This window comes from Streptomyces sp. NPDC057617, from assembly GCF_042800555.1.
GTDB lineage: Bacteria > Actinomycetota > Actinomycetes > Streptomycetales > Streptomycetaceae > Streptomyces.
Genome location: NZ_JBHVGV010000001.1, coordinates 739,648 through 797,318, shown reverse-complemented (window position 1 = coordinate 797,318; position 57,671 = coordinate 739,648). Strand labels below are relative to the sequence as shown.

Genomic DNA, 57,671 nt, shown 5'->3' with positions numbered 1-57,671 from the left:
GCACTCGCTTCACATCGGTCCCGCGCACACCTCTTGTAGGGGGTTCGCGGTCGGCCCTACGATGCTGGGCGCGGGGTGGTGAAACGTTTCAAACGATCAGGTTTCAAACGCTTCGATCAAGGGGTTGCGATGGACATGGGATGGACACGCAGAGCGCTCCTGAATGCCTCGGTGGCGGGCGCGGGAGCCGGCGTCGCCGCTCTGGCCGCCGGCTCCCCGGCCTCGGCGAAGCCCTCGAAGGGGGAGGCCGCCCGCGGCGGGCGGCTCCGTATCGTCCGCACCACGGTCGAGTACGCCGAGCGGCTCCTAGGTACGGATGTGGCGGCGCCGCTGCTGTCCTGGGAACTCGACGGCGGCGACGGCCGGGGCGCGCGGCAGGGCGCGTATCGGATACGGGCCGCGGCCGACGCACGCGATCTCGCGGCCGGGCGGGAACTCCTCTGGGACACCGGCCGGGTGGCGTCCGACCGCAGTGTCGCCGTACCGTACGCGGGCCCCGCGCTGCCGCCCCGTACCCGCTGCCACTGGCAGGTCCGGGTCTGGGACGCCGAGGGGCACGCCTCGGAGTGGAGCACGGCCGGCTGGTGGGAGAGCGCTCTCGGCGGTGAGGACTGGGGCGCCCGGTGGATAGGCGTCGACCCGGTCGCGGAGCCGCCGGGCCCTGAGAGCGCTTCCTGGATCTGGACCGCCGAAGCGACGACGGGCAACGCCCCCGTCGGACCGCGGTGGTTCCGGGGCGCCCTTGCCCTCCCGGTCTCCGCTTCCGCCGCCGTCACCCGTGCCACCCTCCTCGCCACCGCCGATGACGACTTCACCCTCCATCTCGACGGCCGGCAGGTCCTCCACGCCCCCGAGCAGGTCGACGGGTGGCGCACCGGCCAGGTCGCGGATGTCACCGAGGCCGTACGGTCCGCCGCCGGCGGGCGGATCGTGCTCGCGGCCCGTGCCACCAATCGCGGCGGCGCCTCCGTCAACCCGGCCGGACTGCTCGTACGGCTGCTGGTCGACACCGCCGACGGTACGAGCCGCCAACTGGTCACCGGCCCCGGCTGGCGTACCGCCGCGACCGAGCAACAGGGCTGGGAACAGCCGGACTTCGACGACACCGGCTGGACCGACGCCGCCGTCCTCGCACCGTACGGCCAGGGCCCCTGGGGCACCGGAGTCTCGTTCGCCGTGCCCGAGGCGCCCGCGCCCCTGCTGCGCCGCGAGTTCACCGTACCCCGGCCGGTGAGCCGGGCCCGGCTCTACATCAGCGGACTCGCCTACTACGTCGCCGAGTTGAACGGGAAGCGCGTCGGCAGCCAGGTGCTCGACCCGGCGTTCACCGACTACGACGAGACCGTCCTGTACACGGTGCACGATGTGACCGCGCTCCTCCGGCGCGGGACCAACGCCATCGGAGTCACCCTCGGACGCGGTTTCTACGGCATGACCACTCCCAACGTCTGGAACTGGCACCGGCCGCCCTGGCACGGCGAGCCCCGGCTCCTCTGCCGTCTTGAGGCCGAACACCCCGACGGCTCCCGCACCACCCTCGTCTCCGGCACCGACTGGCGCCTCACCGAAGGCCCCACCCGCACCAACTCCCTCTACGCGGGGGAGACTTATGACGCTCGGCTGGCCCCCGAGGGCTGGACCCGGCCCGGTTTCGACGACAGCGCCTGGCGCCACCCGAAGGCCCAGCCGGCTCCCGGGGGCACTCTGCGCGCCCAGCCTCAGGAGCCCATCGAGATCATCGAGACCCTCACCCCCACCGCGATCACGGAACCGAGCCCCGGGGTGTATGTCGCCGACATGGGCCGTACGACGGCGGGCTGGACCCGGCTGACCGTACGGGCCCCGGCCGGCACCACCGTCCAGCTCGTCCATGGCGAGAAGCTCAAGGACGACGGCACCGTGCACGCCGAGACCGGGCATGTGCCCGGGCGGTTCCAGCGCGACGAGTACATCTGCGCGGGCGGTGGGGACGGCACGGACGGTGGGGACGGCACGGGCGGTGGGGATGGCGGGGACGGCGCGGGCGAGGAGGTGTGGGAGCCGTCGTTCTCGTACAAGGGCTTCCGTTATGTCCAGGTCAGCGGCCTGCCTGCCCGCCCGCGCCCCGCCGATCTGCGGGGTCGGGTCGTCCATACGAAGGTCGCCGAGGTCAGCGGCTTCGGCTGCTCCGAGCCGTTCTACGAGCAGCTCGACCGGGCCATGCGTCGCACCCTGCTCAACAATCTGCACGGCATACCCACCGACACCCCGATGTACGAGAAGAACGGCTGGACCGGCGACGCCCAGCTCGGCGCGCCCGTCATGACCTATGCCTTCGGGATGCACCGCTTCCTGGCGAAGTGGCTCGGCGATCTGATGGACAGTCAGAACCCGGACGGACAGCTACCGGTGATCGTGCCGAGTGGCGGCTGGGGCTACGGCGATCTCGGCCCCTCCCCGGAGTGGACGACCGTATACCCCTTTCTCGTAAGGGAGTTGTACCGGATCTACGGCGATGACCGGGCCGCCCGCGAGCACTGGCCGACCCTGACCCGCTATCTGGACTGGGAGTTGGACCGGCTGGTCGACGGCCTCGCGGTCACCGCGCTCGGCGACTACCTCCCGCCCGGCTACGGCGGGAACCCGCCCGAGGACACCCGGCTGACGGCCACCGCGTATCTCCACCGGGCGCTCACCCAGACCGCCGAACTCGGCGAGCTGCTGGGCCACGACGAGAACGCGGAGCGTTATCGCGGCGCGGCGGACGGGCTCAAGAGCGCTCTCAACGCCGCCTTCCTCGACCCGGTTTCCGGGCACTACAGGACCGCGAAGGATCCCGGCTACCGGCAGACCTCCAACGCCCTTCCGCTGGCCTTCGGCCTGGTCCCGGCGGGTGCCCGCGCCTCGGTGCTGGACAGTCTGGTCGCGGACATCACCGCGCGCGGCAACCACCTCAACACCGGGGCGCTGGGCACGAGCGTCCTGCTGCGCGTCCTGTGCGCGCACGGCCGCCCGGAGGTCGCGCACGCGATCGCCACCCAGCGTACGTACCCCAGTTGGGGCTACTGGTTCGACCACGGCGCCGACACCATGTGGGAGATGTGGCCGCTCGACTCGCGCTCGCGCGACCACTACTTCCAGGGGACGGTCGCGCAGTGGCTGTACGAGAACGTGGCGGGGCTGCGGCCCGGCGACGCGGGCTACCGGACCTTCACCGTACGGCCCGACGGACGCACCGGAGTCACCTGGGCCCGTACGTCCATCCGTACGGTCCGCGGCACGGCCTCCGTGGTCTGGTCGGAGATCGGCCCGGATCTGCGGCTCACGGTGCGGGTGCCGGTCGGCGCGACGGCCGAGATCCACGTACCCGCGCAGCGCCGTGAGGAGGTGAGGGCGCCGGGCGGAGCCGTTTATCTGCGCACGGAACCGGGGTTTGTGGTGTACCGCGCGGGCCATGGCGCCTGGGACTTCGTGGGACGGAGCTGAGAGCGCGATCAGGGCGGGGCCGGGCGGAGCGGTCCGAGAGCGTGATCATGGGGGCCCGGGCGGGACGGCGCGAGAGCGCGGTCCGGGGGGTGCGGCGAGACGGTGCGGGCGAGGCGGCGGCCGGTTTGAACGTTTCAGTCGGCCGCCCGGCGCGGCAGGTCCCGGTCGCGCCGCAGCAGATAGCTGTCCATGATCCAGCCCTTGCGGGCGCGCGCCGCCGACCGCAGCTCCTCGATCCGCCCGGCCACCTCAGAGAGCCGCCCGGAGACCAGGATCTCGTCCTCCGTCCCCACATACGCGCCCCAGTGGATGACCGGATCGGCCGCGAGATGGTGCCGGAAGGCCTGGTGCGCGTCGAGCATCACGACGACGTCGTCCACGCCCTCCGGCCACCCCTCGGCGAGCCTGCGGCCGGTGGTGATCTGTACGGGTCCGCCCACCCGGTTCAGCCCGGTACGGTGCCGGGCGGCCAGCGCGGAGACGCTGCTGATACCGGGGATCACCTCGTGGTCGAACCGGACCGCGCCCCGCGCCAGGACCTCTTCGAGGATGCCGAGCGTGGAGTCGTACAGCGAGGGGTCGCCCCAGACCAGGAACGCCCCGGTCCGGTCGTCGTCAGGACCCTCGCCCAGCTCCTCGATGATCGCGCTCTCATAAAGTGCGGCCCGCCGGCTCCGCCAGTCGTCCACGGTTCCCGGGTAGGCGGCGCCGTCCGGGGCCGCCTCCCGCTCCGGATCGCGTACCCCGACCAGCCGGTAGTCATGGCCCGCGGCATGCCGTCGCAGGATCTCGTGCCGCAGCTCCATGAGGTCGGCCTTCTCCTCGCCCTTGTCGAGCAGGAAGAAGACATCCACCTCCTGGAGCGCTCTCACCGCCTGCACGGTGAGCTGGTCCGGGTCGCCCGCTCCGATACCGACGACATAGATCTTTCTCACCGTGTCGAGTCTGCCGTATACCCGCCGTGCGCCGCCCGCTGCGCCACTCATCGGAGGTCTGATGCCTCTTCGCGATCTTCAGGGGGCTTACGCGCATCACCGCGCACGACATATGCTCCGCCCATGCGAGTCGCCCTCTTTGTCACCTGTGTCAATGACGCCGTCTATCCGTCCACCGGGATCGCGACCGTACGGCTGCTTGAACGACTGGGTGTCGAAGTCGACTTTCCCGAGGAGCAGAGCTGCTGCGGCCAGCCCCAGTTCAACACCGGCTACCGGCGCGAGACCGAGCCGCTGGTACGGCGGACGGTACGGGCCTTCGAGGGGTACGACTATGTCGTGACCCCCTCGGGATCCTGCGCGGCCATGGTCCGGCAGCACTATCCGGCCATCGGCGACGCGGCGGCGGGCGCCCTCGCCGCACGGACCTACGAGCTGACCGAATTCCTGGTCGACGTGGTCGGGGTGACCGATGTCGGGGCGTACTTCCCGCATGCCGTCACCTATCACCCGTCCTGCCACGGCCTGCGGCTGCTCGGGCTCGGCGAACGGCCCCGGAGACTGCTGGAAGCGGTCAAGGGACTGGAGCTGCGGCAGCTGCCGGGCGCGGACGAGTGCTGTGGTTTCGGTGGTACCTTCGCCGTGAAGAACTCCGATGTTTCGGCCGCGATGGGCCAGGACAAGGTGCGCAACGCCGTGTCCACCGGGGCGCGGGTGCTCTGCGGCGCGGACAACTCCTGCCTGATGCATCTCGGCGGAATCGTCAGCCGTGAGGACGCCCCGCTGCGTGCCGTGCATCTCGCGGAGATCCTGGCGTCGACGGAAGAGGAGCCCTGGTCATGAGCGGTACGTATCTGGGGATGCCGGCGTTCCCGGTCGCGGCCAGGGACGCCGTGGGCAACGAGACGCTCAGGGCCAATCTGCGCCACGCCACCCACACCATCCGCGACAAGCGCGCCAAGGCCGTCGCGGAGCTGGACGACTGGGCGCGGCTGCGGGAGGCCGGCAAGCAGATCAAGGACCACACACTGCGCCATCTCGACCGCTACCTCCTCCAGCTTGAGGAGTCGGTGACGGCGGCGGGCGGCGTGGTGCACTGGGCCGCCGACGCGGCCGAGGCGAACCGGATCGTCGCCGAACTGGTCAAGGCCACCGGCGAGTCGGAGGTCGTCAAGGTCAAGTCGATGGCCACCCAGGAGATCGGGCTCAATGAGGCCCTGGAGGCCGAGGGGATCTCCGCGTACGAGACCGATCTCGCCGAACTGATCGTGCAGCTCGGCGACGACCGGCCGTCCCACATCCTGGTCCCGGCGATCCACCGAAACCGGGGCGAGATCCGCGACATTTTCCGCGACCGGATGGGTTCCTGGGGCCGGGCGGCGCCCGAAGGGCTCTCCGACACCCCCCGCGAACTCGCCGAGGCGGCGCGGCTGCATCTGCGCGAGAAGTTCCTGCGCGCCAAGGTCGGCATCTCCGGGGCGAACTTCATGGTCGCCGAGACCGGCACACTCGTCGTCTTCGAGTCCGAGGGCAACGGGCGGATGTGCCTGACACTGCCCGAGACACTGATCTCCGTGGTGGGGATCGAGAAGGTCGTGCCGAGCTGGCGGGATCTGGAGGTCTTCCTGCAGACCCTGCCGCGTTCGTCGACCGCCGAACGGATGAACCCGTACACCAGCATGTGGACGGGCACCCATGACACCGACGGCCCGAGCACCTTCCATCTCGTCCTGCTGGACAACGGGCGTACGGAAACGCTGGCCGACGAGGTCGGGCGGCAGGCGCTGCGCTGTATCCGCTGCTCGGCGTGTCTGAACGTCTGCCCGGTGTACGAGCGGGCCGGCGGGCACGCGTACGGCTCGGTCTACCCCGGCCCGATCGGGGCGATCCTGAGCCCTCAGCTCCGGGGCACGCAGAGCGAGATCGACGCCTCGCTGCCGTACGCGTCGTCGCTCTGCGGGGCGTGTTACGAGGTGTGCCCGGTGGCCATCGACATCCCCGAGGTCCTGGTCCATCTGCGGGAGCGGGTGGCGGACCAGGGGGGCAAGGGGCACCGGCTGGAGAAGGCCGTGATGAAGGCGGCGGGCTGGGTGTTCGACCATCCGAAGGTGATGGCGATGGGGGAGAAGGCCGCGTCGAAGACCCGCAGGCTGCATCCGTCGAGGCTGCCGGGCGCGGGGGCGTGGACCAACACGCGCGACCTGCCCGAGCTGCCGCCGGAACCGTTCCGCGAGTGGTGGAAGAAGAACCGGGCGGGGCAGCGGAGTGCCGGGGACGGGGCGCGTCGTACGACCAGTGGCGACGCCAATGAGCGTAAGGACAGCGGGACATGAGCACGGGCTCCAGCGCGGACAGCGGCACCGGCGCAGACGGCGGCGTCGGCGGCGTTAGCGGGTTTGGCGGCGTTAGCGGGTTCGGTACGGGCGACGGCTCCAGGGCGGGCGCCGGTCCGGGCGCCGACTCCGGCTCGGGCGCCGGGTCGCGTGAGCGGATCCTCGCGCGTATCCGTACGGCGGTGGCCGACGCGCCCGAGGCCCCGGAGGCCGCCCGCGACTACCTGGACACGCACACGCCCGACGCCCGTATCGTCGATCTGCTCGCCGAGAACCTCGCCGACTACCGCGCGATCGTGCACCGCGCGGACACCGAGGAACTCCCCGCGCTGATCGCCCGCCTGCTGGCCGAGCGCGGCGCCCGTACGGTCCTCGTACCCCCGCTGCTCCCGTCGTCCTGGCTGTCCGCGACGCCCGCGAGCATCACGCGCGTGGATGACGATGTGGAGGCGACGCCCAGGGAACTGGACGCGGTCGACAGCGTGGTCACCGGCTGCGCCCTCGCGATCGCCGAGACCGGGACGCTCGTCCTCGACGCGGCGCCGGACCAGGGGCGGCGCCGTATCACGCTCGTCCCCGACCACCACATCTGTGTCGTACGGACGGCCGACCAGGTCGTCGGATCCGTACCGCAGGCCATGCCGCGACTGGACCCCACCCGGCCGCTGACCTGGATCTCGGGACCTTCGGCCACCAGCGACATCGAACTCGACCGCGTGGAGGGCGTGCACGGTCCCCGCACCCTGGAAGTGGTCCTGCTCACCGACTGATCGGAGCGGGGTACGGACCGGCCGGCCGCGGGGTCAGGTCAGATGAGGGGCCTCGGTGCTCGCGTCCACCGGCCCGTCCGCCGTCACCCGCGCGGCCAACTCGCCGGCCCAGGAGGTCAGTCCGGCGATATCGATACCGTACGGGGAGCGGTACGAGGCGATCCCGTCGGCGCCGCGCAGCAGCAGCCGCGCCCCGCCCGCCGTATTGCCGCGGGCGGCATGCGTCAGCCCGACGGCCAACTGGGCCAGCCCGCGCCACAGCGCGCGTTCGTCCTCGGGACCCGACTTCCACGCGTCCTCGAACACCTCGTGGGCATGGAACGGCTTGCCCGCGTCCAGCAGGCGCTGTGCCTCCCGTACGGTCTCCTCGGGCGTACGCACCACCCCCTCGGGCTGCCGCTCCACCCCCACGGCCCCGTACGCCAACGGCCTCCCCAGCCCGTCCCGCGGCCGCGCACTCCGCGCCCGCCCTTCGCTGTCCCGGTCCCGGCCGTTCTGAGTCATACACCGATTGTCCCCCCGACAGGCCCTGGACAGGCCGCGTCCTTCCGCCGCACGGAGTGGGGTAATGTTGCTGTGCACGGTCACCCCGGGGGAATTCCCCCGATGAGACCGGGCACCGGGACGTGGCGCAGCTTGGTAGCGCACTTGACTGGGGGTCAAGGGGTCGCAGGTTCAAATCCTGTCGTCCCGACCAGCGTGTACGCGGGTCGTAGGCGGTATCGGAGAAATCCGGTACCGCCTTTCCGTGTTTCGTGGGGACCAGTCGGTCTGGCGGCGGTGTCCGGGGGCGGGGCGGACGGCGAGGCTGTTCTAGACGGTGGAGCGGCTGTGCTCGTCGGCGATCCAGCCGTGGACCGTGCGGTCGACGGCGCCGTTGGTGATCAAACGGACGGGAAGTGCCCGAGGGCGGGGACGACACGGCGGCGCCGGCTTTGAGGATGTCGGTGACCCATTCCTCGGCCTGGCTGTGTGTCCTTTCCTGCGGAGAGGGACTTGCGGTGTTTGGAGACGGCGTCGAACCAGCGGACGCGGGCACGGCAGGGGGAGGGCCGGTCGGGGCGGTGCTCGATGTCCCTGTACGAACGTGATGGTGCACGGGCCCCGCGGGCTCGTGCTTGCGCGTCGGTGAGCCCGTGATGCGCAGGCCAGAAGCTCGTGTACCACTTCGGAAGGATCCGCAAGCAGAACCGGCGTGTTATTGATCTGCAAGCCCTTATCTCGTGGGGAGGCGGGACGGCTTCCTCAGACCCCGGCGTTCGCCGTCAGCTCCCGCCGGGCCCGGGCCGCAGCGCCGACCGGTACCGCGTCGGTGGCCAGGGTTGCCCTGACCAGCCGGACCGGGTGGCCGCTGACCGGCGGGTCGGCGGCCAGCGATGCCATGATGAGGGGTTCCAGCAGGGGCCAGGCGCGGCTGACCCCGCCGCCGACCACCACCGTGGTGATGTCCACGACGCCCGCCGTCATGACTATCGCCCGGGCGATCCCGGCTCCGGCGGCCCGGTACACCGCGAGGGCGTCCTGGTCACCGTGGCCGGCGGCCTCGGCGACCTCGCGGGCGGTCAGCCGGCGGCCGGTGCGGTCCGCGTAACGAGCGCCGATGGAGCGGCCGGAGGCCAGGGTCTCCAGATGGCCCCGGCCGCCGCACGAGCAGAGCAGATCGCCGAAGCCGGGGATGTGCCCGATCTCGCCGGCCGCGCCGTGCGGCCCGGTGAACAGGGCGCCGCCGGTCCACAGCGCGCCGCCGACCCCGGTGCCCAGTGTCATCCCGAGGACGTCCGACTCGCCGCGTACGGCGCCGCCGGACACCTCCCCGTAGAGGAAGGCGTTGACGTCGTTGTCCAGGAAGGCCGGGACGCCCAGGGCCTTCTCGACGGCGTCCGTCACCGCGAAGCCGGCCCAGCCGGTGAAGGAGTCGCTGGCCACCAGGATGCGGCCGGTGGCGGAGTCCACCACGCCGGCCGCGCCGACCCCGCTGCCGGCGAGGCGGCCGGGGGTGCGCTTCAGCAGCGGGGCCAGCGCGCCCATGGCCGCGCCGATCATGGCCTGGCCGCCGTCGGTCGCCGGGGTCGCCACCTCGGCGCGGTCCAGCACGGTCAAGTCCTCGCCGCAGAGCACCACTTGGGTGGTGGTGCCGCCGATGTCCACTCCGGCGAAGAGCGTACGGTCGTGGGAGCTCACCCCTGGGCCTCCGTCCGGCCGGCCGCGAGGGTGGCCAGGCGTTCGGCTCTGCGGCCGCGTTGGATCACCGGGTCGGGTACCGGCACGGCGGCCAGCAACCGGCGGGTGTAGTCGGTCTCCGGGTGCAGCAGGGTCGCGCCGGTGGCGCCCTGTTCCTCGATCCTGCCGGCCCGCATCACCACGACGCGCTGGGCGAAGTGCTGTACGACGGCGAGGTCGTGGGAGACGAAGAGGCAGGCGAAGCCCAGCTCGTCCTGGAGTTCGGAGATCACTTCGAGCACCGCCTCCTGCACGCTCACGTCGAGCGCGCTGGTGGGCTCGTCGGCGACCAGCAGCCGGGGCTCCAGGACCAGGGCGCGGGCCAGGCTGACCCGTTGGCGCTGACCGCCGGACAGCTCCCGGGGGGCACGCCGGGCGAGATCACGCGACAGCCGGACCCGTTCGAGGACGGCGGCGACCTTGGCCTGGCGGTCCTTGGCGGAGAGCCCGCGGCCGTGCACCCTGAGCGGCTCGGCGATGCACTCGCCGACCGTCATACGGGCATCCAGCGAGGCCACCGGGTCCTGGAGTACCACGCCGATACCGGCCCGCAGCGCCCGCCGGGCCCGGGACCGGGTGCGCGCCAGGTCGGTGCCGAACAGCGAGGCGGCGCCGGAGTCCGGCCGGATCAGACCGAGCGCGACCCGGGAGGCGGTGGACTTGCCGGAGCCCGACTCGCCCACCAGGCCCAGGGTTTCCCCGGCGTGGACGGTGAGCGACACCTCGTCCAGAGCCTGTACGGCACCCTTGCCACGGCCGAACACCACCGAGACGTCGCGGAGTTCGACGACCGGCTCGGTGTCCGGGCGGGTGGCGGCGGGCGACGGTACCGGCGGGCCCGCCTCGGCGACCGACAGCCGGGGCACCGCGGCCAGCAGCCGCTTGGTGTAGTCGTGGGACGGGCGGAGCAGCACGTCCTCGACCGGACCGGTCTCCACGATCCCGCCGTCGTACATCACGGCGACCCGGTCGGCGAAGTCCGCGACCACGCCCATGTTGTGGGTGACCAGCAGGACACCGGTGCCGGTCTCGACGGCGAGGCGGCGCAGCAGGTCGAGGATCTCGGCCTGCACCGTGACGTCCAGCGCGGTGGTCGGCTCGTCGGCGATCAGCAGGGTGGGGTCATTCGCGATGGCCATGGCGATGACCACGCGCTGGCGCTGTCCGCCCGAGAGCTGGAAGGGGTAGGCGCCGGCCCGCTTCTCCGGCTCGGGGATGCCGACCTTGCGGAGGAGTCCGACGGCCTCGGCGGCGGCGTCCTTGCCGGACACCTCACGGTGGTTGCGGATCACCTCGGCGATCTGCTTGCCGACCCGGGTCAGCGGGTCCAGCGCGGTGGCCGGCTCCTGGAACACCATGGTGACGGTCCGGCCGCGCAGCGCGGCCAGGTCGGCCTCACGGGCACCGACCATCTGATGGCCGGCGACGGTGGCACTGCCGGTGGCACGGGCGTTGCCGTCCAGCAGGCCCATCGCGGCCAGCGCGATCGTGGACTTGCCGGAACCCGACTCGCCGACCAGGGCGAGCGTCTCGCCGGGGCGGACGTGCAGGGAGACACCCCGTACGGCCGGCACGTCGCCGGTCTCGGTGGTGAAGACGACCCCGAGGTCGTCGAGTTCGAGAATGGGCCCGGCCTGCGGGGCGGCGGAGCCCTGGGCGGCGGTCATCCGCGTCCCCTCACGTCGAATGCGTCGCGGAGTCCGTCCCCGATCGCGTTGAACGCCCACACCACCAGGATGATGGCCAGGCCCGGCGGCAGGATGAGCCACCAGTAGCCGGAGTAGGCGGCGGTGAGACCGGCCGAGAGCATGCCGCCCCAGTCGGTGGCCGGCGGCTGGACGCCCAGGCCCAGGTAGGAGACGTACGCGACGAGCAGGATGGCGTCGGCGATCTGGAAGGTGGCCGCGACGATGATGGTCGAGACCGAGTTCGGCAGGATGTGCCGGGTGATCGCCCGGGCGTGCGTTCCGCCGATGGCCCGCAGGGTCAGGACGTAGTCACGGTTCTTCAGGGTGAGCGTCTCGGCCCTGATCAGCCGGGACGGCATCAGCCAGGAGACGACGCCCAGGATGACAATCAGCCCGGTCAGGCCCGGGGTGGTGATGGCGGAGACCACCAGAAGGATGAAGAGCGCCGGGATGGCGATCCCCGCGTCCACGACGCGCATCATGACCGCGTCGATCCAGCCGCCCGCGTAGCCGGCGGCGGCGCCCCACAGGGTGCCGATCAGGGTGGCCAGGATGCCCGCGGCGAGGCCGACGATCAGCGACACCTTGCCGCCGTACATCAGTCGGCCCAGCTCGTCGTGGCCGACCGCGTCGGTGCCGAGCCAGTGCGAGCCGCTGGGGGCGAGGTTGACCTGTTCGAGCATCGTGTGGGTCTGGTCGGTGGAGTACACCAGCGGACCGACGAAGCAGAACAGGAAGAAGAAGACCACGACACCGAGCCCGACCACGGCGAGCCGGTTGCGCAGGAAGCGCCGGACGGCGAGCCGGGAGCCGGACGCCGCGGTGGCGGCGGTGGCCTTGCCGGGCATCTGGTCCGGCTGGATGAGGGCGCTCATGCCCGGCCTGCCTTCACTCGGGGGTCGATGAGCCGCTGGACGATGTCGGCGAGCAGCGTGCCGACCACGGTGGCGATCGCGATGACCAGCACACAGCCCAGCAGCACCGGGTAGTCGGAGGACTGCGCGGCGGTCCAGAAGAGCAGGCCCATGCCCGGATAGTTGAAGAGCTGTTCGACCACCAGGGCGCCGCCGAACAGCACCGGCACGTAATAGCCGAGCATGGCGATCACCGGCGTCAGCGAGTTGCGGAACACATGCCGCCACAGGATGGCGCGGGAGCGGGAGCCGCCGGCCCGCGCCGTCCTGACGTAGTCCTCGGACAGGTTCTCCAGGGTGGCCGCCCGCATGTAGCGGCTGAACACCGCGATCATCGAGGCGGCACCGGCGACGACCGGCAGCACCAGCGCCTGCGGATCGGCGAACACCTGGGCGAGCGTGTCCCCCTGCGGAGCCTGCGACGGGAACCACGGCAGCACCTGGCTGAACACCAGCACCAGGATCAGCCCGAGGAAGTACACGGGTGTGGAGTAGGCGATGAAGCTCAGCGTGGTGATGACGTAGTCGACCGGCCTGTTGCGCCGGACGGCCTGCCACATGCCCAGCGGGACAGCCAACAGGAGGCCGACGACCGCCGACAGGGCGGTGAGCACCAGGGTCTTGGGCAACCGCTCGGTGATGAGCTGGGAGACCGGCTCATTGAGGGTGTACGAGATTCCCAGGTCGCCGTGCAGCAGTCGGTCGAGGTAGTAGAGGTACTGCACGGGCAGTGGCTTGTCGAGGCCTTGCTCGTGGTTGAAGGACGCGATCTGCTGCGCTGTGGCCTGCGGGCCGAGGATCCCGCGAGCGGGACCCCCGGGCAGGGCGTGCAGCAGACAGAAGACCACGATCGTCACGATGACGATCACCGCGACGGCCTGGAGGGCCCGTCGGAACAGGTACGTGGAAGTGGTCATGTGCTTTCCGGTCGCTTCGGCTCAGTGCTGCGCGTGGTCACAGGCCGGGCTCACTTGGTGGTCCACTTCCACATGGCCGGGTGGAAGTTGGCGAGCGAGTCCTGGGCGAAGCCGCTCAGGCCGTTCTTGACCACGGAGACCTGGTAGTCCGGCTCCGGCAGCCAGATGACCGGCAGGTCCTTGGCCAGGGCCGCGCTGTACCTCTGCACCGCCTCGTCGGAGGAGGAGGTGGTGGTCTCGTTGATCAGCTTGTCCACCGCGGGGTTGGAGTAGTTGCCGAAGTTGGAGCCGCCGCCGGTGGCGAAGAGTGCGTCACCGCTCGGGTAGGCGGGGAAGTACCAGCTGCCGGCGGTGCCGAAGAACGACAACTGCCACTTGCAGCCCGTGTCGTCGGGCTCGCACTGGCCGGACTGCGCGAGGACCGAGTTGACCGGGGCGGTCTTGATGGTGAAGCCGATGCCGCTCTTGGCGAACGACGACTGCAGGGCACTCATCATGTTGTCGGTCACGGTCGAACCCGACTGCGAGAGCACCTGCATCTGGAACTTCGTGCCCTTGTCCACGTCGGCGCCGCACTGGTTGTCGCCGGTGCCCGGCGCGGTGCACACCATGGTGCCGTCCTGCTCGGTCCAGCCGTGGTCGCTCAGAAGCTGCTTCGCCTTGGCGGTGGAGAAGGGGTACGGGTTGTTCTTCTGCTCCGGCGAGACGAAGGACGAGCTCTGGCCCTGCGGGATCGGACCGTAGGTCGGGACCGCGGTGCCGTTGAAGACGACCTTGGAGAGCGTGACCTGATCCACCGACATCTGGATCGCCTGGCGGGCGTAGAGCTGCTTGAAGACCGGGCCCATGGTGGGGTTGTTGAAGTTGTAGGGCATGTACGTGATGGCCCAGCCGGACCACGGCTTCACCGTGTAGCCCTTGGCGGCGAACGACGACTTCTGGCTGAGGTTGGTGGCGTTGATGTAGCCGTAGTCGACCGTGCCCGCCCGGAGCGCGTTCTCCTCGGCGTCCGTGGTGGTGAACGGCAGCAGGTTCACGTTCTTGATGCTGGCCTTGCCGCCGCCGTCGTACTTGGCGTTGGCGGTCAGCACGACCTTGCCGGCCGTGGAGAACGACTTGATGGTGTACGGGCCGCTGACCGTCTTCCAGAGCGGGTCGGTCGCGTAGCCGGAGATCTTCTTGGCGGAGTCGTTCAGGTACGTCCAGACCTTCTTGGCGCCCGCGGGGGTGCGGTCGAGGTCCGACACGGTGCCCGAGTCGCTGGTCTTGTCCCAGGCGTGCTGAGGCATCACGCGGGCCATGCTGAGCTGGTTGGCGAGCATCCACTGCTGGTTGTACGCCTGGTCGAAGGTGATCGTGAAGTGCGTCGGGTCGACGACCTTCAGCGAGGTCCAGTTGTCCGGCGCCTTGCCCGGGCTGTAGCTGGCCCATTCGGCCTTGTTGGCCTTGACGAGGTTGAACCAGAACTCCATGTCCCGGGAAGTGATCTGCTTTCCGTCGCTCCAGTGCCGGTCGCCGAGCGTGATGGTGACGCTCTTGCTGTCCTCGGCGAATTCGGCGGCGGTGGCCAGCGAGTTCTTCTTGTTCCAGCCGACCGTGCCGGTGGAGCCGTCATAGGCGATCAGCGGCTCCCAAAGGGACTGGGATATGGAGGAGTTGTTGGTGTTCAGGTGCGCGGCAGTGCCGACCGGGAGTATCCAATTCGGCGTGAAGTTCGCCGGCAGTGCGTAGTTGATGGTGTCCGACGAGCCGGAGCCGGACGACGAGGTACCGCCGCCGGAACAGCCGGTCAGCAGAGCGCACGCGGTGGCAGCGGCGCCCGCGACGAGGGCCCAGCGGCGGCTGTTCGCCGTGTGACCAGGGAACATGATTCTCCTCAGAGTGAAAGGGCCCGCATGCGTCCCAGAGACCGGGGCGGGTGCCGCAGGACCGGCACTGCGTTCACGACAGCTAACGCCGGACACACCTGAGAAACAAAGCAAGAATTAGTAACAAGTAAGTTACTGCGAGTTCGAAGAAAGTCTTCTCGCCTCGATCGGCCCTCTTCTGTGGGTGCATTTGGATTGATTTGAGGGATTTCGTGGACGGTTCACTTTCTTCACCGGACTCTTCCCTTGCATGAAGCGCGGGCATACTGTCGTCGCCATACACACCATTGCGGAAGTTACTTCTTACATGACTGGAATAAGTGCTTGGGACGGCAAGGCCGCGAAAGGCACCTCAGCTCTCGCCGCGCGGGTCCTGGAACTCGTCGCATCGGGCCAGGCCTCGTCGCGCGCCGAACTCGCCGGACTGCTCGGTGTCTCCGCCTCCACCATCTCCCTCAGCGTGGCCCAACTGGTGGAGCGCGGGCTGATCGCCGAGGAGGGCACCCAGTCCTCCACCGGCGGGCGCCCCCGCAAAACGCTGAGACTGGGAAGCAACGACGAGTTCGCCGTCGCCGCCGACCTCGGCGGCCGGCACGCCAGGATCGGTGTCGTGCTGCCCGGCGGCGGCCTGACCGATGTCTCGACCGTCCCCTTCCTGATCGCCGACGGTCCCGAGGCGGCCCTGCCGCGGCTCGCCGAGACCCTGGAGGCGCTGGCCGAGCAGCGCGGACGGGACCAACTGCGCGGGGTCGGGCTCTCGCTGCCCGGACCGGTGGACATCGTGTCGGGCTCTGCTGTCATGCCGTCCCGGATGCCGGGCTGGAACCGGTTCCCCGTCACCGCCTGGCTGGAGGAACGCTTCGGCGTCCCGGCCGCCGTGGACAACGACGCCAACTGCATGGCGGTCGGCGAGCACACCGTACGGCCCGCCGAGTACCGGAAGACGATCATGGTGAAGATCGGCTCCGCGATCGGCGCCGGCGTCATGGTCGACGGACATCTCTACCGGGGCGCCACCGGCGCGGCCGGTGACATCACCCACATCCGGATCGGCGGCGGCGGCGACATCCCCTGCTCCTGTGGCAACACCGGCTGCCTGGAAACCGTGGCGTCCGGCGCCGCCCTGGTCCGTATCCTGCGCGAGCGCGGGGTCGACGTCAGCCGCCCGGAGGACGTGGTACGGCTGGCCGTCGACGCCGACCCGGAGGCCACGCGCGCGGTTCGCAGGGCCGGCGATTACCTCGGCCAAGTGCTCGCGGCCAACGTCAACTTCTTCAACCCGGACGCCGTCTACCTCGGCGGCATCCTCTCCACCTTGGAGCCGTTCGTCGCCGCTGTGCGCAGCCAGCTCTACGAGAGCTGCCACCCGCTGGTCACCGAACACCTCACCATCGAGCGGGCCAGCCTGGGCGCCGACGCGGGACTGGTCGGCGCCGGACAGTTCGCCCTGCAACGCGCCATGGCCCATGCCCTGCGCGGGGTCGGCGGCGCCGAACCGGCCACCGACCGGTTCCACGCCCCCGCGCCCCGCCACGCCTGACGCCCTGACACCCGACGCCTGAAGCCCCACTCCCTACGAGCTACGAGGAGCCATGCCGCAATCCCGCACCGCCGCAGCCCGCCCGGTCATCGCCATCGCCGGACTCGGCATCGAGTCGTCCACCTTCTCTCCCGCTCGCACCCGGGCCCCCGCCTTCCACCCCTCGCGCGGCGCCGACGTGCTGGACCGCTACCCCTTCCTGGCCCCCGGCGAGGAACTGCGCGAGGCAGCCGACTGGCACGGCGCCCTGGTCGGCAAGTCGCTGCCGGGCGGCACCGTCACCGCCGACGCCTGGGCCGAGCTGACCGACGAGCTGATCGAGCGGCTCGCCGCGCTGCCCCGGCCGGACGGCCTCTGGTACGACATCCACGGCGCCATGACCGTGGAGGGCATCGACGACGCCGAGGCGGTGCTCCTGGGACGTATCCGCGCCACCGTGGGCCCCGACGTGATCATCTCCACCTCGATGGACCTGCACGGCAACGTCTCCCGCGAACTCGTCCACGGCAGCGACCTGATCACCTGCTACCGGATGGCCCCGCACGAGGACCACATGGAGACCAAGGAGCGGGCCGTCCGCAACCTGGTGGACCTGCTGGTCTCCGGCGCGCCCCGCCCGGTCAAGGCCTGGGTGCCGGTGCCGGTGCTGCTGGCCGGCGAGCAGACCTCCACCCGGATCGAGCCGGCCAGGAGCGTGTACGCGGCCGTGGCCGAGACCGAGGCCGTGGACGGCGTGATCGACGCCGCGATATGGGTCGGCTACGCCTGGGCCGACGAACCGCGCAACCGCGCCGCGGTGGTGGTGACCGGCATCGACCGGGCCGCCGTGTCGGCCGGTGCCGAACGCCTGGCCCAGGGCTTCTGGAAGGCCCGCGACGACTTCGACTTCGTCGCCCCCACCGGCACCTTCGACGGCATTCTGGACGAGGCCCTGGCCGGTGACCTGCGCCCGTACTTCATCAGCGACACCGGGGACAATCCGACCGCCGGCGGCGCCGGTGACGTGACCTGGGGCCTGACCCGGCTGCTGGCCCGCCCGGAGTTCCGGAAGGACGACGGCCCGACCGTCATCTACGCCTCGGTGCCAGGACCGGCCGCCGTCGAGACCGCCGTCGCTGCCGGTGCCGGCGCCACCGTCACGGTCACCGCCGGTGCCGAGGTGGACGACCGGCACGCGGGCCCGGTCACCCTGACCGGTGTGGTGCACGCCGTCCGGCACGGCGACCGCGATGCCGAGACCGAGGTCGTCATCCGTGCCGGCAGCGTGTACGTGATCCTCACCAAGCTCCGCAAGCCCTACCACCACGAGCACGACTTCACCGACCTGGACCTCGACCCGCGCGGCGCCGACATCGTGATCGTGAAGATCGGCTACCTGGAGCCCGAGCTCTTCGACATGTCGGTCGGCTGGAAAATGGCGCTCACCCCCGGCGGTGTGGACCAGGATCTGGTCCGCCTGGGCCACCACCGCATCCGCCGCCCTATGTTCCCCTTCGACCGCGAGATGACCGACCCGGACCTGTCGGCACGCCTCATCCCCGCCTCCGACCAGCCCCTCGGCGGGGACGACGAGTGACCGCACGACCCGCCCTGGAGATCGCCGTCACCTCACCGGCCGGCGCCCGCGCCGCCCGGGAGAACGGCGCCGACCGGGTCGAGCTCTGTGCCGCCCTGGAGCTGGGCGGCCTGACCCCGTCGGCAGCCCTGGTGGAGGCAGTTGCCCGGGAGGGGCTGCCGGTGCACGTGCTGGTCAGGTGCCGACCCGGCGACTTCGTCCATGTCGCGGAGGAAATCACGCTGATGGCCGCCGAGGTGCGGTCCGTCATCGCCTCCGGCGCCTGTGGCGTGGTGATCGGCGCGCTGACCGCCGACGGCGCCCTGGACACCGTGGCGGTCGCCCGGCTCGTCGAAGCGGCCCGCGCCTCGGGCCGCCCGGTGGACATCACACTGCACCGCGCCATCGACCAGTCCGCCGACCCGGTGGCCACCGCCGCACTGCTGCCCTCGCTCGGCCTTACCCGGGTCCTCACCTCGGGCGGCGCCCCCACCGCGGCCGAGGGGCGGGAGACGATCGCCGCGATGGCCGCCGCCGCACCCGGGGTGCAGGTGATGGCCGGCGGCGGGGTTCGCCCCGCCGACATCCCGGCCCTGACCTCGGCCGGAGCCTCCGCCGTCCACCTCTCCGCCAAGACCAGGGCGCCGACCCCGCGGGGAGGCCGCTGGGTACCGCTCGGCACCGGGGGCGCGTCGGCCGAGCAGGACACCCACTTCGTCACTGATCCCGAAGTGGTGGCCGAGGCACGGCGGGCAGTGGACCGTTCCGAGGCGGTCATGGCTACGAAGCCCTCACGCGGCACTGAGGCCGGCCGGCGCCAGCGGTGATGTCCGGGGCGGGCTGGACGGCGGTGGAGATACGTGGGCGCCACGGCCCGACCGGCCGTGTTCGACTGGTGTGCGATATTGTTGCGAATATTGTCTACAAATCATGCTAACGTCGGAATGGTGACTTTTGGGTACCCGTCGTCGGCTGATCGGTTCGACCACCCGGCCAGCGCGATCCCGGCCGTTCTGGAGGCGCCTCTCGGGCGGGATGGCCGTGGTGCGCGACCCTGAGCGCAGGGCGCCCCGGGCGGTGCGGAGGCCGGTGCGGGCGGATGACGCGGCGACGGCGGTGGTGGACGCGGACGGGGTGGTGACCGGGTGGTCACCCGCCGCGGAGCGGATGAGCGGCTACTCGGCCCCGGAGGTGATGGGGCGGCCGGCCGACATGCTGCTCCCGACCGGGGACGCGGCGAGGGCCTCGGTGTTCGTGGAGCGGTGCCGTGCCCGGAGCGGCTGGTGCGGGCTCGTGGCGCTGTGCCACCGTGACGGCCGCAGGCTCAACGTGGGCCTGCGGGTCTCCCCGTTGTCCGGGCCGGACGGCAGGACGCACTGGCTGGTCACGGCGACCAGCATGGCCGAGGCCTCCCCCGGCGTGGCGAACGGACTGGTGCTGGAGTCGCTGCTGGCTCGCGCGCCGCTCGGAATCATCGTCCGGGATCTTGAGTTCCGCTGCACCTGGGTGAACGACACCATGGAGCTGCAGGACGGCATCCCCCGCGAGGACCGGCTCGGGCGCCGTGTGACGGAGGTACTGCCCAGCCCGGAGGCCGATGACGCCGAGGTGGTGATGCGGCGGGTACTGGAGACCGGCACACCCGTGGTCGACCTCGAGTTCCGGGCCTGGGTACCGGTGGACCGGCACCGGGAACACGCGTTCTCGGTCTCCTTCTTCCGTCTGGAGGACGCGGAGGGCCACGCGCTCGGCGTGTGCGGAATGTGGGCGGACGTCACCCGCAGAGAGCGGGCGCGCGAGCGCCTGTTGATCCTCAGCGAGGCCAGTGCCCGGATCGGCAGCACCCTGGATGTCATGCGGACCGGGCAGGAACTGGCCGACTTCGCCGTGCCGCTCCTCGCCGACTTCGTTGCCGTCGACCTGGCGGAGTCGGTCCCGCTCGGGGAGGAACCGATGACCCGGCTCGGGCCGACGGGCGGGGGCATCCCGGTGTTCTGCCGCGCGGGTATGGCATCGATCCGGCCAGGGGTCCCGGAGGCGGTGTGGGAACGGGGGGAGACGGTCTTCGTCCCGCCGACCTCGCCGTTCACCCGGGTGCTGGCGTCCGGGAAACCCCACATGGAACGGGTCCTGGACACCTCGCCCGGGTCGTGGATGAGCCAGGACCCGGTACGGGTGCAGAGGTCCCGCGAGGTCGGGCTGCACTCCTGCATGTACGTGCCGATCCACGCGCGCGGCACGGCGCTGGGCGTGGCGTTCTTCGCCCGTACCGAGAACCCGGCGCCGTTCGAGGAGGACGATCTGCTCCTGGCCGAGGAACTCGTCAACCGGGCCGCGCTGTCCCTCGACAACGCCAATCGCTACACCCGTGAACGCGCCGCGGCTCTCGCGCTCCAGCGCAATCTGCTTCCGCAGCGCCTCAGCGGGGGGACCGCCGTCGAGGTGGCCTCGCGCTATCTGCCGGCCGACAGCCGCCATGGCGCCGGGGGCGACTGGTTCGATGTGATCCCGCTGTCCGGCGCCCGGGTCGCCCTGGTCGTCGGCGACGTGGTCGGGCACGGCATCAACGCCGCGGCGACGATGGGCCGGCTCCGTACCGCCGTACACACGCTCGCCGACCTGGAACTGCCGCCCGACGAACTGCTGGCACACCTCGACGACCTCGCCATCCGCCTCATAGAGGAGGACGCCGACGGCAAGGGCATGGCCACGGCGGTGCTGGGGGCCACCTGTCTGTACGCCGTCTACGATCCGGTCCTGCGGCGCTGCACGATGGCGCGGGCCGGCCATCCCCCGCCCGCGATCATCGACCCGCACGGCCGGGTCACCTTCCCCGACCTGCCCGCCGGAACGCCACTCGGCCTCGGACTGCTGCCCTTCGAGGCCGTGGAGCTGGAACTGCCCGAGGACAGTGTGCTCGCCTTCTACACCGACGGCCTCGTCGAGACCCGTGACGAGGACATCGACGCGGGGATGCGCCGTCTGAGAACTGTTCTGGCGCAGCCGGGCCTTCCGTTGGAAGACCTGTGCTCGGCCGCGGTCGATTCGCTGCCGACCTCGGCGCCGTACGACGACGTCACGCTGATCCTCGCCCGGATCCGCGCCCTCAGTCCGGACCAGACGGTCTTCTGGGAACTGCCCAGCGACCCGGCCGTGGTCAGTACGGCCCGGTCCCTGGCGGTCCGTCAGCTCGCCCGATGGGGGCTGGACGATCTGGCGACGACCACCGAATTGATCGTCAGCGAACTGGTCACCAACGCCATCCGCCACGCCACCGGGCCGATCGGGCTGCGCCTGATCCGGCATCAGATGCTGACGTGCGAGGTCTCCGACACCAGCAACAGCCTGCCGCGCCTGCGTCACGCCCGGACCACCGACGAGGACGGCCGGGGCCTCTTCCTCGTCGCCCAGATGTCCCACCGCCGCGGCACCCGCTACACGACGGACGGCAAAACCGTCTGGTCCGAACAGGAACTGACCCCTCTGTCCCTCTTATGAAACAGCACGGCTAAAGAGCGGGTGATGCCGCCGTCGAGCAATTTACTTATTTGCCAAAAGCACCGTGCGCAATGCCTGGCCAATGCATTGTTTGCCGCGCTCAAGAGTGCCTGAAGGGTTACGGCCATTATTTTGTCACCACTGTTGACTAAATAATGCGCGGGTGTCAGCATCGCTGCGACTTCTGGAGAGTCGTCTACCCGGTCAAGACCGTACAGGAGAGCCGACGTATGACGTCCCGCAGTAATGCTGTGTCCGTACACAATCCAGGAACCGGTGAAGTCCTCGGTGAGATCGAGGACTTCACAGCTGAACGCATCGGCACCGCACTTGAGGCAGCAGCGGACGGCCAACGGGCCATGGCTGCGTTACCGGCTCACGCCAGGGCACAACTCCTGCTGAAAGCAGCGGAGCTGATCGAAGCAGAGGCGGACGGGCTTGCCCGGCAGCTCGCCGCGGAGAACGGCAAGCCGGTCTTCCAGACCACCGAAGAGGTCCGCGCCGCCGTCAGGATCTTCCGTGGCTTCGCAGGCGAGGCCACCCGGCTGCTGGGGAGGCAGATTCCCCTCGACGCGGTGCCGGGCCTTGAGCGTCACCTCGCCGTCACGATCCGCGAACCCCTCGGCCCCGTCGCGGCGTTGGTGCCCTTCAACTACCCCGTGGAGCTGTACGCCCACAAGGCGGCCGCGGCACTCGCCGCGGGCAACGCGGTGCTGGTCCACCCGCCCGTACGCTGCCCTCTCACGCTCATCCGGATCGCGGAACTCATCGCCGCCGCCGGATTCCCCGACGGCGCGCACCAACTCCTCACCGGAGGGGTGCACGTCTCCCAGGAACTGGCCACCAGGGCGGGCGCCGCCGCGATCAGCCTGACCGGATCCACCGCCGCCGGCCGCGAGATAGCCCGCCGTGCCGCGGACACCCTCAAGAAGGTCCACCTCGAACTGGGCGGCAACGACGCCCTGATCGTCTGCGACGACGCCGATGTCGAAGCCGCGGCGAATGCCGTGATTCTGGGACGCCTCGCACGCGGCAACGGGCAGATCTGCTGTGCGGTCAAGCGTGTATACGTCCAGAGCGGAGTGCACGACGCCTTCGTGGACGCCCTCCTGTCGGGTGCCGCCAAACTCAGCGTGGGCGATCAGCTCGCCGACGGAACCGACGTGGGCCCGCTCATCAGCGAGGCCGCCGCCCAGCGCGTGGAGCAGGCGGTGGCCACCCTTGTCTCCGACGGCGCCCGCAAAGTCGCGGGCAGCGCCCGCCGCGGCGCCTTCTACGATCCCGCCGTCCTCGTCGACGTACCCACCGACAGCGCGGCGTTCAACGAGGAGATCTTCGGACCCGTCGCCCCCGTGGCCCGCTTCGAAGACCCCCTGGACGCCGTCCGGATGGCCAACGCCTCCCCGTACGGACTCCAGGCCGCCGTCTTCACCCGGGACATCCAGCGCGCCTACACCCTCGCCGGCCGGCTTGACGTGGGCGGCGTCGTGATCAACGGATCCACCGCGCTGCGCGCCGAGAACCTGCCCTTCGGCGGTCCCAAGGACACGGGCGGTTCCGTCGAGGGCCTGCACGACACGGCTCTGGAGTTCACCCGGCAGAAGACGGTCATCGTGATGGAGGCCTTCCAGTGAGCGGTGCGCCCGCTCCGCCGGTTCTCGACGTGCGCGGGGTGCACAAGTCGTACGGCTCCACCGAGGTGTTGCACGGCGTGGACCTCACAGCCCACGCCGGCGACGTGCTCGCCGTGGTCGGCGCGAACGGCGCGGGAAAGTCCACCCTCATCAAGATCCTCGCGGGCGCGGAGCGTATGAGCAGCGGTGAGCTGCGCCTCGACGGGAAGACCGTCGCATTGCGCTCCCCGCACGACGCGCACACCCACGGCATCAGGACCGTCCACCAGGAACTCACCCTCGTCCCTGAACTGTCCGTCACGGAGAACCTGTTGATGGGCCACTACCCGCGGATGCCCGTCGGCCTCATCAACTGGCGGGCCGCGCACTCCCGCGCACGGGAACTCCTGGAGGGCATCGGATACGGGGCGATCGACCCCCGGACCAAGGCCGGCAGCCTCACCGTCGCACGCCAGCAGATGGTGGAAATCGCCAAGGCCCTCGTGGACGAAAGCGGAGAGCCGAGGGTGCTGGTCCTCGACGAGCCGTCGGCGGTGCTCGCCGGCGCGGACCTGGACGCCCTGTTCACCCTGATCCGAAGGCTTCAGGCGCGCGGCGTGGTCATCGTCTACGTCTCGCACCGGCTGGCCGAGGTCACCGAACTGGCCACCACCATCGTCGTCATCAAGGACGGCCGCGTCGTCGCCGAGACCACACCGCGGCACACCGACGAGAACGAGATGATCCGCCTGATGGCGGGACGCCGTCCACAGCAGTTGTACCCCGACCGGCGCACCGACGTGGGCCGGGAACTGCTCTCGGTCCGGGGACTCAGCAGACCGGGCGAGTTCGACGATGTCTCCTTCGCCCTGAGGGCAGGCGAGATCACCGGCCTGTTCGGTCTCGTCGGGTCGGGCCGCAGCGAGCTGGCCCACTGTGTCTTCGGTGCCCGGCGTGCGGCCGAAGGGACGATCAGGACCGAGGGCTCACGCACCGACCGCTTCCGCAGCCCCAAGGAAGCCATCGGCGCGGGGCTCGCCCTGGTCACGGAGGACCGCAAGCGCACCGGCCTGGTCCTCGACCTCAGTACGGAGGACAACATCGGCCTGACCACCCTCAAGACCGCGACCACAGGACCGCTGCTGGACACCGCCCGGCGCAGGCGCGAGGCCCTGGCGATGACCGACCGGCTCGACATCAGACCCGCTCACTCCCTGCGGTTGCCGGTACGCGCGCTCAGCGGCGGCAACCAGCAAAAGGCCGTTCTGGCGAAGTGGCTGCTCACGTCGCCCCGTGTGCTCCTCCTCGACGAGCCGACCCGCGGCGTCGACATGGCGACCCGCGTGGAGATCTACCGGATGCTCGACGAACTCGCCCGCGGCGGAATGGCCGTCCTGCTCATCTCGTCCGACCTCACCGAGGTCCTCGGCGCCACCGACCGGGTGCTGGTGATGCGCGAGGGACGGATCGCCGCCGAGCTCCCCTCTGACCGTACGTCCGAGGACACCGTCCTCGCCCACGCGATCGGACACGCCGCATGACGGACCAACTCTCCACCTCCGCACGGGATTCCGGGCATCTCTCCGAGAACGGCGCCGCCGGGGCGGGAGGGGGCTCGCGGCTGCCCAGGATCAGGGTTGCCGGGCGCGACATCACCCTGGAAGTGGCCCTCGCCGCGCTGCTCGTCACCTTCATCGCGATCGCCGGTGCGACCACCGACGCCTTCCTCACCGAGGCGAACGTCACCAACCTGCTCAAGCAGATGGTCACCACCGGACTGCTGGCCTTCGGCATGCTCACGGTGATCCTGACGGGCGGCATCGACCTTTCCGTCGGCTCGGTGGTGGCCTTCTCCGGCATTCTCGCCGCCGGCCTGTCAGCCGGGCTGCCCGTGTGGCTGGCGATGCTGATCGGAGCGGCGTCGGGCGTCGGGTTCGGGCTGGTCAACGGGGCACTTGTGGCCCGCTTCCAGCTTGCCCCCTTCGTGGTGACACTCGCCGCGCTCACCACCATCCGCGGTCTGGCCTTCGTCTACTCGGAGACCCCGGTCGCGCCGGAGAAGGCCGGCTTCTTCGAACTGGGATCCGCCGCGCTGGGCCCCGTGCCTGTTTCCACGATCATCATGATCGCTGTCTTCCTGCTCGGCGGGATCTTTCTCGGCCGCACCCCGGCGGGCCGGGCGCTGACCGCGATCGGCGGCAGCGCCGAGACCGTACGCCTCGCAGGCATCGGCGTACGGCGCCATGTCGTCCTCGCTTACACCATCAGCGGCGCCTGCGCCGGACTCGCGGGCGTCATTCTCGCCAGCCGCGTCGGTATCGCCCAGCCCAGTGTGGGCACCGCCTTCGAACTCGACGCCATCGCCGCCTGTGTGATCGGTGGTGCCAGCCTGGCCGGCGGCAAGGGCACCGTGCGGGCGACCTGCGCCGGTGTTCTGGTGCTCGCGCTGATCAACAATCTGCTCAACCTCTATGACGTACAGAGCTTCTGGCAGCAGGTTTTCAAGGGGCTCATCATCATCGCCGTCATTCTCGTCCAGCGCGCGGGGCGGCTCCGCCCCGCAGCCGGAGCGACGACCCCGGGAAAGGGATCGCTGTCATGATCGCCCACAGCAGGATGAAATGCGTCGGACTGCTCGCCGGGGCCGTCCTCGTCACCACCGTATCGGGCTGCTCGTCCGACGGTGGGAACACAAGTGGCAAGGGGGACGGCGACTACACGGTCGGCGTCGCCAATTTCACCTTGAGCGGGCCGTATTTCAACGGCATGGACCGCGCGATCAAGGCTCAGGCCAAGAAGAGGGGCGTCGAGGTCCGCAGTACGGATGCGGGCGGTGACGCGGCCAAGCTCGCCTCGAATGTCGAGGATCTGCTGAGCAAGGGCGTCGACGCGGTCATCATCTCGGGCGGGCCCCTGGAATCGGCGCCCGCCGTCCTCAACGCCATCAAGGCCGCGGGCAAGCCGGCCGTGCTTGTCGACCGCAAGTTCAAAACCGGCGACTACACCAGCTGGATAGGCCCCGACAACGAGGCGATCGGCAAACAGAACGGCGAGTTCCTGGCCGGACAACTGCCCGCCGCGGCCACGGTCGCGATCGTCAAGGGAGGCCCCGCCGACAACAGCATCGGCCTGGCCCGCACCAACGGCGTCAAGAGCGCCCTCACCAGCGCCGGACTCAAGATCGTCGAAGCCCCCGACTTCGGCAACTGGAGCTCCGACGGGGGGCTGACCGTGACGGAGAGCCTGCTCGCCTCGCACAAGGACATCGACGCGGTGTTCTGCGAGAACGACGCCATGTGCCTGGGCGCCCAGCGCGCCATCAAGGACGCCGGCCGCGACAAGGACATCGTGCTGGCCGGCGTCGACGGCCAGTCCGAAGCTCTCAAGGCGATCTCGGACGGCACGAACTACCTGGTCACAGGTCTCAACGACGCCGATCAGATCGGCAGTCTCGGCCTGGACAGGACCGTCGACATCCTCGGCGGCAAGAAGACCGAGAAGGACACGGTGGTGCCCTCGCCGCGTGTCACCAAGGAGAACGCCAGCAAGTACTACGACCCGGACGGGGAGTTCTGATGAGCCGCACCCACTCGTACCGAGCCCGTCTCCCGCTGCCGAGAACGCACCGCTACGCGATGACCGCCCTGCTCGGCGGCGCGCTTGCCCTCACGCCGCTCCTCGCCGCGGCGCAGACCTCGGGCGAACCCGCTCCGGCGCCCCTCGCGGCGCAGAAGGCGCCTGCGCAGAAGTGGACGCTCCTGCACTCCGAGAACTTCGCCGAGAAGCTCGACCCGGGGAAGGCGCCGTGGGTCAGGGAGGCCTACGACAACCCGTTCGACACCGTCATGGACGACAACGGCAAGTGGTACCACAACGACTACGGTGATGCCTGGGACGAGCAGCTCAACTCCTTCGCCACGTACCGGAAGGAGTTCCCGGTCGGCGAGGGCGGCTGGCTGACCGCGTCGCTGTCCGCCCGCGACTGGGACAAGGACGGCACCATCGAGAAGCCGCCGTCCATCACCAACGCCAGAGCGGGCAAGTCCACCGTCGCCAAACTCGACGTCCCCGACCACACGGGCGGCGCCATCTTCCGCCCCACCGAGTCACTTCCCGACCAGTACCGCATCGAGTACAAGCTCAAGACACTCGACTTCGGCGGCAAGCGCAACGGAACCATCGACTACGACAACCGCATCAACGGTTACAGCAAGGACGGGTGCAAGACACAGCACCCCTGGGGCGAGGGTTCCAGAAGCCCCGGCTGGGAGGGCGACGCCTCCGCCCCGTACTGCGAGTGGCAGGATGTCCGCGAGGGCAACTACGGCTACAACGGCTTCCACTATCTGTCCATCGTGGACTTCGCCGACCCCGCGCCCCGCAACAACCATTTCTGGCACTACCGGCGCAAGGTACTCATGGACTCCTTCGCCCAGCACCCCGACCGTGTCGGCACGGGCACCGGGGGCCGTGTCTGCAACGCGAAGACCAACGAGTACTACAACTACAAGGACAGCAGCTTCAACACGGTCAACATGTGGATCAGCGGACTGCCGAACTGGACCCCGGGACAGGGCGGCCTGGCCGGTAACTCGCAGTGGTTCATGACCAGTTGCTCCAACGGCGTCGCCGAGCAGCAGCTCTCGTCCGCGGCCGAACTCCAGCCCGAGCTGATGCCGAACGAGGACTACACCTTCGCCATCGAGCGTGACGCGACGGGCTACACGCTGGAGGCCAGCGGAAACTTCGCCCGCGCCGGACAGCAGACACTCCGCTTCCACCGCGACTTCATCGTGAACGACAAGCCGATCTGGCACTACAACGTCAAGCCCGGCGAGTACGACGGCCGTTACAACAACACCCTCGTCCAGGGCAAGGACCTCAACGGCAAGGCCGAATGGCCCGACCAGTGGCCGAAGGACTCCGCCTACCCGGACTCCTTCGTCATCGGCGACCTCTACACCAACGTGTACGAGGGCAGCGCGAGCCTCACGGACATCAAGCTGTTCGTGCCGAAGCCCAGTAAGAAGTGAACTGACTCACGAAGTCCACAGCCCCGCCCCTCGCCCGGCCACCAGTGGGCGAGGGGCGGGGGCACGTCGTACGAGGCCACGGTCGTGACGCCTCGTCAGCCGTCCCCGGAGCCGGTCAGCGTGCGTCGGCCGTTGTGGAGAAGCTCCTTGTACGGTGCTCCGACAGGAGGGCGTCGCGGATTTCGCCTGCCCGTACCGCGGTGTGGGAGAGCAGGGTCGAGGTGATCCCATGGGTGTGTTCGGTGCCGCCCTGGAGATAGATGCCCGCTGTCACGTTCGGGGCGGTCACGACCCGGTGGTCCCGGTTGACCAGGAGCGCGTCCTCCTCGTCGCGCAGGCAGAGCTTGCCGATCCCGCCGAGGCGCTCGCCGAGGTCCTGCGGACGGTAGCCGGTGGCGTGGACCAGGATGTCGGCGGCGAGCACCTCCCGTTCGCCGGTGGGCAGGTACTCCACGGTGACGTCGAGCCTGTCCTCGTGTGCCTCGACCTCGCGGATACGTGAGACATTCAGCATCCGCAGCCGCCGGTTCCCCCGCACCTTCTCCTGGTACATCATCCGGGACAGGGACTCGATCAGGTCCATGTCCACCACGGAGTAGTTGGTCGAGCGGTGGTAGTCGAAGAGTGCCTGCTTCACCCCGCGCGGTGCGTGGTAGTAGACGTCGACGGCCTCGGGATCGAAGATCCGGTTGGCCATGGGACTGTCATCGGCCGGGGTGTAGCCGTACTTGGCGAAGACCGAGCATATCTCCGCGTCCGGGAAGCTGCGGTGGAGATAGTCGACCGCCTCCGCCGCGCTCTGCCCGGCGCCGAGCACCACGGCCCGCCGTACCGGAGCCCGTCGACCGGTCAACTCGGCGACCCTGGGCATCAGTTCGCTGTTGTGCCAGATCCGGTCCGACAGGACGGTTCCCGGCGGAAGATGGGGCTCCATGCCGGTGGCGACCACGACATTGCGGGTCCGGCGTACGATCAGCCGCCCGGGATCGCCCGTATCGCGGAAGGCGACATCCAGCCAGCGCACCTCGCCCTCGACCGTCACCGGATCCACCGAGACGACCTCCGAGCCGTAGTCCACCAGATCGTCGACCCGGGCGGCGGCCCACTCGAAGTAGTCGTGGAACTCGATGCGCAGCGGAAACAGCGTTTTCTGGTTGAGGAAGTCCACCAGTCTGCCCCGGTCGCTCAGATACGACAGGAAGCTGAAGTCGCTCGTGGGGTCCCGCATCGTGACCAGGTCCTTGAGGAAGGAGACCTGCATCGTGGCGTCGTCGATGAGCATGCCCCGGTGCCAGCCGAAACGAGGTTGCTTCTCCAGGAAGCCGGCGGTTATCCGTTCATGGTCCGGAACTTTCGCGTTGTGCTCCTGGACTGCTATCGCGAGAGCCAGGTTCGACGGGCCGAAGCCGATGCCGAGTACGTCATGGACCGAGTCCGGCTCGCTCTGCAGTGGGTTCACCGCGTCATCGCCTCCCTAAGTGACTTCATATTAGGTAAGGTAAGGCTAACCTTGCAATGTTTGAGGAAGGATTCACCATGCGGGTCGTCATGTTCGGCTACCAGACGTGGGGTCACCGGACGCTCCAGGCGCTGCTGGACTCGGAGCATGAAGTGGTCCTCGTCGTCACCCACCCGAAGAGCGACCATGTCTACGAGAAGATCTGGGACGACTCGGTGGCCGAACTGGCCGAGAAGCACGGCGTACCGGTGCTTCTGCGCAACAGGCCCGACGACGAGGAACTGCTGCGGACCCTGCGCGAGGCGGCGCCGGACATCATCGTGGCGAACAACTGGCGTACGTGGCTGCCCCCGGAGATCTTCGGCCTTCCCCCGCACGGCACCCTCAACGTCCACGACTCGCTGCTGCCCGCCTATGCCGGTTTCTCGCCGCTGATCTGGGCGCTGATCAACGGGGAGCCGGAGGTCGGCGTGACCGCTCACCGCATGGACGCCGAACTCGACGCCGGTGACATCGTGTTCCAGCGGTCCGTGCCGGTCGGAGCCACCGACACCGCCACGGACCTCTTCCACAGAACGGTCGACTTGATCGGGCCGATCGTGGCCGACTCGCTCGACGCCATCGCCTCCGGCACCGCCCGCTGGGTCCCGCAGGACCGCTCGCGGGCCAGCTTCTTCCACAAGCGTTCCATCGAGGACAGCCGGATCGACTGGTCCTGGCCCGCGGAGGACCTGGAGCGGCTGGTACGCGCCCAGTCCGACCCGTACCCCAACGCCTTCACCCACCACCGCGGCGAGCGCATACGGATCGTCTCGGCGGCGGTCTCGGAGGCCCGTTACGGCGGCACACCGGGGCGGATCTTCATCCGCGAGGGCGATGGCGTGGTCATCGTGGCCGGTCCCGATGCCCGTACCGGCCGCAGCAAGGGCCTGGTCATCAGGCGCCTGCGGACCGAGGACGGCACCGAACACTCCGCCACGGACTACTTCCGCACGATGGGCGGCTACCTGACCTCCCGGCCGTGAAGCTGCCGCCCCTGGAGGGATTCCCGCCCCGGGCGGCGCTGGAACGACTGCGCGGCCGGACCGTGGTCGTCAAGTTCGGCGGCCACGCGATGGTGAACGACGAGCTGACACGCGCCTTCGCCGAGGACGTCGTCGAACTGCGGCGCGCCGGTGTGCGGACCGTCGTCGTGCACGGCGGCGGACCCCAGATCAGCGCCCAGCTCAGCCGTCATGGAATCGACTCGCGGTTCGCGGCCGGCCTTCGGGTGACCACTCCGGAGACGATGGACGTCGTCCGGATGGTGCTCTCGGGCAAGGTGCAGCGCGAACTCGTCGGTCTGCTCAACGAGTACGGGCCGTACGCGGTCGGACTCACCGGCGAGGACGCGCACACCCTCGTCGCCGAGCGGCGTTACGGCGTGGTGGGCGGCGCGGCCGTCGACATCGGCCTGGTCGGGGACATCACGAAGGTCGACACCACACTCCTGCGCATGCTGCTCGACCACGGGCACATCCCGGTCGTCTCCCCGGTCGCCCGCGGGGAGGAGGGAGAGATCTACAACATCAACGCCGATACGGCGGCGGGCGCTGTCGCGGTCGCCCTGAAGGCGGAGACACTGGTGGTCCTCACCGATGTCGCCGGTCTGTACGCGGACTGGCCGGAGAGCGACCGGGTCGTCGAGCGGCTCACCGCGCGGGACCTGGACCTGCTGCTGCCGCGGCTGGACGGGGGCATGCTGCCGAAGATGGAAGCGTGCGGACGGGCGGTACGGGCCGGGGTCCGCAGCGCGCGTGTCCTCGACGGCAGGGTCGCCCATGCCCTGGTGACCGGTCTGCTGGCTCCGGAGCGCGGCGGTACGACGGGTACGACGGTCCTTCCGGACGCGGCGCCGGCACCGGCACCGGAGGAGACGGAGTCGGCGCCTCCGCTCCTCCGGACGGACCCGGTGCCACAGCCCTGATCCGTACGGCCGCCCGCATCCGTACATCCCGTCCGGGCCCGGTCGGCAACAGCCGGGGCCGGTCCGTAACAGCGGGGCCCCGGGCCGCGGACCGCCGTCTCAGCCGAGCGGCGCGGGCGCGGCGGGCCGGTCCGGCGTATCGGCGGCCGGTGCGGGAGCCTCCGGCTGAACCGGCGTCCCGTGGTGCCGGCTCACCGGGATGACCAGCGGCGTTCCGCTGACGGGATCGGTGGTCACCTGACAGCGCAGACCGAAGACGTCCTCGACCGTCTGAGCGGTGATCACCTCGGCCGGGGCGCCCTCCGCGGCGATCGCGCCCGCCTTCATCGCGATCACGTGATCGGCGTAACGGCAGGCCTGGTTGAGATCGTGGAGCACCATGACGACCGTGCGCTTCTCGTGCCGGTTGAGGTCCTTGACCAGGTCCAGCACATCGATCTGGTGCGCCAGGTCGAGATAGGTCGTCGGCTCGTCCAGCAGCAGTACGGGCGTGCCCTGGGCGACCGCCATCGCGATCCACGCGCGCTGCCGCTGCCCGCCGGAGAGTTCGTCCACGGGGCGCTCGGCGAGGTCCGTCATGGCGGTGGCGCGCAGCGCGTCGTGGACGGCCTGTTCGTCGCTCTTCGACCACTGCCGCCACCATGTCTGATGCGGTGAACGGCCGCGGCCGACCAGGTCGATGACCGTCAGCCCTTCCGGCGCGACCGGGCTCTGCGGCAATATGCCGAGCCGCTGGGCAAGTTCGCGGGTCGGGATGGAGCGCAGGGCCACGCCGTCGAGGTGTACGGCGCCGACGCGCGGCGACAGCAGCCGGGCCAACGCCCGCAGCAGCGTGGACTTGCCGCAGGCGTTGGCCCCGACGATCGCGGTGATCCGGCCCGGCGGTATCGCCACGTCGAGGCCGTCGACGACGACACGGTCGTCGTACGCCAGCCGCAGGCCCTCGGCCCTCAGGTCCGGGCCCTCGTGGTGCACGGGGTTCGATGACACGGGTTCAGCCTCCTGAGCCGACGCGGTTGGCACGGACGAGCAGCCAGAGCAGGACCGGGGCGCCGAGCACCCCGGTGACGAGGCCGACCGGGAGTTCGGTGCCCGGGACCACTTCACGGGCGAGCAGGTCGGCGGACAGTACCGTCACGGCGCCGGTGAGACCGGACGTGAGCGGCGGGGGCCAGGCGGTACGGGCCAGCCGCTGGGCGACCTGCGGCGCGGCGAGCGCCACAAAGGCGACCGGGCCGGCCGCCGCGGTGCCGAACGCGATCAGCCCGACCCCCGTGAGCAGGGTGGCCAGCCGGACCGGCTGTACGGGTGTCCCCAGCCCCTTCGCCACATCGTCACCGAGCTGGAGCGTCCGCAGCCGGCGGCCGAGCAGCAGCGCGACCGGTATGAGCACGGCCAGCGCGGTCGCCAGCGGGCCGACGGCGCCCCAGTCACGCCCGTTGAGGTTGCCGACGAGCCAGCCGAGCGACGCCTGGGCCTCGAACTGGCCGCCGTACGCCATCAGATAGTCCGTCAGGCTGGTGCAGACCCAGGAGACGCCGATGCCGACGAGCACGATCCGGTAGCCGGTCGTACCGCGCTTCCAGGCCAGGGCGTACACCAGCAGCGCGGTGGCCAGCGCGCCGAGCAGCCCCAGCGACTGGGTGCTCAGCCCCGCGTCCCAGCCGAGGACCACACCGGCCACCACCGCGGCGCCGGCACCCTGGGTGATACCGATCATGTCCGGGCTGGCGAGCGGATTGAGCGTCATGGTCTGGAAGAGGGCTCCGGACACCCCGAAGGCGATACCGACCAGCAGCCCGGTCAGCGCCCTCGGCAGCCGCAGCTCGTGGACGATGAGACCGGTGGCCGGATCGCTGGCGCCGACGAGGGACCGCATCACCTCGGTGACACCGATCGGCACCTCGCCCACGGATATGCCGAGGCAGAACACCAGGAAGCCGGCGAGCACCAGACCGGTGCCGACGACGACCAGCCGGGGCCGCAGCACCCCGGAGACCGGCGGGCGCGTCAGCCGGAACGCGGTACGGGCGGGCAGGCGCGGGCCGGTGCGGGCGCCCCGGGCGGTGCGGGCCGTACGGGGGGACAGCAGACCGGTCATGTTCACAGCTCCGCGAGTCGGCGGCGGCGGACCATCGCGATGAAGAACGGGCCGCCGATGAAGGCGACAAGAACACCGGCCTGGATCTCGACCGGCCGTGCGACGAGGCGTCCTGCGATATCGGCGAGGAGCAGCAGGCACGGTGCCAGCACGGCCGACAGCGGAAGGAGCCACCGGTGGTCGGGGCCGATCCCGGCCGCCTGGGTGAGGATACGCGCGATGTGCGGGACGACGAGACCGACGAAGACCACGGGTCCGATGACGGCCACCGCCCCGCCCGTGAGCAGTGTGACGGCGAGCACCCCCGCCACCCGTATCAGACCGAGCCGGGTGCCCAGCGAGGCCGCCACATCGTCACCGAGGGCAAGGCTGTTGAGCGCGGGGGCCAGGGACAGGGCGAGTACGGCACCGGCCACGAGGAACGGCAGCACCTGGGCGAGGCTGTCGCTGTTCTGCCCGGCGAGCGAGCCGGCCTCCCAGAAGCGGAACCGGTTCAGCGCGTCGGGGTCGGTGAGGACGACGGCGCTGGTGAACGAGGACAGGAGAGAGGTGATGGCGACACCGGCCAGCGCCAGCTTCACCGGAGTCGTCCCTGACCGTCCGAGTCCGCCCAGCAGATACACCAGAACGCTCGCGAACAGCGCGCCCGCGAAGGCGAACCAGATGTATCCGTAGACGGTGCTCAGCCCGAACACCCCGACGGAGACCGCGATGGCGAAGGCGGCTCCCGCGCTGACGCCGAGCACACCCGGGTCGGCGAGCGGATTGCGGGTCAGGGCCTGCATCAGACAGCCGGAGAGCCCGAGGGCCGCCCCCGCCGCCAGCCCGAGCGCGGTGCGCGGCAGCCGGACCGACCAGATGACATTGTCGATCCGGGAGTTCGGGGGATTCCCGAAGAGGGTCGACACGACCTGGTCGAGCGGCACGCTCAAGGCGCCGAACGCGATGGACAGCAGACACAGGGCGGCCAGCGCGCCGCCGGGCAGCGCCACCAGCAGCACCGCGCGCGGGGCTTTCGCCCCGGTCACCGAGCTTTCTCCACGTCAATGTCCTCACTGTGGCCGGGCACTCACTGCAGTCAGCGCCCCGGTGACCCGAAGACGAGTGCCTCTATCTGATTAGGTAACCCTTACCTTAGTATGACGGCGACTCGGGCTCGACCCGGGGACCGAACTGTTTGGGGAGGCGCGGCCGACGTGTCGGGTATCGAAGAAGTCATCGGCTACTGGCGCGACTTGCCGGCGGTGTCCTCGGCCGAAACGGCGCTGCCGGCGGATCGTCCCTATCCCGCGGTGCCGTCCGGGGAGTGGGGGATACGGACCCGGAGCCTGGCCGTGCGGGCGACGGACGAGACCTCGCTCGCCGCGTTCTTCGCGCTGCTGCACCGTTACAGCGGCGCGGCCGGCATCACCGTCGGACACGAGGCACTGCCGGTCCATGCCCACCTCGGAGACACTCCGTCGTTCCAGGAACTGGTGGAACGGGTGGCCGAGGCGCGAAGGGCCGCCGAGGCGCACCGGCTCCCGCTGTCCGTGCTCGTCGACGAGCTGAAGCCCGAACCCACCCGTGCGGGCGGACACTTCTTCAATGTCGCCTTCGACACCGCCGCCGCTCCCGAAGGCGCCGGCCGGGTGGAGGAGCCGACAGGCCCGCTGGATCTGGCGCTGAGCGTCGCGCCGGGGGCGGTCTGGGCGACATACCGTCAGGATCTCTTCGACGAAGCGACCATGGACCGGCTGCTCGGCCACTACGAGACCCTGCTGACGGACGGACTCGCGCGCCCCGGCACCGCGGTCGCCGAGCTGGAACTGACCACCGCGCGCGAACGGCACCGGCTGCTCGTGGAGCGGAACGCCACCGGGCACTCCGTACCGGCCGCCACCTGGCCCGCGATGTTCGCCGAGCAGGCCGAGCGGCACCCCGACGCGATCGCGCTGGTCTTCGAGGACACCCGGTACACCTACGCGGAACTGGACCAGCGGGCCAACCGGCTCGCCCACGCGCTGATCGCCCGAGGCGCGGGCCCCGAGCGGGTCGTGGCCCTCGCCCTGCCCCGCTCGGCCGAGATGATCGTCGCCCAGGTCGCCGTACTGAAGTCCGGCGCCGCGTATCTGCCTGTCGACCTGGACTACCCGGGCGACCGGATCGCGTACATGCTCGCCGACGCCGGACCGGTCTGCCTGGTGACGACGGCCGGCTCCCTGGACGGCCTCCCGGCGGAGGACGCCGTGCCGCGGTTCGTCCTCGATCTCCCGGAGACCGCCGCCGAGTTGGCGGGGCGCCCCGCGCACGATCCCACCGACGCCGACCGCGGCGGTGCGCTGTCCGTCCTGAACGCCGCGTACGTCATCTACACCTCCGGATCCACCGGCCGGCCCAAGGGGGTCGTTCTCTCCCACACCGGTGTCGCCAAGCTCGCCGCCACCCAGAGCGAACGTTTCGGCATCGGGCCGCACAGCCGCGTACTGCAATTCGCCTCGCCCAGCTTCGACGTGGCCTTCTGGGACCTGTGCCTGGGGCTGCTCTCCGGCGGGCGCCTCGTCGTCGTACCGAGCGAGCTGCGGGTGCCCGGTGTGCCCCTCGCGGACTACGCGAACGCGCACGGGATCACCTTTATGATCCTGCCCCCCGCCCTGCTGGCCGCGATGCCCGAGGAGGCCGCGCTGCCGGCCACCGCGACCCTGCTGGCCGGAACCGAACGCGTCTCGCCCGAGCTGGTGGGCAGGTATGCCCGCACCCGGATGATGTTCAACGCCTACGGTCCGACCGAGGCCACCACCAACTCCACGCTCGGCCTGTGCGACCCCGAGACCCCGGCCGGCGCGGTCGTCCCCATCGGCGTCCCCGACCCCGGCACCCGCGCCTATGTCCTCGACGCGCGGCTGCGGCCCGTCCCGGACGGCGTGCCCGGCGAGCTGTACCTCGGCGGCGCGGGACTCGCCCGCGGCTACCTCGGCAGGCCCGGCCTCACCGCCGAGCGGTTCGTCGCCGATCCCTTCGGCGCGCCGGGCGAGCGGCTCTACCGTACGGGCGACTTGGTGCGCTGGAGGGCCGACGGGCGGCTGGAGTTCCTCGGCCGGACCGACACCCAGATCAAGATCCGCGGCTTCCGTGTCGAACCGGGCGAGATCGAGTCCGTACTGCGCGGCCACCCCGCCGTCGAACAGGTCACGGTCGTCGCCCGCGAGGACCGCCCGGGAGAGCGCAGACTCGCCGCGTACATCGTCCCCTCGCTCGACACCGGCCCGGGCGACGAGACCGGCCGGGTCGAGGAGTGGAAGGACCTCCACGAGCTGTTCTACAGCGCCGCCGGATCCGAGGGCCGGGGCGAGGAGGGCGCCGTCCGTGAGAACTTCGCGGGCTGGAACAGCATGTACGACGGCACTCCCATCCCCGTCGGGGAGATGCGGGAGTGGCGCGACGCGACCGTCGACCGCATCCGCGAACTGGGCGCCCCCGGCAGGGTGCTGGAGATCGGCGTCGGCAGCGGACTGATCCTGTCCCGGCTCGCGCCGGACAGCGAGTCGTACTGGGGCACGGACCTCTCGCACGAGGCGCTGCGGGCTCTGCGCGCCCAGGTGGACGCGGTGCCCGGCCTGGCCTCCCGGGTGGAACTGAGCGCCCGGCCGGCCCATGAGACCGACGGACTGCCCAAGGGCTTCTTCGACACGGTCGTCATCAACTCGGTGGTCCAGTACTTTCCGGGCGAGGACTACCTGTCCCGCGTACTGCGCGAGTGCGCGGCGCTGCTGGCTCCCGGCGGCAGGATCTTCCTGGGTGACATCCGCAACCTCCGGCTGCTGCGCGCCCTGCGCGCCGCCGTGGAGAGCCGGCGGCCGGCCGTGTCCGACGACCCGGACAAGACGGCGCTGCGGACGGCGGTGGAGCGCTCGGTGAGCTGGGAGGGCGAACTGCTCCTGGATCCGGACTACTTCACCGCCCTGCCGGATCTGCCGGACTTCGAGGCGGACGTGCTCGTCAAGCGCGCCACGCACCACAACGAACTGAGCCGCTACCGGTACGACGTGGTGCTGCGGGCGCGGGAGACGGCATCGGCGATTGCCCCGCACGAAGTGCGCTGGTCCGCGCTCGACGGCCTCCCCGGGCTGGACGAGCTGCTCCGTACCCGCCCCGCCCGGGTCCGGGTCACCGGTGTGCCCAACGGGCGTCTCACCGAGGACCTTTCGGCGCTGCGGCTGCTGGAGGACAGCAGTACCCCCACCCCCGACGGCATCGACCCCGAGGACTTCCACCGGCTCGCGGCCCGCCATGGATACCGCTGCGTGGTGACCTGGAACGGGCACGCCGACGACGGCCGTCTCGATGTGGTCCTCACCGAGGGCGAGGCGCCCCTCGGCCCGGTGTACCGGCCGGGCGGCACCTTCCCGTACGCCAACCGGCCCGCGCCCTTCCGCGACATCACCGCGCTGATGCGGACCCTGCGCGCCCACACCGCCGGCCGGCTCCCCGAGTACATGGTGCCGTCGGCCTTCGTCCCCCTCGACCGGCTGCCCGTCACGCCCAGCGGAAAGCTCGACGAGAAGGCCCTGCCCGCACCGGACTACGGGGCCCTCAGCTCCGGCAGGGCCCCGCGCGACGCCCGTGAGGAACTGCTCTGCACGCTGTACGCGGAGGTGCTCGGCCTGCGGTCCGTCACCGTCGACGACGACTTCCTCGCGGTCGGCGGGGACAGCATCAACGCCATCCAACTGCTGATCCGGGCGCGCGCGGCGGGTGTCCGGCTCACCACCCAGGACGTCTTCCGGCACCGTACGGTCGCCGCCCTCGCGGCCGTCACCGCCGACCGTACGGAGCCGGGCCCCGCCACCGCCGATGGTCCGCTCCTCGCCCTCACCCCGGACGACATCGCCGAACTCCAGGGCACCGACCCGCTTCTCATCGAGGAACTGCTGCCCCTGGCCCCGCTCCAGGAGGGCTTCTTCTACCACTCCTTCGCCGGCGGCTCCGACGCCGACGCGTACACCGTGCAGCAGATCATCGAGTTGGCCGGACCGGTGGACGGCGAAGCGCTGCGCGCCGCGGCACAGGGGCTGCTCGACCGCCATGCCCCGCTGCGCGCCGCCTTCCGGCAGCACGGCACCGACGGCCGCGCCGTGCAGATCATCGCGGGCAGGGTCGCGCTGCCGTGGCGTGAGGTCGACCTGTCCGCCCAGGACCCGTCCGTCAGGGAGCCACTCGCCGAGGCTGTCGCCGCCGACGAGCGCGCCCACCGCTTCGACCTGGCCCGGCCGCCGCTGCTGCGGTGCGCTCTCGTACGGTACGGGCCCGAACGCGCCGCCCTTGTCCTGACCTTCCATCACATCGTCGCGGACGGCTGGTCGCTGCCCGTGCTGCACCGTGAGCTGATGGCCTTGTACGGGCAAGGTGCCCCGGCGCTGCCCGCGGTGGCCCCGTACCGTTCCCATCTCCGCCATCTCGCCGGTCTCGACCGCGAGGCCGCCCGCACGGCCTGGCGCACCGCTCTGGCCGGTCTCGACGAGCCGACCCGGCTGGTCCCGGCCCCGGCCGGCACCGGGCCGGTCCGTCCCGGGCAGATCCGTCTCGAACTCACCGAGCGGACGACCGCGCGGCTGGCGGCGCGGGCCCGCGAACTCGGCGTCACCCTCGGCACGGTCGTCCAGGGTGCCTGGGGCCTGCTGCTCGGCCGGCTCACCGGCCGGCACGACGTCGTGTTCGGCACGACGGTCTCCGGACGGGACGGCGAGGTCGACGGCATCGAGTCCATGGTGGGCCTGTTCATCAACACCCTGCCGACCCGCTTCGGCTGGCAGCCGGCCGACACGCTCTCGGCGCTGCTCAGCCGCCTCCAGGACGAGCAGGCACGGCTGCTGAACCACCAGCACCTCGGTCTGGCGGAGATCCAGCGGACCGCGGGACTCGCGGGCAGCGGCGAACTCTTCGACACCCTGCTCGTGTTCGAGAATTATCCGGCCGACACCGGCCCGCGCGACCCGTCTGACACGATCCGTATCACCGGACACGAGTTCCACGACACCGTCCACTACCCGCTGGCCCTTGTCGTCAAGCCCGGCCGACGGCTCGACCTGCGCCTCAAGCACCACGCCGAGCGGCTGGGCGGTGAGGCCGTACGCGCCATCGCCGACCGGCTCGCCCTGATCCTGGAGACATTCGCCGACGACCCCGCGCGGCCGGTCGCGCGGATCGGTCTGCTCTCCCCACGGGAACTGGCCGAGGCCGAGACCCTGCTCACCGGGGCCACGACCGATGTCCGCCCGGCGACCCTGTCCGCCGCCTTCGAGGAGCAGGCGGCGCGCACCCCCGACGCGACGGCCGTGATCTTCGGCGACGAGCGCCTGACCTACGCCGAACTGGACGCCCGCGCCGAGTCCCTGGCGCGGCGGCTGCGCGCCCTGGGCGCCGCGCCGGACCGGATCGTCGGTGTCGCCGTCCCGCGCTCCGCCGAACTGATGGTCGCGCTCCTCGGTGTCCTCAAGTCCGGCGCCGCCTATCTCCCGGTCGACCTGGACTACCCCGCCGACCGAGTGGCCCACATGCTGGCCGACTCGGGGGCCCGTACCGTCGTCACCGTCGCGGACTCGGCCGCCCGGCTGCCGCGGACCGACGGCCTCACGGTGCTCGTCCTGGACGCGCCGTACGACGAATCCCCCGATGCGGCTCCCGGTGCCGCGGCCGGTCCTGACGACCCCGCGTATCTCATCTACACCTCCGGATCCACGGGCCGCCCCAAGGGCGTTGTCGTCACCCATCGCGCGGTCCGCAACCGACTGGCCTGGATGCAGGGGGAGTACGGCCTCCGGGCCGACGACCGGGTCCTCCAGAAGACCCCGTCCAGCTTCGACGTGTCCGTGTGGGAGTTCTTCTGGCCGCTGACCGAGGGCGCAGCCGTCGTCCTCGCCAGGCCCGACGGACACCGCGACCCGTCCTATCTCGCCGCACTCGTCCGCGAACAGGGCATCACCACCCTCCACTTCGTACCGTCGATGCTCGAAGCGTTCCTCGCCTCGGAGGACGTCACCGGCGATCCCGGCTGGGCCGGGAGCCTGCGCCGTGCCTTCAGCAGCGGCGAGGCGCTGACCGCCTCCGCCGCGAGCCGCTGGCACACGCTCACCGGGGTGCCGCTGCACAATCTGTACGGCCCGACCGAGGCGGCCGTCGATGTCACCCATCACACCTACCGCCCCGACGGGACGCCGGACAGCACCACCGTTCCCATCGGGCGGCCGGTCTGGAACACCGGTCTGCGGGTACTCGACACCTGTCTGCGGCCGGTCCCGGCCGATGTCCCCGGCGAGCTGTATCTCACCGGTGCCCAGCTCGCCCGGGGCTACCACGACCGGCCCGCGCTGACCGCCGAACGCTTCACGGCGGACCCGTACGGCCCGCCCGGCGGCCGGATGTACCGCACCGGCGACCTGGTCAGGCGCCGGGCCGACGGTACGGTCGACTATCTCGGCCGCACCGACCGGCAGATCAAACTCCGCGGCAACCGGATCGAACCCGGCGAGATCGAGGCCGCTCTCGTCCGCCAGCCGTCCGTCGCCCAAGCCGTCGTCACCGTCCGTGAGAGCGCTCTCGTGGCGTATGTCGTCGGTACGGCCGGCCAGGTACCGGACGGCGCCGTGCTGCGGGCCGCGCTCGGCGGCCTCCTGCCCGCCCCCGCCGTGCCCGCCGCCTATGCCGTCCTCGACGCCCTGCCCCTCACCCCGAGCGGCAAGCTGGACCGGGCCGCCCTGCCCGCCCCGCAGGCCGTACGCGCCGAAGCCCGCGCGCCCCGCGACGCACGGGAACGCGCCCTCACCGAGATCTTCGCGGATGTGCTGAAGCTGACGGACGTCTCCGTCGACGACGACTTCTTCCTGCTCGGCGGCGACAGCATCAGCTCCATCGGCGTCTCGGGCCGGGCCCGCCGCGCGGGCCTGGACATCGGGCCCCGAGACATCTTCGAACACCGCACCCCGGCCGCCCTCGCCGCCACTGCGACCCTCGCCGCCGCCCCCGGGCCGGACCTGACCGCCATGTCCTCTTTCGTCCTCACCGCCGAGGAGAGGGCCCAGGTGGAGCGGCTCGCGCCGGGCGAGGTCGAGGACATCTGGCCCCTCGCGCCCCTCCAGGAAGGGCTGTTCTTCCACTCCACCTACGACGAGAACGCCCTGGACGTGTACACCGTCCACGAGTCCTTCGACTTCGCGGGCCGGATCGACACCGGCCGGCTGCGCGCCGCCGTACGGACGCTGCTCGCCCGGAACCCCGCGCTGCGCGCCGGATTCACCAGCGAAGGGCTGCGCCGGCCGGTGCAGTTCATCGTCCGCGACCCCGCGGTCCCGCTCGAAGAGACCGACCTCACCGGTCTCTCCGCAGCCGAACAGGACGAGCGGCTGGGCGCGTTGATGGACGAGGAGCGGCTGCGCCGCTTCGACCTCACCGAACCGCTGCTCTTCCGGATCCTGCTGATCAGGCTCGGCGAGGAGCGCGGCGACCGGCTGGTCATCGGCCGCCATCTCATCCTCTGGGACGGCTGGTCGGCCTGGCTCTTCCTCGACGAACTGTTCGCCCTGTACGAGAGCGGCGGGGAGCCGACGGGCCTGCCGGACCCCGGCTCGTACCGCGACTATCTGGCCTGGCTGGAGCGGCAGGACACCGACGAGGCCACCCGGGCCTGGCACTCCGCTCTCGACGGGCTGGAGGAGCCCACCCTGCTCGTGCCGGCCGTGGCCGACCGCGGCCTCGAACCCGTGGTCCCGGAGAGCCTCGACACCGTACTGACCACCGAGGCGAGCGAGCGGCTGCGCGACACCGCACGCCACCACGGTCTGACCCTCAACACCGTGCTCAATGCGGCCTGGGGACTGACCCTCGCGAGCGCCACCGGCCGTACCGATGTCGTCTTCGGCACGACCGTCGCGGGCCGGCCGAGCGAGGTGCCCGAGGTCGCGAACGTCATCGGGATGTTCCTGAACACCGTGCCCGCGCGCCTCGCGTTCGACCCGGCGGAACCGGTCGTCGAACTGCTGCGCAGGGTGCAGGCCGAGCGGCTGGATCTGCTTCCGTACGAGTATCTGGGCCTGGGGGTCCTCCAGGCGGAGACCGGCCACCGCCGTCTCTTCGACACCCTGTTCGTCCTGCGCAACGCCGACACCGAGGAGCGGCTGGCCGTACTGCGCGACCGGCACGGCGCCACCGCCGTCGCCAATGTGGACGCCACCCACTACCCCGTGAACCTGGTCGTCACCCCGGGCAGGCGGATCCGTATCACCCTCTCCTACCGTCCCGACCTGATCGAAAGCGGCTACGCGCACGACCTGCTGGCCCGGTTCGCCCTCCTGCTGGACGGACTCACCGCCGGCCCCGAGGCACCGGTCGGCGGTCTCGACGCGCTGCTGCCGGCCGAACGGCAGGCCCTGGAACGGGAGAACACCGCCACCAGAGAGCCCGTCCCCGACGAGACCGTCGCCGATCTGCTCGCCGCCCAGGCCGCCCGTACCCCCGACGCGACCGCACTCGTCTTCGGCACACGGACGCTCACCTACGCCGAACTCGACGCGCGCTGCGATCGCTTGGCCCGGCTGCTGATCGCACGCGGCGCCGGGCCCGAGCGCGTGGTGGCGCTCGGACTGCCGCGCTCGATCGACATGGTCGTCGCGCTCTTCGCCGTCCTGCGCACCGGCGCCGCCTATCTGCCGCTGGAACTGGACCATCCCGCCGACCGGCTCGCCCTGATGCTCGACGACGCGAAGCCGCTCCTCCTGCTCACCACCGCCGGAGTCTCGGACACCCTCGAAGGAGACGTCCCGCGCGTCCTGCTGGACGACCCCGCCGTCGAGGCGGAACTCGCCGCGCTGTCCACAGGACCGGTGCGTACCGTCTTCAGCCTCGATCACCCCGCCTATGTCATCTACACCTCCGGCTCCACCGGCCGCCCCAAGGGCGTCGTCACGCCGTACCGCGGGCTGACGAACATGCAGCTCAACCACCAGAAGGAGATCTTCGGCCCGGCCATCGCCGCGGCGGGCGGCCGGCGCCTGCGGGTCGCCCACACCGTCTCCTTCGCCTTCGACATGTCCTGGGAGGAGCTGCTCTGGCTCGTCGAGGGACACGAGGTGCACATCTGCGACGAAGAGCTGCGCCGTGACGCCGAGGCGCTGGTGGCGTACTGCGAGACCCACCGGATCGACGTCGTCAACGTCACCCCGACCTACGCCCATCTCCTCATCGAGGAGGGGCTGCTGGAGGGACACCGGCCCCCGCTCGTGCTGCTCGGCGGCGAGGCCGTCACCGAGATCGTCTGGAACCGGCTGCGCGACACCGAAGGCACCTACGGCTACAACCTGTACGGGCCCACCGAATACACCATCAACACCCTCGGCGGCGGTACGGACGACAGCCCCACCCCGACCGTCGGCCGCCCGATCCGCGCCACTCGGGCACACATCCTGGACGCCTGGCTGCGGCCTGTCCCGGACGGCGTACCAGGCGAGCTGTACATCGCGGGCGTCGGTCTGGCCCGCGGCTATCTGGGCAGGCCGGGGCTGACCGCAGAGCGCTTCGTGGCCGACCCGTTCGGCGCGCCCGGCGAGCGCGTGTACCGCACGGGCGATCTCGTACGGCGGCGGGCGGACGGCAATCTGGACTTCCTCGGCCGTACCGACGACCAGGTCAAGGTGCGCGGATACCGGGTCGAACTCCATGAGATCGAGACCGCGCTCACCCAGCACCCACGGGTCGCCCAGGCCGCCGTCATCGCCCGGGACGACCCCGCCGCGCCCGGCACGCAGCGCCTCGTCGGCTATGTCGTCCCGGCCGAACTCGACGACGAGAGGCGCGAGGAGGTCGAGCGCGAGCAGATCGGTGAGTGGCAGGAGATCTACTCCGCCGAATACACCGAGATCAACACCGCTGTTTTCACCGAGGACTTCGCCGGCTGGGACAGCTCGTACGACGGCACGCCCATTCCGCTGGAGCACATGCGGGAGTGGCGGGCCGCCACGGTGGAGCGCATCACCGAACTGCGGCCGCGCCGGATCCTGGAGATCGGCGTCGGATCCGGCCTGCTGCTCTCCCGGCTCGCCCCGGCGGCCGAGGCGTACTGGGCCACCGACTTCGCCGAACCCGTCATCCGCAAGATCCGCGAGGACCTCCGGCAGGAGCCCGCGCTCGCGGCCAAGGTCGAGCTGTGCGCCCGGCCCGCCCACGACCTCGACGGGCTGCCCACCGGATTCTTCGACACCGTCGTGATCAACTCGGTGATCCAGTACTTCCCCGGTATCGACTACCTCACCGATGTCATCAACCGTGTGATGGAACTGCTCACCCCGGACGGGACGCTGTTCGTGGGTGATGTGCGGAACCTCCGGCTGGCCCGGGCCTTCCAGTCCGCCGTCCAGCTCGCCAAGGCCGGCGAGGGCAGCGACCCGGCGACCGTACGGCGGGCCGTGGACCGGGGCATGGCGCTGGAGAAGGAACTCCTCGTCGATCCGGACTACTTCAGCACGCTGGGCTTCGCCGTCGACCTGCGGACCAAGGCGGGACGCCACCAGAACGAGCTGACACGGCACCGCTACGACGTCGTCCTCCACCGGGACCACGGCGCTGCCCTGGCGCTCGCCGACGCTCCGGCGACCGACTGGACGGGGTACGACGCCCTGGCCGCGCTGCTCGAAGAGCGACGTCCCGAGCGGCTGCGTGTGGTCGGGGTGCCCGACGCCCGTACGGCCGGCGAACTGGCCGTCGCGCGTGCCCTGGACGAGGGCCGCCCGCTCGGGCCCGTGGAGGTGGGCGTCGAGCCCGACTCACTGCGCGAGCTGGGCGTCCGTCTCGGCTACCGCGTTCTGACCACCTGGTCCGCCCGGCCCGGTAAGTACGAAGCCGTGCTGGTACGGGACGACGACGCCGGGTTCCGGGTGACCACGGGGCTCTACCGCCCGGCGGGCGGCGTCGCCCCGTACGCCAACGCGCCCACCACCGCACGCGGCGCCAACGCGCTCGTACGGCAGCTCCGGGAGGACCTCAAGCGACGGCTGCCCGACTACATGGTCCCGGCCGTCTTCACCGTGCTGCCCCGGCTGCCGATGAACGACAACGGAAAGCTCGACGTCCGGGCACTGCCCGAGCCCGAGCCGGCCGTCGCACAGGGCTCGGGGCGCGGTCCGCGTACCCCACGGGAGGAGATCCTCTGCCGGCTGTTCGCCGAGGTGCTCGGCCTGCCCGCGGTCGGCGCCGAGGACAACTTCTTCGATCTCGGCGGCCATTCGCTCCTCGCCACCCGGCTCGTCAGCCGCGCCCGCAACGAACTCGGCGCCGAACTCGCCATCCGTGATCTCTTCGAGGCCCCGACCCCGGAGCTGCTCGCGGACCGGACGGACGGGGTACGGCCCGCGCGGCCGGCCCTGGAACCGGCGGCGGAGCGGCCCGAGCGCCTGCCGCTGTCGGCCGCGCAGCGGCGGCTGTGGCTGGTGCAGCGCCTCACGGACGGCGGCGGTGTCGCGTACAACTTCCCGCTGGTGTTCCGGCTGCGCGGCACGCTCGACCTGGCGGCTCTGCGGGCCGCGCTGCGCGATGTCGCGGGTCGCCACGAAGCGCTCCGTACCCGCTTCGAGGAGTACGAGGGCGAGCCGTACCAGCGGATCGTCCCGGCCGAGGAGGCCGAGCCCGCGTTCACCGTGACCGACTGCGCCGAACAGGACCTTGCCGCACGCGTCGAGGAGATCCAGCGCCGCCCGTTCGACCTGAGCGCCGAACTGCCCCTGCGGGCCGAGGTACTGAGGCTCGGTCCTGACGACCACGTGGTGGCCCTCGTACTGCACCACATCACCACCGACGAGTGGTCGGACCGCCCCTTCCTCTCCGATCTCGCCTTCGCCCACGCGGCACGGTCCGCGGGCCGGGCCCCGCTGTGGGAGCGGGACCTGCCCGCGCAGTACGCCGACTACACGCTCTGGCAGAACCGCCTCCTGGACGAGGTGGGGGAGCGGCAGCTCGCCTACTGGACCGAGACCCTGCGCGATCTGCCCGAGCGGGTGGAACTGCCGCTGGACCGCCGGCAGCCGGCGCGGCTGACCGGCCGGGCGGGAACGGTACGGGCCGGACTCCCCGCCGGCACCGCGAGCGCCCTGCGCGAGCTGTCCGCCACCCAGGGCGTCAGCATGTTCATGCTGTTCCAGGCCGCCACCGCCGCGCTGCTGCACCGGCTCGGCGCCGGCGACGACATTCCGCTCGGGGCGCCCATAGCGGGCCGCACCGACTCCGCCCTGGACGATCTGGTCGGCTTCTTCGTCAACACACTGGTCCTGCGCACGGATCTGTCGGGCGATCCGTCCTTCACCGAACTGCTCGCCCGGGTGCGGGAATCCGCGCTGGCGGCCTTCGAGCACCAGGACGTGCCCTTCGACCGGGTCGTCGAGGCCGTCAACCCCGCCCGTGTGGCGGACCGCAACCCGCTGTTCCAGGTCATGATCGGCTACCACTACCGCCCCGACGGGGACCCGGACCTCTTCGGCCCGGACACCGAGTGGTTCGACATGGACACCGGCATGGCCAAGTTCGATCTGGATTTCACCTTCGTCGATCACGGCGAGGACCGCTCCCTGGCCCTCCTGCTGGAGTACGCCGCCGACCTGGTCGATCCCGGTACCGCCGAGCTGCTCGTGGAGCGGATGGTGGCCCTGCTGGAACAGATCGTGCGGGCCCCCGGACAGCCCGTGGGGGCGCTGCGGGTCCTCACCGACGCGGAGGACCTGGCCGCGCGGACCACCTGGAACGACACCGGCCGGCCGGTCGAGTCCCGTACGGTTCCGGAGATCTTCGCGGGGACAGTACGCGCCAGGCCGGACGCCACCGCCCTGGTCACCTCCGGCGGCCGGCTCACCTTCGCCCAACTGGCCGCGAAGGCCGGTGAGATCACCCGCGCGCTGAGGCGCCGGGGAGCCGTTGCCGAGACGGTCGTCGGACTGGCCCTGCCGCGCGACGCGATGGTGCCCGCGATTCTCGGTGTGCTCGCGTCGGGCGCCGCGTATCTGCCGCTCGACCCCGACCACCCGGCGGACCGGCTGGAGTTCATGCTGTCCGACGCGGCACCCCGCTGCGTACTGACGACCGCCGCCCTCGCGCCGAAACTGCCGGACGGGCATGAACTCGTCCTGCTGGAGTCCGTCGGCGAGGACCCGGACGGGGAAGAGCCGGACGGGACCGGCCAGGCCCCGCCGCACCCCGCGTCGGCCGCGTACATCATCTTCACCTCCGGGTCCACCGGCACCCCCAAGGGCGTCGTCGGAACCCATCGCGGCCTCAGCAATCTCTTCGGCTCGCACCACAAGGATCTGATCCTGCCCGCCGAGCAAGCCGCGGGCCGGTCCGTCCTGCGCGCGCTGCACGCCGCCTCGTTCAGCTTCGACGGTTCGTGGGAGCCGATGCTGTGGCTGCTCGCCGGCCATGAACTGCATGTCGTCGACGAGGCGACCATGACGGATCCGGCCGCGCTGCTCAGCCGGCTGACGGCCGAGCGGATGGACTTCGTCGACTTCACCCCGACCTATCTGCGCGAGCTGACCCACCATGGATTCCTCGAACCCGGCGGGTATGTGCCCGGTGTCGTCGCGGTCGGCGGCGAGGCCACCCCGCCGCCGGTCTGGGACCGGCTCCGCGCGCTGCCCGGCACCGCGGTCCACGATCTGTACGGGCCCACCGAGTGCGCCGTCGACTCGTACGGCTGGCACGGGGAGGCCGACGGCCGCACCTGGGCCGCGCCGCTCGCCAATATCCGCGCGCATGTCCTGGACGCGACGCTCCGGCCGGTCCCGGCCGCGGTGGCCGGCGAGCTGTATCTCGCGGGGGAGGGCCTGGCCCGTGGCTATCTGAACCGGCCCGCGCTGACCACGGAACGGTTCACCGCCGACCCCTACGGCCCTCCCGGCAGCAGGATGTACCGCACCGGTGACCTCGTCAGGCGCCGCGCCGACGGCACCCTGGAGTTCCTGGGCAGGGCGGACGACCAGGTCAAGCTGCGCGGGCTCCGGATCGAACTCGGCGAGATCGAGTCCCGCGTCGGCGCGCACCCCGGTGTCGCCACGGCGGCCGTGATCGTACGGGAGGACACCCCCGGCGTACCCCGTCTGGTCGGGTACGCCGTGCCCGCACCCGGCCACACCCTGGACCCGGCCGCGCTGCGGGCCCACACCGCCGCCGCGCTGCCCGCGAACATGGTCCCCGCCGCCTTCGTCACCGTGGCGGCACTGCCGCGGACCGTCAGCGGCAAGCTCGACCGGGCCGCCCTGCCCGCGCCGGACTTCTCCGCGGCCCCGGCGGGCCGGCGCCCGCGCACCCCGGCCGAGGAGATCCTCTGCGAGCAGTTCGCCGAGGTGCTCGGCGTCGAACGGGTGGGCGTCGACGACAACTTCTTCGAACTCGGCGGCCACTCGCTGCTGGCGATGCGGCTGGTGGTGAAGGTCCGCGCGGCGCTCGGCGCGCACATCTCGCTGCGCACGGTCTTCGACCACCCGACCGTGGCCCGCCTTGCCACGGCCCAGGCCGGGCGGACCGGCGGGCACCGGCCCGCGCTTACCACGGGGGAGCGGCCCGACCGGCTGCCCCTGTCGTCGGCGCAGCGGCGGCTCTGGGTGCTGTACCAGGTCGAGGGCGCGAGCCCCACGTACAACATCCCGTCCGCCTGGCGGCTGTCCGGCGCACTCGACATCGACGCGCTGCGCGCCGCCGTGGGAGATCTGGCGGAGCGCCACGAGACCCTGCGTACGGTCTTCCCGGAGGAGGCGGGCACCGCGTACCAGCGGATCCTGGACCACGGGGAGTACGAGATCCCGGTGGAGGTCGTTCCCGCGGACGAAGGGAGCCTCGCCGGACTGCTGGCCGACGCGGCGGCGTACGGCTTCGCGCTGGACTATGAACCGCCCCTGCGGGTGGCGGTGTTCAGGCTGAGCGAGGACGAACACGTGCTGCTGGTCCTGGTGCACCACATCGCGGGCGACGAATGGTCCGAGCAGGCCCTGACCCGGGACCTGGCCACCGCCTACGCGGCGCGCGCCGCCGGCCGCGCGCCGGACCGGGCACCGCTGCCCGTGCAGTACGCCGACTACACCCTGTGGCAGCGGTCCGTCCTGGGCGACGAGAAGGACCCGGACAGCCTAGCGTCCCGGCAGCTCGCGTACTGGAAGGAGACCCTGGCCGGGCTCCCCGAGGAGCTGGCACTGCCCACCGACCGGCCGCGCCCGGCGGAGAGCAGCTACCGGGGCGGGGCCGTCGACCTCTCGCTCGGCCCGGAGCTGACCGGCTCGCTGCGTGAGCTGGCGCGCGGCGCCGGGGTCAGTATGTTCATGCTGATGCAGGCCGCCGTGGCGGCCCTGCTGACCCGGCTCGGCGCCGGTACGGCCATCCCCGTCGGCAGTCCGATCGCCGGACGCCAGGACGAGGCGCTGGAGGACCTGGTCGGGTTCTTCCTCAACACCCTCGTCCTGCGCACGGACACCTCCGGCGATCCGGGCTTCCGTGAACTGCTGGCCCGGGTCAGGGACACCGACCTCGCCGCCTACGACCACCAGGACGTGCCCTTCGAGCGGGTGGTGGAGGCGCTCAACCCGCCCCGCTCACTGGCCCGTCACCCGCTGTTCCAGGTGATGGTCGTCTATCTCGCCGCGGGCCCTGCGGGCCCGGCGCTGCCGGGACTCGTCTCGCGCGAGGAGGAAGTGGGCCAGGGCACCGCGAAGTTCGACCTGTCCTTCGACTTCGTGGAGCACGCGGACGGCGGCGGTGTCCACGGAGTGCTCGAATACAGCGCCGACCTGTACGACCCGGCCACCGCGGAAGCGATCGCGGAGCGGCTGCGCCGGGTGCTGCGCGCGGTCGCCGCGGAGCCGGACCTGTCCATCGGCCGCATCGACATCCTCGGCGACGAAGAGCGGCACCGGATACTGGAGGAGTGGAACGCCCGGGAGCCGGCCGCGGCGCCGACCACCGTACCGGCGCTGTTCGAGCGGCAGGTGCGGCGCAGTCCCGACGCCCCGGCCGTGGCCTCCGACGGCGTCGAGCTGAGCTACGCCGAACTGGACGCCGAGGCGAACCGGCTGGCCCGGCTGCTGATCGAGCGCGGAGCCGGGCCCGAGCGGATCGTCGCGCTGGCGCTGCCCCGTACCGCCCGTACGCTGCTGGCGATCCTGGCCGTGCAGAAGGCGGGAGCCGCGTATCTGCCGCTCGACCCCGACGTCCCGGCGGCACGCACCGCCGGCATGCTGGCCGACGCCCTCCCCGTACTGACCCTGACCACCCGCGCGCTCGCCCCGCTGCTGCCCGGTTCCACGGTGCCGATGCTGGTACTGGACGACCCGGAGACCGTGGACGCGCTCGCCGCTCACGACCCCGGGGAGGTGACGGACCGGGACCGTACGAGCCCGCTGACCCCCGGGCATCCCGCCTATGTGATCTACACCTCCGGCTCGACGGGCCGTCCGAAGGGGGTCGTCGTCACCCATGAGACGGTCGGCAATCTGTTCCACAGCCACCGGGAGACGCTGTACGAACCGGCCGTCGCGGCCACCGGCAGGCGGCATCTGCGGGCCGGACACGCCTGGTCGTTCTCGTTCGACGCCTCCTGGCAGCCGCAGTTGTGGCTGCTCGACGGGCACTGTGTCCATGTGGTGTCCGAGGAGACACGGCGCGATCCCGAACTGCTCGCGGCGGCCGTCGTCGAGCACGGTTTCGACTTCCTCGAAGTGACACCCTCGTTCTTCGCGCAGATGGCCGAGGCGGGTCTCGTCCCGGACGGTGCCTGCCCCCTCGCGGTGATCGGCGTGGGCGGCGAGGCCGTACCGCAGGCGCTCTGGGAGAAGCTGCGCGGACTGCGCGGCACGGAGGCGTTCAATCTGTACGGGCCCACCGAGTCGACCGTGGACGCCCTGGTGGCGCGTGTACGCGACAGCGAACGGCCCCTGGTCGGCCGTCCGGTGGCGGGCACCCGGGCCCATGTGCTCGACGAATTCCTGCGGCCCCTGCCGCCGGGGGTGCCCGGCGAGCTGTATCTCGCGGGCGGCGGTCTGGCCCGGGGCTATCTGAACCGGCCGGCCCTGACCGCGGAACGGTTTGTCGCCGACCCGTTCGGTCCTCCCGGCTCCCGGCTCTACCGTACGGGCGACCTCGCCCGGTGGACGGCGGACGGGATGCTGGACTATCTGGGCCGGGCGGACGACCAGGTCAAGATCCGTGGATTCCGCATCGAACTGGCGGAGATCGAGGACGTACTGGCCGCTCACCCGGACTGCGGAGAAGTGGTGGTGACGGTCCGTCAGGACGGCCCGCGCACCCGGCTCGTGGCGTATGTGGTGGCGGCCGCAGGCCAGTTGCCCGACCCCGGCGTGCTGCGCGCGCATGTCGGGCGCCATCTGCCCGACTACATGGTTCCGGCGGCGGTGGTCCCGCTGGACCGGCTGCCCACGCTCAGCAACGGCAAGCTCGACCGCAGGGCGCTGCCCGCGCCCGATTTCACCGCGGTCCTGTCGGGGCGCGCACCGCGGACGCCCCGGGAGAAGCTCCTCTGCTCGGTCTTCGCCGAGGTCCTGGGGCTGGAGCGGGTGGGTGCGGAGGACGACTTCTTCGCGCTCGGGGGCGACAGCATCATGGCGATGCGACTCGTCAGCCGGGCACGCGCGGCCGGTCTGCGGATCACGCCCCGGCTGGTCTTCCAGCACCGCACGGTGGCGGGCCTGAGCACCGTCGCCGTCGAAGAGACCGCCGGCGTGGCGCGTACACCGTACGACGGCACGGGCAGCGTTCCGCTCACCCCGGTCATGCACTGGCTCCGTGAACTGGGCGGCCCCTTCAAGGGCTACCACCAGGCGGCGCTCGTACAGACCCCGGCGGCACTGGACCGCCCCAAGCTGGTGAGTGTGCTCCGGGCACTGGCGGACCGGCACGACATGCTGCGGGCACGGCTGGTGCGGACGGACCGGGACGACTGGTCCCTGGAGGTCCCGCCCGCGGCCACGGCCGACACCGGCACCTGGGTGGAACGGGTCGACGCGACCGGTCTGGACGGGGACGCCCTGCGCGAGTGCGTCGCGGAGCGGGCCCGCGCGGCACGGGACGCTCTCGACCCTGAGGCCGGCCAGGGCGTCAGGGCGGTGTGGTTCGACGCGGGCGATCGTCCCGGCCGGCTGCTGCTGATGGCACATCATCTGCTGGTCGACGGTGTCTCCTGGCGGGTGCTGCTGCCCGATCTGGCGGTCGCCTGGCAGGACGTGTCCGAGGGCCGTCCGGCCGCACTCGCCGAGGTCGGGACATCGTTCCGGCAGTGGGCGAACCGCCTCACGGAACTCGCCCGGCAGCCGGAACGCGAGGCCGAACTGCCCTTCTGGACCGGTCTTCTCGACGGCGCGGAGCCGCTCCCGCTGGTCAGCCCGCCGGACCCCGCGCGGGACACGGCCGGCACCGTACGGGAGCTGGAGCTGCGGCTGGACCCGGAACGCACCGGTCCGCTGCTGTCCACGGTCCCCGCCGTCCTCGGCGCGACCGTCAACGACGTCCTGCTGACCGGGCTGGGTCTCGCGCTGACGGACTGGCTGCGGCGCCGCGGCGCGGGCGCGGGCGGCGGGGTGCTGGTCGACCTGGAGGGCCACGGCCGCGAGGAGGAACTGGCCGAGGACGCCGATCTGTCCCGTACCGTCGGCTGGTTCACCAGCGTCTTCCCGGTCCGGCTCGACCCGGGCCCGGTCGACCTGGCCGATGCCTTCGCCGGCGGCCCGGCCGTCGACGAGGCGCTGCGGCGGGTGCGGGAGCACCTGGGCTCGCTGCCCGCCAACGGCGTGGGTTACGGCATGCTGCGCCATCTCAACCCGCGGACGGCACCGGTACTCGCGGCGTTTGAGGCACCGCGGATCGAGTTCAACTACCTGGGCCGCTTCGACGTTCCGGAGGCGACCGACTGGTCGTACGCCCCGGAGGAGGACGCGGCGGACATCGGCCCGGAGCCGGCGATGCGGGAGGGGCACGCACTGGGCATCAATGTCGTCACGGAGGACCGTCCCGGCGGTCCTGTCCTGGCCGCCAACTGGTCCTGGCCGGCGGCCGTGCTGGAGGAGAAGGACATCAGGGACCTCGCGCGGACCTGGTTCCGGGCGCTGGAAGCGCTGGTGGCTCGCGCCACGGCATCTAACGAGGAGAGATGAGCATGAGCGGCAACCCGTTCGAGAACCCCGACGGGGTCTACTCGGTGCTGGTCAACGACGAGGGGCAGCACAGTCTGTGGCCGGACTTCGTGGACATCCCGGCCGGCTGGACCCGCGTCCACGGTCCCGGAGGGCGCCAGGAGTGCCTGGACTACGTCGAGTCCCACTGGACGGATCTGCGCCCCAGGAGCCTGCACCACCAGTGAGCCGCCTTCACCATCAATGAGACTGGGTCAACTTCGCCACCGGTGACACGAAGGGCCCGGACCGAACGGTCCGGGCCCTTCCCGCTGTTGAGTACGCGGCTGCGGCTACGGCTGCTCCACCTTCGTCGCGGGATCCCCGTCCACCGCCGCCGCGAGCATCGGCTCCAGCCGGTCCATCGCGTACGGCAGGCTCAGCACCGTACCCATGGACAGCGCGTTCCCGAAGTCGCTCGTCTCGGCGACGAAGACCTCACGCCCCTGCTTCACCACGTCCAGATCCCCGTACGTCGGGTCCTTGTGCAGCTTCTCCGCGTTCTTGGCGACGTCCTCCACGAACCACACCGCCACCTTCTGGTTCAGCAGATCGGTGCGCTCCTCGCTGATGTTCGCGCCGAACTTGTCGCCGATCGCCCTGTCGAGTCCGGCCGGCAGACTGAAGCCGTAGGACGTCAGCAGCCGTGAACGGGGGTCCTGGCTGCCGAAGACGAACTTCCCCTCGTACGGTGTGGCCATCACGCCCGTGGCGCCGCTGAAGTCCGGGTGCTTCTCGCGCGCGGCGGCGAACTTCGCCTCCACTCCGTCGACCAGCTTCTTCGCCTCGGCCTCCTTGCCGAGGGCCTTGCCTATCGTCTCCGTCTGGAGCTCCCAGGGGATGCCGTAGTCGTTGTACTGCTTCGGCTGGGCGAGCACCGGCGCGAACTTCGAGAGCGTCGTGTACTGCTCCTTTGTGAGGCCCGAGTACAGAGCGATGATCAGATCCGGCTTGAGCGCGGCGATCCGCTCGGCCTGGGGTCCGGTACCGGTGTCCTTGAGGAGCGTCGGTGTCGCACCGCCGTTCAGCTCGGCCGTGGCCCACGGCCCCAGCGCGCCCTTGTACGCGCCCAGCCATTCGGTCGTCCCGACCGGGACCTTGCCCAGTGCCAGTACGGCGTCCTGGTCGGTGAGGCCGACCGTGACAATGCGCTGGGGCTCGGATCCGACCGTCGTACTGCCGAACTTGTGGGCGATGGTGACGGGATACGAACCGGCTGCCGCCGAGTCCTTCCCCGGGGCCGCCGGGTCCGGCTCCGGGTCCTGACCGGAACCGCACGCGGTGACGGCGAACAGCAGGAGTACGGACGCGGACGCGGCGGCGAGCCGGTCGGCGCGGAGAGTGCGGGCCATCGAGAGGTCCTTCGTGTCCGGTGCTTCTCTGGTGGGTGGGTGCGGGGGATTGCGGTACGAGGTCAGGAGGGTCAGGGCGCGGTGTCGCGGCGGTACGACCAGGCCTCCCACAGAGCCGCGTACGTGCCGCCGGCCGCGAGCAGTTCGTCGTGCGTGCCGGATTCCGCCACCCGTCCGGCGTCCATGACCACGATCCGGTCCGCGCTCGCGGCCTGTGTCAGACGGTGGGCGACGATCAGGGCCGTACGGCCGTCCACCGCGCGGGCGGCGGCCTTCTCCAGGGCGCGCGCCCCGGCACTGCCCGCCTCCGCGGTGGCCTCGTCGAGGATCGCCACGGGCGGATCGGCCAGCACCAGCCGGGCCAGGGCGAGTTGCTGCGACTGCGCGCCGGTGAGCTGGTGCCCGCCCTCGCCGACGACGGTGGCCAGACCGTCCGGCAGCAGGGCGGCCCAGCTCAGCGCGTCCACGCGGTCGAGCGCCGCGCGCAGTTCCGCTTCGGTGGCGCCGGGTCGGGCCAGCCGCAGGTCGTCGGCGAGCGGTCCGGCGAAGACATGCACGTCCTGGGTGATGAGGGCGATGTTCCGGCGGATCTCGGGCCCGCCGAGCGAGTCCAGTTCCGCGCCGCCGATCCGTACCGTGCCCTCGGACGGCCGGTGGATACCGGCGGTGATCTTCGCCAGCGTGGTCTTTCCCGCGCCGCTCGCCCCGACCAGCGCGATCCGCTCGCGCGGCCGGACCGCCAGATCCACCCCATGGAGGACGGGATGCCCCGGCCGGTACGCGTGACCGATCCCGTCGAGGGCGACCGACGCGTCACGCGGCACGGCCCGCCCCTCCGTCCGGACCGGGGGCAGGTCGACCACCCCGACGAGCCGGGCCAGGCCCGCCGTCGCCGACTGCGCGTCGTCGACCAGCATCAGCGCCGCGTTGACGGGGGTGAACAGGCTGTGGAAGTAGAGCGCCGCGGCCGTCGCCGTACCGACGGAAACCGCGTCGGCGCGCACCAGCAGGAAGCCCGCCACCAGTACGGCCGCGAGACCCGTGAACTCGGCGATGTGCAGCCGGGTGTAGAAGCGCAGGACCAGCTGGACTCCGCGCATGGTCAGCGCCACCACGGACCGGGACCGCTCGGTGACCCGCTCGGTGTGCTCCTCCTCCAGCCGGAAGGCGCGTACGGTCCGCGCCCCGCCGATACTGTCCAGAAGCTGCTGCTGCTGGGCCCCGTTGGCGACGCGCTGCTCGGCGTAGAGCGGCGCGGCGTTCCGTACGTACCAGCGTGCGGTGTACGCCTGTACGGGCACGGCGAGCAGCGCGGCGAGCAAAAAACGCCAGTCGAGCAGGGCCAGCGCGCCCAGGGTGAGGACGATCGCCAGCATCGAACGGGCCAGCTCGGGCAGCGCGTTGCGGACCGCGTCGGCGATCAGTGACACATCGCCGGTGACCCGCGCCGTCAGATCCCCCGAGCCCGCGCCCTCCACCTGCTCCAGGGGAAGGTTCAGGGCGCGGTCCACGAACCGCTCGCGCAGCCGGGCGAGTACGGTCTCGCCGAGCCGCGAGACCAGCGAGAGCCCGAGGCCGGTGGCGGCGCCCTGGACGACCGCGACCACCGCCAGCAGCGCCACGGGTGCGACGACCGCGTCGGCCGGCCGGCCCTCGGTGACCACGTCCACGATATGGCCGAGCACCGGCTGCACCACCAGTCCGACCGCCGTCGCGGCGACCATGGTGACCAGGGCCGCGAGGGCCAGCGGCCGGTGGGGGCGCAGGAGTTCGCGTACCGCCGCGCGGGTGCGGCGGGCGGAGGCGGTGGGCAGCAGCGCCCGGCCGTCCTCGTCCGCGGTGTGGCCGTCCTCTCCGGCGCGGCCGTTCTCCCCGGCGTGGCCGTTCCTGATTCGGCCGTCGGTACGGTCGTCCGTCACGCGAAGACCGCCGTCCGGTAGCTCTCGTGGCGTTGTACGAGACGGGCGTGGGGCGCCGAGTCGGTGACGCGTCCGCCGTGCAGGAACACCACCCGGTCGGTCACCGCGAGCAGCGCCGGGCTGGTGGTGACCAGGATTGTCGTGCGCCCGTGCCGGAAGTCCCTGAGCGCGTCGGCCATCCGGGCCTCCGTGACGGTGTCGACCGCGGTCGTGGGGTCGTGCAGGACCAGCACCGGGGCCTCGGGGGGGAGGGCGCCAGGGGAGGCACAGTCGCGCCTCCTGTAGCCCCGAAAGGAACACCCACCCCCCCTTCCCCGCCCCTCGCACGCGCCGTGGGGGGTATTG

General features: G+C 71.1%; 30 protein-coding genes, 1 tRNA gene and 1 pseudogene. 18 read left to right on the top strand and 14 right to left on the bottom strand.

Going from position 1 to position 57,671, the window contains the following annotated elements; all coding sequences use genetic code 11:
• Positions 1-129: 129 nt before the first annotated feature.
• On the top strand, positions 130-3,465 hold the full coding sequence (locus tag ACFU9P_RS03515) for a family 78 glycoside hydrolase catalytic domain (protein WP_384077567.1): 3,336 nt from the start codon (positions 130-132) through the stop codon (positions 3,463-3,465).
• A 134-nt stretch (positions 3,466-3,599) separates the two neighbouring features.
• Here ACFU9P_RS03515 and cobF read toward each other — a convergent pair whose 3' ends face one another.
• Complete coding sequence (gene cobF / locus ACFU9P_RS03510; protein WP_384077565.1) at positions 3,600-4,400, bottom strand: precorrin-6A synthase (deacetylating); 801 nt, start codon at positions 4,398-4,400, stop codon at positions 3,600-3,602.
• Between the two features lie 123 nt (positions 4,401-4,523).
• Between cobF and ACFU9P_RS03505 the strand changes: the two genes are divergently transcribed.
• From ACFU9P_RS03505 to ACFU9P_RS03495, 3 genes are read left to right on the top strand one after another with little or no spacing between them, the layout of a single operon-like run.
• Positions 4,524-5,243: a (Fe-S)-binding protein gene (locus ACFU9P_RS03505; protein ID WP_384077563.1), complete on the top strand. Its 720-nt coding sequence runs from the start codon at positions 4,524-4,526 to the stop codon at positions 5,241-5,243.
• Positions 5,240-6,733 carry a LutB/LldF family L-lactate oxidation iron-sulfur protein gene (locus tag ACFU9P_RS03500; protein WP_384077561.1) on the top strand — a complete coding sequence of 498 codons (1,494 nt, stop codon included), beginning with the start codon at positions 5,240-5,242 and terminating at the stop codon, positions 6,731-6,733. Before ACFU9P_RS03505 ends, ACFU9P_RS03500 begins: the two co-directional genes overlap by 4 nt.
• Positions 6,730-7,503, top strand: coding sequence for a lactate utilization protein C (locus ACFU9P_RS03495; protein WP_384077559.1), 774 nt, complete (start codon positions 6,730-6,732; stop codon positions 7,501-7,503). Before ACFU9P_RS03500 ends, ACFU9P_RS03495 begins: the two co-directional genes overlap by 4 nt.
• 33 nt (positions 7,504-7,536) lie before the next feature.
• Here the strand turns inward: ACFU9P_RS03495 and ACFU9P_RS03490 are convergent, their stop codons facing one another.
• On the bottom strand, positions 7,537-8,007 hold the full coding sequence (locus ACFU9P_RS03490) for a DUF309 domain-containing protein (protein WP_384077557.1): 471 nt from the start codon (positions 8,005-8,007) through the stop codon (positions 7,537-7,539).
• Between the two features lie 116 nt (positions 8,008-8,123).
• On the opposite strand from ACFU9P_RS03490, the gene ACFU9P_RS03485 reads away from it, so the two are divergent.
• Positions 8,124-8,200 (top strand) — tRNA-Pro (locus ACFU9P_RS03485).
• Positions 8,201-8,748: 548 nt separating this feature from the next.
• On the opposite strand, the gene ACFU9P_RS03480 is transcribed toward ACFU9P_RS03485, so the two are convergent.
• Genes ACFU9P_RS03480 through ACFU9P_RS03460 form a run of 5 tightly spaced genes read right to left on the bottom strand, consistent with a single transcriptional unit; the run spans position 8,749 to position 15,110 of the window.
• Positions 8,749-9,684 carry an ROK family protein gene (locus tag ACFU9P_RS03480; RefSeq protein ID WP_384077555.1) on the bottom strand — a complete coding sequence of 312 codons (936 nt, stop codon included), beginning with the start codon at positions 9,682-9,684 and terminating at the stop codon, positions 8,749-8,751.
• On the bottom strand, positions 9,681-11,390 hold the full coding sequence (locus tag ACFU9P_RS03475; protein ID WP_384077553.1) for a dipeptide ABC transporter ATP-binding protein: 1,710 nt from the start codon (positions 11,388-11,390) through the stop codon (positions 9,681-9,683). Before ACFU9P_RS03475 ends, ACFU9P_RS03480 begins: the two co-directional genes overlap by 4 nt.
• Positions 11,387-12,286, bottom strand: coding sequence for an ABC transporter permease (locus ACFU9P_RS03470; RefSeq protein ID WP_384077551.1), 900 nt, complete (start codon positions 12,284-12,286; stop codon positions 11,387-11,389). Before ACFU9P_RS03470 ends, ACFU9P_RS03475 begins: the two co-directional genes overlap by 4 nt.
• The gene (locus ACFU9P_RS03465) at positions 12,283-13,242 is read right to left on the bottom strand and encodes an ABC transporter permease (RefSeq protein WP_384077549.1); all 960 of its coding nucleotides are present in this window, start codon (positions 13,240-13,242) and stop codon (positions 12,283-12,285) included. The genes ACFU9P_RS03470 and ACFU9P_RS03465 overlap by 4 nt, the downstream gene beginning before the upstream one ends.
• A gap of 50 nt (positions 13,243-13,292) precedes the next feature.
• On the bottom strand, positions 13,293-15,110 hold the full coding sequence (locus ACFU9P_RS03460) for a peptide ABC transporter substrate-binding protein (protein ID WP_384077547.1): 1,818 nt from the start codon (positions 15,108-15,110) through the stop codon (positions 13,293-13,295).
• Between the two features lie 307 nt (positions 15,111-15,417).
• Between ACFU9P_RS03460 and ACFU9P_RS03455 the strand changes: the two genes are divergently transcribed.
• The 9 genes from ACFU9P_RS03455 (at position 15,418) to ACFU9P_RS03415 (ending at position 28,349) form a co-directional block, all read left to right on the top strand.
• The gene (locus ACFU9P_RS03455) at positions 15,418-16,650 is read left to right on the top strand and encodes an ROK family protein (RefSeq protein ID WP_376374589.1); all 1,233 of its coding nucleotides are present in this window, start codon (positions 15,418-15,420) and stop codon (positions 16,648-16,650) included.
• A 52-nt stretch (positions 16,651-16,702) separates the two neighbouring features.
• Positions 16,703-18,226, top strand: a complete 1,524-nt coding sequence (locus tag ACFU9P_RS03450; protein ID WP_384077545.1) for a M81 family metallopeptidase — start codon at positions 16,703-16,705, stop codon at positions 18,224-18,226.
• Positions 18,223-19,032 carry a copper homeostasis protein CutC gene (locus tag ACFU9P_RS03445; RefSeq protein WP_384077542.1) on the top strand — a complete coding sequence of 270 codons (810 nt, stop codon included), beginning with the start codon at positions 18,223-18,225 and terminating at the stop codon, positions 19,030-19,032. Before ACFU9P_RS03450 ends, ACFU9P_RS03445 begins: the two co-directional genes overlap by 4 nt.
• A gap of 262 nt (positions 19,033-19,294) precedes the next feature.
• Complete coding sequence (locus tag ACFU9P_RS03440; protein ID WP_384077540.1) at positions 19,295-21,703, top strand: SpoIIE family protein phosphatase; 2,409 nt, start codon at positions 19,295-19,297, stop codon at positions 21,701-21,703.
• A gap of 230 nt (positions 21,704-21,933) precedes the next feature.
• A complete protein-coding gene (locus ACFU9P_RS03435) occupies positions 21,934-23,337 on the top strand; it encodes an aldehyde dehydrogenase family protein (RefSeq protein WP_384077538.1) in 1,404 nt (467 codons plus the stop codon).
• Complete coding sequence (locus ACFU9P_RS03430; RefSeq protein WP_384077536.1) at positions 23,334-24,857, top strand: sugar ABC transporter ATP-binding protein; 1,524 nt, start codon at positions 23,334-23,336, stop codon at positions 24,855-24,857. The genes ACFU9P_RS03435 and ACFU9P_RS03430 overlap by 4 nt, the downstream gene beginning before the upstream one ends.
• Positions 24,854-25,918 (top strand): ABC transporter permease, encoded by a 1,065-nt coding sequence (locus ACFU9P_RS03425; protein ID WP_384077534.1) that lies wholly within the window; start codon positions 24,854-24,856, stop codon positions 25,916-25,918. The genes ACFU9P_RS03430 and ACFU9P_RS03425 overlap by 4 nt, the downstream gene beginning before the upstream one ends.
• Complete coding sequence (locus tag ACFU9P_RS03420; protein WP_376374608.1) at positions 25,915-26,892, top strand: sugar ABC transporter substrate-binding protein; 978 nt, start codon at positions 25,915-25,917, stop codon at positions 26,890-26,892. The genes ACFU9P_RS03425 and ACFU9P_RS03420 overlap by 4 nt, the downstream gene beginning before the upstream one ends.
• Positions 26,892-28,349: a mucin-5B gene (locus tag ACFU9P_RS03415; protein ID WP_376374611.1), complete on the top strand. Its 1,458-nt coding sequence runs from the start codon at positions 26,892-26,894 to the stop codon at positions 28,347-28,349. The genes ACFU9P_RS03420 and ACFU9P_RS03415 overlap by 1 nt, the downstream gene beginning before the upstream one ends.
• Before the next feature lie 115 nt (positions 28,350-28,464).
• Here the strand turns inward: ACFU9P_RS03415 and ACFU9P_RS03410 are convergent, their stop codons facing one another.
• Complete coding sequence (locus ACFU9P_RS03410; RefSeq protein ID WP_384077532.1) at positions 28,465-29,808, bottom strand: lysine N(6)-hydroxylase/L-ornithine N(5)-oxygenase family protein; 1,344 nt, start codon at positions 29,806-29,808, stop codon at positions 28,465-28,467.
• Between the two features lie 77 nt (positions 29,809-29,885).
• Between ACFU9P_RS03410 and ACFU9P_RS03405 the strand changes: the two genes are divergently transcribed.
• Together ACFU9P_RS03405 and argB are read left to right on the top strand one after the other, a co-directional pair.
• A complete protein-coding gene (locus ACFU9P_RS03405; protein ID WP_384077530.1) occupies positions 29,886-30,833 on the top strand; it encodes a methionyl-tRNA formyltransferase in 948 nt (315 codons plus the stop codon).
• Between the two features lie 2 nt (positions 30,834-30,835).
• Complete coding sequence (gene argB / locus ACFU9P_RS03400) at positions 30,836-31,774, top strand: acetylglutamate kinase (RefSeq protein WP_384077910.1); 939 nt, start codon at positions 30,836-30,838, stop codon at positions 31,772-31,774.
• Between the two features lie 99 nt (positions 31,775-31,873).
• On the opposite strand, the gene ACFU9P_RS03395 is transcribed toward argB, so the two are convergent.
• The 3 genes from ACFU9P_RS03395 to ACFU9P_RS03385 are packed head-to-tail and all read right to left on the bottom strand — an operon-like array spanning position 31,874 to position 34,867.
• Positions 31,874-32,764, bottom strand: a complete 891-nt coding sequence (locus tag ACFU9P_RS03395; RefSeq protein ID WP_384077528.1) for an ABC transporter ATP-binding protein — start codon at positions 32,762-32,764, stop codon at positions 31,874-31,876.
• A gap of 4 nt (positions 32,765-32,768) precedes the next feature.
• Positions 32,769-33,875, bottom strand: a complete 1,107-nt coding sequence (locus ACFU9P_RS03390; RefSeq protein ID WP_384077526.1) for a FecCD family ABC transporter permease — start codon at positions 33,873-33,875, stop codon at positions 32,769-32,771.
• 2 nt (positions 33,876-33,877) lie between these two features.
• Positions 33,878-34,867, bottom strand: a complete 990-nt coding sequence (locus tag ACFU9P_RS03385) for a FecCD family ABC transporter permease (RefSeq protein ID WP_384077909.1) — start codon at positions 34,865-34,867, stop codon at positions 33,878-33,880.
• Positions 34,868-35,071: 204 nt separating this feature from the next.
• Between ACFU9P_RS03385 and ACFU9P_RS03380 the strand changes: the two genes are divergently transcribed.
• On the top strand, positions 35,072-54,037 hold the full coding sequence (locus tag ACFU9P_RS03380) for an amino acid adenylation domain-containing protein (protein ID WP_384077524.1): 18,966 nt from the start codon (positions 35,072-35,074) through the stop codon (positions 54,035-54,037).
• Between the two features lie 2 nt (positions 54,038-54,039).
• Positions 54,040-54,243: an MbtH family protein gene (locus ACFU9P_RS03375; protein ID WP_384077522.1), complete on the top strand. Its 204-nt coding sequence runs from the start codon at positions 54,040-54,042 to the stop codon at positions 54,241-54,243.
• 105 nt (positions 54,244-54,348) lie between these two features.
• Here ACFU9P_RS03375 and ACFU9P_RS03370 read toward each other — a convergent pair whose 3' ends face one another.
• From ACFU9P_RS03370 to ACFU9P_RS03360, 3 genes and pseudogenes are all read right to left on the bottom strand, one after another.
• Positions 54,349-55,407: an iron-siderophore ABC transporter substrate-binding protein gene (locus ACFU9P_RS03370; RefSeq protein WP_384077520.1), complete on the bottom strand. Its 1,059-nt coding sequence runs from the start codon at positions 55,405-55,407 to the stop codon at positions 54,349-54,351.
• Between the two features lie 71 nt (positions 55,408-55,478).
• Positions 55,479-57,224, bottom strand: a complete 1,746-nt coding sequence (locus ACFU9P_RS03365) for an ABC transporter ATP-binding protein (RefSeq protein WP_384077908.1) — start codon at positions 57,222-57,224, stop codon at positions 55,479-55,481.
• Positions 57,225-57,322: 98 nt separating this feature from the next.
• Positions 57,323-57,671: pseudogene (locus ACFU9P_RS03360) on the bottom strand (ABC transporter ATP-binding protein); the annotation flags it as partial.

Coding starts and splice junctions, on each gene's coding strand:
- ACFU9P_RS03515 (WP_384077567.1), top strand. CDS start 130: ATGGACATGGGATGGACACGCAGAGCGCTCCTGAATGCCTCGGTGGCG.
- ACFU9P_RS03505 (WP_384077563.1), top strand. CDS start 4,524: ATGCGAGTCGCCCTCTTTGTCACCTGTGTCAATGACGCCGTCTATCCG.
- ACFU9P_RS03500 (WP_384077561.1), top strand. CDS start 5,240: ATGAGCGGTACGTATCTGGGGATGCCGGCGTTCCCGGTCGCGGCCAGG.
- ACFU9P_RS03495 (WP_384077559.1), top strand. CDS start 6,730: ATGAGCACGGGCTCCAGCGCGGACAGCGGCACCGGCGCAGACGGCGGC.
- ACFU9P_RS03490 (WP_384077557.1), bottom strand. CDS start 8,007: ATGACTCAGAACGGCCGGGACCGGGACAGCGAAGGGCGGGCGCGGAGT.
- ACFU9P_RS03475 (WP_384077553.1), bottom strand. CDS start 11,390: ATGACCGCCGCCCAGGGCTCCGCCGCCCCGCAGGCCGGGCCCATTCTC.
- ACFU9P_RS03470 (WP_384077551.1), bottom strand. CDS start 12,286: ATGAGCGCCCTCATCCAGCCGGACCAGATGCCCGGCAAGGCCACCGCC.
- ACFU9P_RS03465 (WP_384077549.1), bottom strand. CDS start 13,242: ATGACCACTTCCACGTACCTGTTCCGACGGGCCCTCCAGGCCGTCGCG.
- ACFU9P_RS03460 (WP_384077547.1), bottom strand. CDS start 15,110: ATGTTCCCTGGTCACACGGCGAACAGCCGCCGCTGGGCCCTCGTCGCG.
- ACFU9P_RS03455 (WP_376374589.1), top strand. CDS start 15,418: ATGACTGGAATAAGTGCTTGGGACGGCAAGGCCGCGAAAGGCACCTCA.
- ACFU9P_RS03450 (WP_384077545.1), top strand. CDS start 16,703: ATGCCGCAATCCCGCACCGCCGCAGCCCGCCCGGTCATCGCCATCGCC.
- ACFU9P_RS03435 (WP_384077538.1), top strand. CDS start 21,934: ATGACGTCCCGCAGTAATGCTGTGTCCGTACACAATCCAGGAACCGGT.
- ACFU9P_RS03425 (WP_384077534.1), top strand. CDS start 24,854: ATGACGGACCAACTCTCCACCTCCGCACGGGATTCCGGGCATCTCTCC.
- ACFU9P_RS03420 (WP_376374608.1), top strand. CDS start 25,915: ATGATCGCCCACAGCAGGATGAAATGCGTCGGACTGCTCGCCGGGGCC.
- ACFU9P_RS03415 (WP_376374611.1), top strand. CDS start 26,892: ATGAGCCGCACCCACTCGTACCGAGCCCGTCTCCCGCTGCCGAGAACG.
- ACFU9P_RS03405 (WP_384077530.1), top strand. CDS start 29,886: ATGCGGGTCGTCATGTTCGGCTACCAGACGTGGGGTCACCGGACGCTC.
- ACFU9P_RS03390 (WP_384077526.1), bottom strand. CDS start 33,875: ATGACCGGTCTGCTGTCCCCCCGTACGGCCCGCACCGCCCGGGGCGCC.
- ACFU9P_RS03375 (WP_384077522.1), top strand. CDS start 54,040: ATGAGCGGCAACCCGTTCGAGAACCCCGACGGGGTCTACTCGGTGCTG.
- ACFU9P_RS03370 (WP_384077520.1), bottom strand. CDS start 55,407: ATGGCCCGCACTCTCCGCGCCGACCGGCTCGCCGCCGCGTCCGCGTCC.